The sequence below is a fragment of the Stenotrophomonas sp. LST15-1-1.1 genome (assembly GCF_040815575.1).
Classification (GTDB): Bacteria; Pseudomonadota; Gammaproteobacteria; order Xanthomonadales; family Xanthomonadaceae; genus Stenotrophomonas; species Stenotrophomonas lactitubi_B.
The window spans coordinates 125,893-180,761 of sequence record NZ_JBFPNJ010000032.1 but is presented as its reverse complement, the minus strand read 5'-3'; the positions used below and the strand labels follow the sequence as shown (position 1 = coordinate 180,761).

Sequence of the window (54,869 nt, the reverse complement as noted above, 5' to 3'; positions counted from 1 at the left end):
CCGCTGTAGTGCGAGGACATGCCCGGGAATTCACCCAGTTCGTTGGCGATCAGGTGGAGCTTGGTCTCCATCGCCGCCATCGAGTAGATCATGCTGCCCAGGTGCGGGATGAAGAACGCATTCATCACCGTATCGGAGGTGATCTCGAAGTTCAGCGGGGTGTTGACCGGGAACTTGATCTCGTTGACGACCGCGACCTTTTCTTCCGGATAGATGAACAGCCACTTCCAGTCCAGCGAGATCGCCTGGATGGTGACCGGCTTGACGTCCGATTCCAGAGGCTTGTACGGATCCAGCGCGTGCGAGGACCGCCAGGTCAGCACCGCCAGGACCAGCACGATCATGCAGGGGATCGACCACACCACCACCTCGATCGCCGTCGAGTGGGACCACTTCGGCTCGTAGCGGGCCTTGGTGTTGGAGGCGCGATACTTCCACGCGAAGGTCAGGGTCATGATGATGACCGGGATGACGACCAGCAGCATGAGCACGGTGGCCGTGATCAGCAGTGTCTTTTCATCCTGGCCGATCTGGCCCTTCGGACTGAGGATGGCCACGGCATCGCAGCCGGTGAGCATCACCAGCAATGCGAGCAGCAAGCCCGGGCGCAACCAGCGCCCAAGGGTTTTCAACGGAATCATCGGTCGATCCAATTGCGAGGGAATGCCGTTCCCCGTCCTGCCCGCACCGGCCAAAGCCGGGCCCACCCGTCCAGAAGACAGGCAGGTAAGGTGGGGTCGAGTCAGCCCTTCAATTTTAGGCCGTCACCCACCATTTAAGAAAGGCATTGACAATGATCAGGCGCAGGAAAGGCCCGGATCTGGCTGCGACACGTTGTCGCACCGCGCCATTGTGGCGGGCAGAACGCGCGGGGACGGCAGCGTAGCATCGGTCTCGGCGACGACGAAGCCCCTCGTTCGGCAAAGTCGACTGAACAGGTTCAGCAAGTCTTGAGCTCCCTCTCTTCGAGGAACCCGACATGGACAGACCCTTCAGCGTTGAACGCATCGACCATGTGGTGCTGCGGGTGCGCGAGCTGACCCGCAGCGAAGCCTTCTATGGCCAGGTACTGGGTTGCGTGGTGGTGCGGCGGCGCGAACACCTGGGCCTGGTGCACCTGCGTGCGGGTGCGTCGATGATCGATCTGATCAGCCTGGACGGCAACACGGTGGAACTGAAGGGGCCTGCGAACGGAGCGGCGGAATGACCCGGTCCGCCGCGGCGCCGGCAAAGATCGACTTCAAGACGCAGGACAAGGCGCTGTACCGGCCACCGGTCGGCTCGTTCGTGCGGATCGACGTGCCGCCGATGTCCTTCGTGATGGTTGATGGCCAGGGTGATCCGAACCAGGCGCCGGCCTATCGCGATGCGGTCGAGTGGCTGTACTCGGTCAGCTACGCACTGAAGTTCGCGATGAAGGCCGAAGGACGGGATTACGTGGTGCCGCCGCTGGAGGGACTGTGGTGGGCCGACGACCCGTCCAGCTTCGTGGCACAGCGCAAGCACGCGTGGCGCTGGACGATGATGATCCGCACGCCGCTGGACGTCGGCGTTCCGCGTTTCAACGAAGCGGTGGCCAAGGCATCGGACAAGCGCGGTACCGCGCCACAGAGCCTACGCCTGGCGCTTTACGACGAAGGCCTGTGCCTGCAGACGCTGCATGTAGGCTCCTATGATGACGAGGGCCCGACACTGGCCGAACTGCATGAACAGATCATGCCGGCACAGGGGCTGACCTTCGCCGGGCCGCATCATGAGATCTACCTGGGCGACCCACGCAAGGTAGAGCCTGCTCGCCTGAAAACGGTGCTGCGGCAACCGGTGCAGGCACGGTGACGGCCGCGCCGCGGGCTGTTCCGTCAGCCGCCCTGGAACCGCACTGGCACGCGCAGAGTGATCTGCTTGACCGTGGTCACCGGCCGTGTGGGGGTGACGTGCCATTTCAGCGCAGCCTCACGCGCGGCGCGATCCAGCGCAGGATGTCCGCTGCTGCGGTCCACGCTCACATCGAGCACGCGCCCCTCGGCTGACAGGGTGATCAGCAGCTCGACGCTGCCTTCCAGCACCGTCTCCCCGTCACCACGCGGATAACGCGGGGGATGCCGGCGCGCCATCGCCTCCAGCTGCGCGCCCAGCGCCTGCTCGGGGTCCAGCTGGGGCGGCGGCGGGCTCATGGCGATCGGCGACGGTGCGTCCACGGTCACCGCCGGCGGCGTGGCGGCGACAGGCGCTTTGAACACGACCGTCACCTGCCTGCGCTCGCCGCCTGTGGGCACCTTCGACGCGCTGAGCCAGGTGCGTGCGCCCCGGCGCGCGGCCTCATCCAGCACGGCGTTGCCACTGCTGCTTTCAATCAGCACCGAGGTAACCACGCCGCTCTGCCAGACATCCACCTGCAGGGTCACCATGCTGTCGGCCTGCACAGGCGCGCGCAACGAAATGCCGTGGCGCAGGTCCTTGAACCCGGCAGCGGGCAGGTCGACCAGCACCTGCCCATACTCGGCCGGTGGCGACGACGGCGGCAGCAGAGGCGACGTACGCAGCGCCAGACCCTTGCGATCGACCAGCATCCCCGCTGGCGGCATCGCGCGTTGCGCCTGCCTGGCGGTGTCCGCTTTCGAGGTTGCCGGCGGTGAAGGCTCCGAGACCACCGGGCCCGCGGGGTCTGCCGCGGTGCCGGTGGTGTCCTGCGCCTCGCCTTTGCCCGCCTTCGCCTGCCGATCATCATCGCCCAGCAGCAGCGTCGCGCGCGCCTTCAGGATCTCCATGCGGTCTTCGGAGGCGCTGGCCAGCAGCGTCGAGAGCATGAACACGTCGCTGCCAAGCAGCAGTGTATTCACGTCGAACCGGGCCGGATCCGCCGAGGCGGTCTTGTCGCTGCGGTCGATCAGTCCGGCAATCACCAGCGCGCCCAGCGCGAGCTCTTCGTCCGTGTCGACCATCGTCGACGCGTAGGCATTCCACAGGCGTTCCTCCAGCGGCGCATAGGCGAACAACACCTCCTGCGTGCCGTGGACGCGCCACAGGCGCTCTTCCAGTGCCGCGTCGCCTTCTCGGTCGAACGGCTTGCGTGGCGACCACCGTGAGCGGATCGCCAGCTCCTGCAGATCCGTCGCCAGCAGGCGCATTGCAACCGACGTACTCGACGGCGAGAGTTTCCACATCTGCTGCAGCAGCTCGATCTGCTTCAGTTCCACCTCACGCGCTTCCTCCGCAGTAAGCCGCTCCACCATCGCGCCCGCGTCGCTGGCCAGGCCCGCCGTCCTCTGCGTGCGGCGTCCGGAGCGGGCGGCAAGCGTCTCGATCGTCTCGTTGTACGCCGCGCGCAGGCGCTCGTACTCCGTGCGGTCTTCGCGCAGCTCCGGGCCATTGCGCGCCCACAGATCCAGCTCCTGCATCAGCGCCTGCGTGCGCGGCAGATCGCCGCGGGCAGCGGCACGCGCTGTTTCGTGCACCTTGTTGAGCATTTCCCGCTCGAAATGACCGCGCGAATACCAGCGCGGAACCGTCGCGCGATCCTCGCCGACCACGACCGAGCGCGCTCCTTGCATGCTCCCCGCGCCCGCAGCCCCATCACCGGAAATTCCGGTGACAACAAAGATGACGAACGACAGGAAGCCGAACATCACCGACGCGATCAGATAGTCCACGGCCCGGTCCTGCACCGCTACGCGCAGGAACGACAGCACCGACACCGCACCGCCGATCAGCAGCGCTGCACGCAGTGCCGCTCTGCCATCGCTCAACGCGCCGCTCGACAGCAGCCGTCCGAGCCAGCCGATCGAGCCGTAGACCAGCACGCCGAGGTCGCCCCAGAACGGCGCCATCCCGATCAGCGCCAGCAGCAGCACGGCCAGTACCCCCAGCAGCTTCATGGGCGCTTGCTCATGATCAGCACCGGCACGAACAGGATGAACAGCAGGATCGCGATCGCCAGCATGGCCATCTGCACGGCCAGCCCCACGCCATCCCAGATGCCCGGGTCCACCAGCGCGCTGTAGCGGCGGTAGGCCGGCATGCCCCAGCCCATCACCCAGCCCAGCAGCAGCGTGCCGATCACTGCCATCGTCACCCGCGACATCACCCCGGGAACACCGCTTGCCGCCGACGCCTGCGCGGCGACCGGCTGCGCCTGGACGACGCGCACGGCGGTACGTGCGCGCTGCTTGCGGGCCTTGGCTGGTTTCTGCCGCGAGCGGGTCTGCGCCGCGCGTGCGCTGCCGGCCAACAGTTCGACACGTGCGCAGGCGGCACACGGCATGCCAACAAAATGCTGATGGGCGGCATCCTTGCCACACGTCACCAGTTGCCCGGCGTTGCGCCGCGCGTAGTCCAGCAGCAGCGTGGCCCATTCCTGCGCCGAAGGCCGCCGCCGCGCCTGCGCCGAGAACGCACGATCAAACATGTCGCGCAGCGCCGGCGGGAACATCTCATGCCCGCTGACCGGCGAGGGCAACATCCGTGGATGCGGCTTGCCGCGCGCATAGGGGTACAGGTTGGCGGCGATACGCGCCGGCAGGTCACTGGGCACCGTCGCCCCCTGCGGCCGGCCCGCATACGGATGCAGGCCGGAATTGAGCAGCTGGAACACCATCACCGCCAACGCGAAGCGATCCTGCGCCTCCTCCTGGCCCGGCTTCACCCCGGGTTGCTGGAACTCGGGCGCCAGATAGTCGGTAGTGACCTGACCGGCCGGGAAGCGCTCGCCCTTGCCCTGGATGCTGAAACCATCGCAATCGAGCATCGCGATGAACAAGGTGCTGCGATAGAACCGCACGTTCAATGGTTTCAGGTCGACCACGTAGTGCTGTCGCCGGTGCAGCGCAGCCAGCATCACCGCCAGGTTGGCAGCCAGGGTCATCTTCGCGCCCAGGCCGGTGGGCAGGCCCTCTGCACGCGCCTGCCGCTCCTGCAGCACATGTTCCAGATCACTGGTGGCCGACAGATCCAGGATCGGCATGGTGAAGCCGATGAAACGCCCACCGCCGTCCCGCAGCAGGGTCAACGGCCAGGCAATCTGCACCTGGTCGGCGCCCTGCCCCTCCATCGGCGGCAGGTCCGGCTGCAGCTCCAGCATCGCCTGCAGCTTGCGCTCGTAGACGCGCGCATCCTTGTCCGAGTGGTAGAGCTTGGCCACTTCGCGCGGCCGCTCCTTGAGGGTGAACACACTGCCCGCACCGCCACTCTTGAGCAGCCGCTCCAGGGTGAGCGGCCTTCGCTGTGCGTCGTAGATCTTTTCGCCGCTGCGCCCGGGCATGCGCTCAGGCCGGCAGCGCGACCAGCAACGTCTTGTCGTCGCCGGTGATCTGATCGGTGCGCGGATCGGCCAGCGTCGCGTGCAACGCCTGGCTGCCGTGGGTCTCGTCCACGCCGGCCAGATAGCGGATCACCGGTGCGATGAACGGTTGGAACAGGCTGTCGCCCGCGCGCGACATCGCAAACGGCTGCACGCCGTCGGACATCAGCACCAGCGCGTCGATCGCCCCTTCGAAGCGGGTCAGCCGCAGCTGCTCGCGCCAGTTGCCACCGGTCACGAACCAGGTTTCGTTGGCGTACTCGCCGTTGGCAGGCAGCGATACCGCATCGGGCGATTCGTTGCTGAAGGCGCAGGCGGCGACGCCGTCGCCGACATGGAAGAACCAGCCTCCGTCACGTGTAGCGACCGCCCCTACCAGCGTACAGGCATGGTCAGAGAGCTTCAGGCCCTGGCTGAGCGCAAGCATCGCCAACTGACCGCGCGCATCGTCGACGGCGGTTTCGATGATCGCGCGCAGCGCATCCACCGGCAGTGCCAGTGGATCGGCGCCGAGCTGGGCAGATCCGGTAACCGACGCCGCCACGCTGCTGGATACATGCCGGGCGCCCACATCGCTGTGCGATGCAGAGCCTGCGCCATCGCAGACCACCGCGACCAATGTCTGCCCCACCTGCACCGACGCATAGGCGTCCTGGCAGGGCTGCCCGCGGTCCAGATGGGACCGTCCCGTGGCCGATGCGGCCATCACGCGCCAGGCCATGGTCAGACCGGCACTTGCGACCAGCTGTCGGTGGCCGGCAGCTGCACCTGGCCACCGGGCGTCGAATTGGAGACCACCCGCATGCTCGCGCTCAGCCACAGGAACAGTTCCTTGAACTGCAGGCCCTGCAAGCGCTTCACGCCGCGCTCGCCATTGCGGCTGAACTGGCCCAGCACGCTCATGTCGGCATTGCCGACGGCGATCGGGAACACCGCCACCTTGTTCTGCTGCTCGGCCTCGCGGCACTGCTCAGCCACCGCTTCCCACGCATCGGTGGGCTGGCCATCGGACATCAGGAACAGCCACGGCCGGGTGTAGGCGACGCCGGCCTGGCGGAAGCGCGCCTTCTCGTCTTCAATTTCCTGCAGCGCCAGTTCCACCGCCGCACCGGTCGGCGTGGTGCCGTTGGCCGACAGCGTGGGCGCGGTGAAATCCATCGCGTCGCACCAGTCACCGCTGATGGCGGCGTTGTCCATGCCACCGTATTCAACCAGCAGCACGCGCACGCGCTTGGCCGCGATCACATCGGCCTTCAGCTCCTGCTCCAACAGCTTGAGGCCCGCATTCAACTGCTCGATGGGGCCACCGCTCATGCTGCCGGAGCAGTCCAGTACCAGGATCAGCGGCGTGCGCTGCTCACTGTTGTCGACCAGCGAAACATCGGGAATTGCGGCAATGGACATGATGGGAAGCCTCCGTGCGGGTGAACCGGTGCAGGTGATCTGCGCGGCCGATTATAGGCAGAGCAGAAGGACCCGGGGCGAGATCCGACGGGGAGCCGTGCCGTCCAAACAAAAAGCCCCGACCAAGGCCGGGGCTTTTCGTACAACTGGTGCCGGAAATAGGAATCGAACCTACGACCTACGCATTACGAATGCGCCGCTCTACCAACTGAGCTATTCCGGCTGAGCAGGCGATTTTACGGTCGCCCTACCCCTGCGGTCAATCCGGTCGTGACGATTGCCGCCAAACGCTTACCCACCCGGCCTCTCAGCCCGCCATCACCCGGTTGCCACACGCCCGCCCCGCCGCGAAATCGGCCAGGTTGCCCAGCGTGATCGCCGAGATCTCCTGCAGCGCCTCCACGGTGAAGAAGCCCTGGTGGCCGGTCACCAGCACGTTGGGGAAGGTCATCAGGCGCTGGAAGGCCTCGTCGTCGATGATCTCGCCGGACAGGTCCTGGAAGAACAGCGCGCTTTCCTGCTCGTAGACGTCGATGGCCAGGTGGCCGAGCCGGCGCGATTTCAGCGCGCGGATCACCGCATGGGTATCGACCAGGCCGCCACGCGAGGTGTTGACCAGCATCGCGCCGGGCTTCATCCGCGCCAGCGAGGCGTCGTCGATCAGGTGCTGGGTCTCCGGGGTCAACGGGCAATGGAGCGAGACGATGTCCGAGCGCGACAGCAGTTCGTCCAGTTCCACCATCGTGCCGATCTCCGCGAAGGCAGGCGACGGAAACGGATCGTGCCCCAGCACGGTGCAGCCCATGCCGCGGAAGATGCGCGCGGTGGCCAGCCCGATCTTGCCGGTACCGACGATGCCCACGGTTTTGCCATGCAGGGTGCGGCCGAGCAGGCCATCAAGCATGAAGTTGCCCTCGCGCACGCGGTTGTAGGCGCGATGGGTCTGCCGGTTGAGGGTCATCACCAGCGCCAGTGCGTGCTCGGCCACGGCTTCCGGCGAGTAGGCCGGCACGCGGGCGACGAACAGGCCGAGCGCGCTCGCAGCGGCCAGATCCACATTGTTGAAGCCGGCGCAGCGCAGCAGCACCGCGCGTACGCCCAGCGCGTGCAGGGCCTGCAGCACGGGTGCATCAAGCCGGTCGTTGACGAACACGCAGACGGCGGCGCAGTCCTGTGCCAGTGCGGCGGTGTGCACATCCAGCGCGGCGTCGAAGTACACGAACTGGAACGGCTGCCCTGCCCCTTCGCGCAGGTTGGCTTCCTCCAGAAAGCGGCGGTCGTAGGGACGGGCACTGAAAACGGCGATCTGCATGGCAAGGTCTGCGCGGAAATCCGCCACGACCATAGCGCACCCGCACATCGATGGGGATGGCACCGGCGGCGTGACAGCCGCCGGTGCCGGTACCGCCTTAGAACGTATAGCCCAGGCCCAGCATCACGCCGTTCTGCAGCTGGCCGTCGCGACGCTCGCCCACGTAGTCGACCATCACCGACAGGCGATCACTGGCGCGGCTGGTCACGCCCAGGTTCCAGGCCAGCACCTGCTCGCCCACGGTCTGGCTGCTGGCACCGAACACCAGGTCCGGCGCAGCGGCGAAGCCGGTGCTGTAACGGGCCTGGGTGTCGCCCAGTTCCTTCTGCCAGACCACGCGCGCGCGCGGGGTGATGCGCTCGCCGTTGTTGCCTTCGAAGGTCTTGAACAACTGCAGACCCGCGCCGACGCGGATGCTTTCCAGGCTGTCACCACGCCCGACCAGCGCGCCAGCACCCTGCCCTTCATTGAAACGGGTGGCCGAGGTGCGCGCGTAGTCGACCACCGGCAGCAGCGGCTGGATCACCACACCCTTGGCGGTGGTGAATGAGAAGCCGTGTTCCAGGCGGGCCGAGATCGCATCGTTGTTGTACTTGGCACGCAGCGGGCCCTGCAGGCCGTCGATGCCATCGATGCTGCGGCGGGTGTCGTGGCGCAGATCGGTGTAGCGCACCGAGGCCGAGAGGTAGCCACGCGAGTAGGTGGCATCCAGGTAGCCGCCCACATCCAGCGCGCGCACGTCGCCGGTGAAGCCGGAGCCATCGCGGCCCTTGGTCGACATGTCGGCGGCGGCAACGCTGACGCCCAGGGTCAGCCGGTCATCGGCCAGCTGCGTATCGGCACCGAGCACGATGCCGCCGACGGTATGGCTCAGGCCAGCCACGCCGCCCTCGCCGTCGATGCGGCCATGGCTGCCGAAGCCGCGGCCCCAGAGGCCATGGTTGCGTGGTGCTTCGCCGCCGAAGTCGGTGTTGCCACCGCCCGCCCCCGCCGGCTCCACCAGATGCATCGCCAACTGGTTGAACAGGCTGCCATTGGCCATGCCGGGCTGTGCCGAAGCGGCCTGCGCGGCCTGTGCAGCCAAACCGCCAGCGTCACCGCTGCCGCTGCGTCGTGCGGCCTGGTGCTGCTGCACCACGCTGCCGATGCTGCCGACCAGCGCGTTGTCGGCCAGGCGCAGGCTGGCGTGGCCATCACCGCGCAGTGCACCGGCCTGCTGTGCGATCACATCGCGATCGGCAAACTGCAGTGCCCCCAGCAGCGGCTTCAGGCCGGCATCCTGGCGCTGGCCGGCCGTGGCCAGCGCACGGCCGAGACCGTCGTTGCCGTTGCTGCCGGTGAGCTGCGCAAGCTGGTCGAAACCGGGGTTCGCGGTCAGCGACAGGCCCTCGGCGGTCTGCTTGATGTTGAAGCTCAGCAGCGAGTTGTGGCGCGGCCGGAACACCTCGCCATTGGTGATGCTGGCGGTATAGCCGGTGTCGCCCAGGCGCACCGCATCGGTAAAACCGCCCTGGTAGATCGGGCCGCTCACCAGTTCGCGCTGGTAGTTGCCGGCGTAGAAGCCCTGCGCCACGTTCAGTTCCAGGTGCGCGCCCGGCGAGATGACCAGCGCGCCCTCGTTGGTGCCGCTGTCGTAGAAGTCGCCGACGCGCAGGCGGCCACTGTTGGCGCCGCCCGCCTCGGTGACGTCGAACAGTACCTTGCCGCCCGGCATGATGTTGACGTAGCCGTGGGTGACCAGGTCACCACCACGCGGCATCAGGGTGCCGTACACGCGCAGGCGGTTGAAGCCATCCTCGCGGAACGAGGGGCCGGTGCCATCGAGCAGTGCGTTCGAGTCGGTGGCAACCGAGGCGATGTCACCGTGGCCGACCACCATGCCGGCCGCCAGCACGCGCAGCTCCGGGGTGCGCAGGGCACCGCCTTCCAGGGCGATGGTGCCGTTCTCCACCAGCATGAAATCGGCGCCGGTGGTCTCGGCGGTGCGCCAGGTGCCGCCCTTGGCGACACGGATTACGCCGGCCGAATTGCCCAGCGTGGAGGCATCCAGCTCATCCAGGCGCAGCTGGCCCAGCAGGAGCTGCCGTGTACCCGGGTCGTTGAGGTAATCCTGCACCGACGCCGGGCCGATGCCGTTCGGGCCGGCGCTGGAGCGGTTGTAGATGTTCACCGCATAGTTGATGTACGTGGTGGCGAAGTCGGTATCGTTCCAGCGCGCGAAGTCGTCATCGACGAACGCCTGCAGCTGGCGCGCGGTGCGCAGGTAGCCCGGGTTGATGTCGCCGCTGACATTGCCGGTGACGGTCAGGGTGTCGCCCGGGTCGCGATAGCCAGCGGCGGTGATGATCTTGTTGCTGTAGATGTCCTGGCCGGGGAAGGTTTCCAGCTTGCGGCCACTGCCATCGGGATCGAAGCTGACCGACGGGCCGGTGGTCCGGGCCGGATCGCGGAACACCAGCAGGCCGTTGGGCTGCACCACCTCGTACATGGCCTTGTGCAGCAGGCCGGCATCCATGCCGCCACCGTAGTTGCCGGTGTAGATCTCGGTCATCCGCGGCGACGGCGTATAGATCACCTTGCCACTGTTGCTGGCGGCGTGGATCTGCACCGAGTCGACCAGCGGCAGATCGCCGGCCAGGTAACGCTCGACGCCACCGGACTGCATGATCGAGCAGGACGAGATGCAGTGGCCGGACACGATGGTGTTCAGGCCGTTGCTGCGGATCACCCCCTGCAGCCACTCACCCGCGATCAGCGCGCCACCATTGGAGGTGCGCAGCACGACTTCGCGGATCGGGCGGCCTTCGGCCTGCGCCTTGGCCAGCAGTGCCGGCAATGCGACCACGTCGGCGACGGTGACACCGCCGCTGAGTACTACGCGATCGCCCTGCACGTGATAATTCATTGCCATGACGTCATCCATCTGGCCCAGGGTCGCGATACCCACCAGGCCTGCCAGGGCGATGCTCAACTTCGAATGCTTCATTGCGTTCTCTCTCTCCGCCCGCACCACGCGGGTCGAAAGCAGAACGCAGCAGCAAGGCGGACGCCCCCAGTCGACGACGAGGAAAAAGATGAATGCATTCACAATGGAAATGCAGAAGAAACGTGGGCTTCCCCATCCGGTCACCGTCGCGTAAAACTCGATGACGCGTCCGTCATTGTCGTTCGAGGCCCTCCCCTGTCCGTGCCCTCCCCTTTGCTCCGTCCTGCGCCGGATCTGCCCGGGGTTCCGGATGTCTTCATCGCATTCGTACGCGAGGAACGCGCGCCGCTGTGCGCTTTCCTGCGCGCCCGCGGTGTCGGCCCCGAGGATGCCGAGGACATCGCCCAGGACTGCATGGAGCGCCTGATCCGCTACCGCGCGCACGACACCGAGGAACTGCGGCTGCTGCTGTACCGCATCGCCCGCAACCGCCTGGCAGACCGCGGGCGCTCACCGCAATCGCGCAACCACCTGTCGCTGACCGAACGCGACGGCAACGAAGAAGCCGCCAGCGCTTCTCCTGACCCCCTGCGTCAGGCAGAATCCGGGCAGATGCTCGCCCTGCTGCGCCAGGCATTGTTCAAGCTTCCCGAACGTGCCCGCGAGGTGTATCTGCTCAACCGCATCACCGGCATGAGCTATACACAGATCGCCCGGCATTGCGGCATCACCGCCAAGACCGTGGAAAAACACATTGCCCGTGCATTGCAGGGCCTGCGCAAGGAGCTGGGCCCCGATCCTCTCCACAATGATGGAGACACCGAATGATCCGCAACGACAACAGGGATGACACGTTGCTTTTTGAACACGCAAGCGCCTGGGTAGCCCGGCTGGACGCACCCGACTGCAGCCCCGAAGAGCGTCAATCCTTCGAGGACTGGCTGGCCGAGGATCCCGCGCACGTCAGCGCTTGGGTACAGGCCGAAAAGCTGCACCAGCGCAGTGCCGGCCTGGCCGGCGACCCGTGGCTGCGCACCGCCGCCGCGCGCGCGGCACGCAGGCCGCAGCGGCGCTGGCTGCCAAGTGTGGCCGCCGCTGCCGGCGTCTGCCTCGCCGTTGGCATGGGCTGGATGCTGTACACCGATGGCAACCCCACGCCGCTTACCTACGCCAACGCCAGCCTGCTGCCGCAGCAGCGCACGCTGGCCGATGGCAGCATCGCCACGCTCGATGCCGGCACCACGCTCACCGCACGCTTCGGCTGGCGCAAGCGCGAACTGGCGCTGGAACGTGGCCGCATCCAGTTGCAGGTCGAACCGTCATCGCGCTCGCTGCGGGTGCAGGCCGGCGGCAGTTCGATCCGCGATATCGGCACCACCTTCCAGGTGGAACGCCTGGCTGACGGCCGGGTCGAGGTCGCGCTGCTGGAAGGCGTGGTGGAAGTCACCAGTGGCAGCGCGCAGCACACGCTGTCGCCGGGCCAGCAGCTGCAGGTCCTGGCCTCCGGCAAGATCCAACCGGGCCCGCAGCTGTCCTCGACCGCCGCCGCCGAGGCCTGGCCACAGGGCAAGCTGGTGTTCGACGGCACGCCCCTGGCCACCGTGGTCGAACGCATGAACCGCTATGGCAGCACGCCACTGGTGGTCGCCGACCCGGACATCGCCGACCTCGCGGTCAGCGGTACCTTCCGTGCAGGCGACGCGCACGAACTGCTTTCCGCCCTGGAACTGGGGTGGTCCATTGCTGGCCAGCCGCGCTCGGATGGCGCGCTGGAACTGCGCCGCACCTACTGAGGCGGCGGCCGATGCCGGCGCCGGGTATGCTTCGTTGGGACATGCTGCGCTGGGGCCTGCTGCAGGCCCTGCTGTGCGTTGTGCTGGTGCCCGGTGTGGCGGCCACGACAGGCGCTGCCGAGGCAGTCAGGCAGGTCGACTATCGGATCGCTCCTGGCGCCCTGCCGCCGGCACTACAGCAATGGGCGCGCCAGAGCGGCATCGCCCTGGTGTTCGACGCACGTGAACTGGGCGACCTGCGCACCAGCGGCGCTGCCGGCTCGCTGGCGCCGGCCGCCGCACTGAAGCAGCTCGTCGCCGGCATGCCGGTGAACATCCTGCAGACACCCAGCGGCGGATTCGTGGTACGCCGGCATGCTGCGCCACCCGACGTGGTCGCGCAGCCGGTACGGCGGCCACCGCCGCCACCGCCATCGAAGCCGGTGCAGGTGGAACTGGCGCCGATCCATGTCACCGGCAGCCGGTTGCCGCGCACCTCCGTGCAGACCACGCTGCCGGTAACGGTGATCGACCGCGAAGACATCCTGCGCAGCGGCTACGGCACGTTGTTCGACCTGTTGCGCCACCTGCCCGGCATGAACGGCCACCCGCCCCTGAGCACCTCGCGCAGTGGCGATTCGCTGTACCTGCCGGTCGGCGCAGCGGCCACCACCAGCCTGGATGGCATGGGTCCGCGCGCGACCCTGTTCCTGGTCAATGGCCGGCGCCTGCCGCGCTATCCGATGGTCTCGCTGGAAGAAGGCGGGCTGACCGATCTGGGTGGCATTCCGCTCAGCTTCGTCGAGCGCATCGAGCTGGTGCGTGGCGGCGCGTCGGCCATCTACGGCGCCGATGCGATGTCCGGCGTGGTCAACATCATCCTGCGTGACCAGGCCGAGGGCCCGGAAGCTACGCTGCAGTCGGGTGTCAGCAGCCGTGGCGACGGCGATCAGTACCGGCTGCAGGCGGCAACAGGTGGCGTGCGCGAAGGCGGCGATAACTGGTTCGCCGGCATCGACCTGCACCGCCTGCAGCATGTGGCCGGTGACCAGCGCGACTGGCATGCGGAAACCTCGCTGTACCCGATCGGGTTGATCCTGGGCAACGGCGATTACTACCCGGCCACGCAGTGCCATCCGCCGCTGCAGCGCGAAGACGACGGCTGCTGGTTCGACAACGCACGCCCACGCTCGCTGCAGCCGGCATCGGAAACACTGTCCGGCTACCTGCGCTATCGCCACGAACGCGGTGACGGACGCTACGCCTATGTGGAAGCACGCGCCAGCCACAACCGCCAGCGCTTTGAACTGGGCCCGACTGCCGTCGCCCTCAATTTCAACCGTGGCGCGATCCTCAACGTGGTGCTGCAGGAAGGCGGCGAAGTACGCCCGCGCGTGCATGCCACCGAAGGCGACATCAGTTTCGGCATGGGCCGTGAGCGCACCGGCCGCAGCTGGGATGCCGGCCTCAGCGCGCAGCGCAGCCAGGTGGACCTGCGCACCGAAGGCACCGTGCGCAGTGAACGCCTGCTGGACGCCGCACGCACGCTGGACTTCCTGCCCGGCTTTTCCACCCTGCCGCCGGGGCTGGCAGAGGAACTGTTCCCGGCCATCCACAACCGCGGACGTACCGAACAGTGGCAGGGCTGGTGGGGCATGCAGCGCACCCTGATGACACTGCCCGGTGGTGCAGCACAACTGGCGACCGGCATCGATCTGCGCCGCGAGCGCTGGACGTCGTTGCCTGACCCGCTGCTGGGCAAGGGCGAGCTGGCGCTGGGCCTGCCGATGGAGCAGCGCCGGCTGACGCGGCAGAGCAACGCCGCCTACGCCGAACTGGGCCTGCCGTTGGCGCCGACGCTGCGCCTGGACGTGGCCGCGCGGCTGGACCGCGATGGCGGTGACACTGCATTTTCGCCGCGTGCCGGCCTGCGCTGGAGCCCGAGCCCGCACTGGTCGTTCCTGCTGGCCAGTGGCCGCGGCTACCGCGCGCCCAGCATCTTCGAGCGGCGGCGACCGCCGGGCTACTTCGGCCTGTATCCCCTGCCCGCATCGGCTTCCCTGCCGCCGTGCGCGCGCCCCCTGCGTGGTGGTGGCTGCGCGGTGGAAGTAGAGGTGGTGGAGAACGATGCGCTGAAAGCCGAGACTTCGCGCAGCCACTCGCTGGCCGCCAGCTGGACACCGAGCGATGCGTTCTCGCTGTCGCTGACCCACAACATCGTTGAACTGCGCAACGAGATCCTGGCCCTGCAACCCAGCGACGCCCTGTGGAATCCCGGTACCTGGGAGCTGGATGAGCAGGGCCGCCTGCGTGATCTTCGACTGTCATTCGACAACATCGGCCGCACCACCTCGCGCAACTGGGTACTGCGTGGCGAGTACCGGGTGGATGCCGGCCGCAACGGGCAGTGGTTGTTCTCGCTGGATGCGTTGAAGCAGCAGGAGCTGCGCCGCGATCGCAGCCATGGCGAATCGGTGGACCTGCGCGGGCATGCTACGCCAGCGAACGCGGGCATCCTCAACGTGCAGTGGCAGAACCCTTCCTGGGACATCGCCCTGCGTGGCAACCGCGTCGGCCGCACCCGCGCATGGCTGGCCGGTGAAGCATGCACGCAGGAGCAGCATGACCAGCGCCTCTGCATGAACCCCGCGCAGCTGCGCTGGAACCTGCACCTGGCGCGCCGGCTGAGCCCGCGCGTGATTGCCGCACTGGATGTGCACAACCTGCTTGATACGCGACCGGTGAACCATCTGGTCGGCAGCGGCGGGCAGATGGCCGGACTGGACGATCCGCTGGGGCGCTACTTCCTGCTGACCCTGCAATTCCGCTGAGCGTAGTACCCTACGCCGCCTGTTCCACGGCGTCGAAGGCGAGTCATGAAAGCCTACCTCTGGTTCCTGGGCGCGCTCATGCTGTTCTTCGCGCTGCCCTTCCCCTGCCTGCTCTATTACGGCACCAGCTGGCCGATGGACCTGGGCGACCGCAGCGCGCCTTGGCTTGCGCTGGGTTTACTGGCGACGTCGCTGGCGCTGTGGTTGGTGCTGCTGTACGCCTTCCTGCATTACCTGCTGCTGGCGCCACCGCGCGCACTGCAACGCGTGCGCAGCATCCTCGCCAACGGCGAGCCACGCAGCGCGCGCATCGAGCAGGCCGAACAGACCGGCGTGCAGGTGCGTGGCTTCGCGCAGTGGCGGCTGCAACTGGCCTTCGACAATCTGTCCGGCACGCCGATCACCGAAACGCTGGTCGTGGTCGACAGCAAGCCACAGCTGCAGCGTTTTGCCGTGGGCAGACAGCTGGATGTGCTGCTCAGCCGCACGCCGGGCACCCCGCCCAACCTGATGCTGGAAGGCGCGCAACCGGAACTGGACCGCGCCAGCCTGTGGCGCCGCGCCATCGGCGGCGTGATCGGTGTCATCGTGGTCGCTGCCGCGTACGTCATGGCCTACCGGCTGCAGAGCGATGGAATGGGTTGGACGTTCCTGGGTTTCGGTCATCCACTGCTGATCTGCCCGCTGGTGCTGTGCTGCTACCTGATCGGCCTGCGCCTGCTGGCACGCCTGCTGGCCGGCACGCTGCAGATCGACGCGCGCGGCGAAACACTCAAGTACCGCGGGATCGGCGCCGAAGCGCGAGTGCTCGACGTGCGCCAGACCGGTACCTACGTCAACGAACAACCGCAGGTGGAGTTCCAGCTGGAATACCTCGACCGCGAGGGCAACGTCCAGCACGCCAGCGTGCGTCGCTTCGTTGCGCTGCTCGAACTGGCCAACATTCCTCGCGGGCAGGTCGACATCCTGTACGACCCGGATGATCGCCGCAGCGTGCGCATGGAGGACGCGTGAAGCGGCCCGTGTCCACACCGCTGGTGTTTGCCGGCGTGGTGCTGGCCCTGGCCGGTGTCGCCACGGCGGGCGGCGCACTGCAGACCGTCGACGCGACCCTGCGTGGCGCCATATCGACCACGCCTGCGGATGCAACGCAGCAACACCCCTGGGAGAAACCGTTGCGAACCACGGCCATCGCCACGCCACGGGCAGCTTTCGAACCGATGCGCGTGCCCGGGCGGGCACGGCCCAACCTGCTGCTCGACAGCGAGCGCCTGCAGGCTGCACGGCAGGCGCTGGAAGCGATGCCCGGACTGGCTGGCGAACGCCTGGTCGTTTTCCACAGCATCCACTTCCATGACGACGGCCGCATCGACATCGACCTGGTCGATCCCCGGCAGCCAGGCCACGTGGATGGTTACCACTACCAACGCGGGCAGTGGCGCAAGGGCGATGCGGTGAACCCACAGCAGTTCGCGCCGACCATCAGCCTGCGCCGTAGCAGCACTGCACTGGCCAACATCGATTTCGATGCCGTGCCACGGGTGACGCAGGCCCTGCAGCAACAGCGCAATGCACTGATGCGTACGCCAGCCGATGTCGGCCACGTGTATGTAGTCATCCGCAAGGGCGGCAAGCTGGTGTGGTTGCCGGATGAAGTGGCCGGCGACCGCCAGACCGTGCGCCTGCGCTACGACGCCAGGGGCAACCTGCAGTAGAAAAAGGGGACCCCTCCGCCCCCTTTTCTGCTATCTCACCGAGCGGGCGGTGGCGTACTGCGCGGCGTAATAGGTGGACAGCACCAGCAGGCTGGCCAACGGCAGGCCACCGCCGAAGCGATCCCAGGCCAGCAATGAATCGCTGGCCACGAACAGCAGTGCACCACCGGCGGCCCAACGCGCACTGCCCGCTTCCAGCGCATCGGCGTGCGGCCGCCTCCAGTAACGGGCCAGTGCCAGCACCGCCATGGCGGCCAGCACCAAGACGTAGGCCAACACCGGAACGCGCATCGGCAGCGGCAGATGCGGCCACAGGCCGGCGACGTTGATCGAAGCGAATGCAGCAAGCAGCACGAACGCAGCGAGCAGTCCGCGACCTGCGCGCAGGCCGGCACGGAACGCGGCGATGTAGCACAGATGCGCCAGCAGGAAGGCAACCAACCCCGGCACGAACGCGTCGATCGGCAGCATCAGCGCGATATCGCCCACGCAGGACAACAGCATGCCGGCCAGCACCGCGCGCCGGTAGAACGCATCCGCCACCGGCCGCGCCTGCCAGGCGATGGCGGCGATCAGCAGCGTGGTTGCCGGCTTGGCCAACCAGTGCAGCCAACGCCCGTCGCCGTCCAGGTAGGCGCCGACGATGGCCAGCACGGCCACCACCAGGATCACCCCGTCGCGCGTCCGCAGGCTCATCGTGCCTTCCACAGCTCTGCAAGGCGGTCGGGGCGGCCGCTGATGCGTTCCAGCACCGGATACTGCAGGCCGCCGTGGTAGTCGATCTTCATCGTGTCGATGCGGTCGAACTGCTTGACCAGCAGTGTGATCGGCGCCTTGTCAGTGGCCGCCGCAGCCACCGCGTCCTTCAGGCGCTGGCTGCTGTATTCGCGACCGCCAACGGCGATCACCTTCATGCCCGGCGCCAGGCCGGCATTGAACGCCGGGCTGTCCCAGACCACATCGCCGACCACGCCGCTGTCGAGTACCGTCGCTCCCACCGAGTACGCCAGCAGCGCTGCCTTCGCGCGCTTTTCCTGTGCCTTGTAGGCCTCGTTCGGCGCATCGCGGTAGACCAGCTTCCAGCCCGCCAGTTCCAGGCCGCCGGTCAGCGATCCGTGCCCGTCCAGGCGCTGGCGCAGGAAGCTGGCCCAGTCGTACGGCGCGATGCCGTTCAAGGTCGCCACCACGTCATCGAAGGTGTACGGATTGACGTCCCAATCGCCGTTGCCAACGCCAAAGAAGGCACGCGCGAAATCATCCAGGCTGCGACGGTTGCCGGTCAGCACCCGCAGCTTGCCCTCCACCTCCAGCCACAGCATCTGCCCGCCGGAATAGTAGTCTTCGCTCATCTGGTAGTTGCGGTACGGCAGCGTGCGACGCTGGGCGATGGTCGGGTCGTTGGTGGTGTCCTGCAGCGGACGCCAGGCCAGGCCCGGGCGGCCGCGGTCATAGGTTGCCGCGACGTTCGCCAGCATGTCGCGCGCCTGCTCAGTGGTCCACAGACCGGAACGCGCGGCCAGCACCTGGCCCCAGAACTGGGTCTGGCCTTCGTATACCCACAGCAGGCTGTCGCCCATCGGTGTATTGAAGTTGGCCGTGGCCAGGTCGGCACCGCGACGGTACTTGCCGTTCCACGAGTGGGTGTATTCGTGCGGCAACAGGTCACGCATCCAGGCGTTGCTGTCCCACTCGGTGAAATACCCCGGGTCGGCGCTGTTTTCGCTGGAACGATGGTGCTCCAGCCCGATGCCGCCGAGGCGATCGGTCAGAGCAAGCAGGAATTCGTAGTGATCGTAGTGGCGCGCGCCGTACAGCTTGTCGGCCTGCTGCACCAGCGCACGATGCAGCTTGATCTGCGCGTCGGTCGGCTTCAGCGATTTGGCATCGTCGGCGAACACGTTCAGATGCACCGGCGCCTTCGCGCCCGGGTCGAGGTCGATGCGCTGGTGATGCTCGCCGGCAAACAACGGCGAGTCGACCAGGTGGTCATAGGAAATCGGCTTGAACACCACGGTGTCGCCATCGCGACGTGCGGTTTCCAGCGCGGTGGCATAGGCCCAGCCCTTGGGCAGCGTCACGCTCGCCTGCGCCTGCAGGTTGCGCGCGTCCACGCCGGCCGGATACAGCGAATTGGCGTTCCACTGCAGGTTGAGCATTTCCGGGGTCATCACCACCCGACCCTGGCTTCCACCCTGCGAAGACAGGAAATCGAAGTGGGCGACGATCTCGCTCACCCCGGCCGGCACCTCCACCTTGAACGCGTACACGTTGAACTGGTCACGCTGCCAGGCCAACGGCTTGCCGTTGGCGGTCACCCGCAGGCCGGCCAGCTTGTCGATGGGGCCGGTGGGTGAATGGTTGCCGGGAATCCACTGCGGGTACAGCAGGGTCAGCGGGCCGGGCTTGGCCGGCACGGTGGCGGTCACCTTGAAGATGCGCCGGGCCAGGTCGCGCGCGTCGACATCGATGCGCAGCAGGCCGGGGGCGGCGGCATCACCCGGTGGCGGGGTCTGCGCCAGCGCGGGCGTGGCCGCCAGCGCGAACAGCACGGACATCACCAGGGCACGGGTTTTCATCGGCAACTTCCAGCAGCGAAGGATTTCCCGATGCTAGGCCTGTGCGATGCCGAGCCCCATGGCCGAAGGTCATGGTCAAGAGAATTGTGGAAAGCCCCCCGCAGGGAATCCTTATCCAGGGCTTCTTGGCACTGTTGAGGCACGTACATCAGGGCACTCGTTTGCCAGGCCGAACATCGGCCTGGCAAGCGACCTGGACTTGCGTGTCTACTTCGACGAGTCGTCTTTATAAGCAGCCTCAATGGCCCCCTTCAATCTCGCCGGATCTTCGATCCTGACGCCGGTCAAGCACTTGGAGCCGGTTGCATCAAAAAATACCGTCGATGCCGAGCCCCCCTGAAAGTGCGCATAACCGAAAACCGGTGCAGGAGAATCGGCCAGCGGAGCCCATACGATCTTGCCAAGCAGCATTCTTGCCTTGGCAACATCCCGCTCGATACACCCACCTGATGCTCTCACGACGATCACCAGCTGGCCTGAGCCTTGATCAACTTGGGTAGCGAGTTCAATTCCACCGAAATTCCGGACGCTCCCAGAAGCCGACGCGGCCTCGGCAAACGAGCCGTTCTTGACGCCCAAAACATCAGCTGCGGCATCCGGGCCTGCACTTCGCGCCAACTCCAGTCTCTCGATGTAATCGAGTGCCGCTAGCTGCGAAGACTCTGCGGCGGCACTCCACGCTTGGGGAGGAAGTGTCTCCGCCACAGCTGCGAGGGGAATGATCGCAGACAAGATCAGTAATGATTTCACCGGCGCCCTCACGAAATCACCAAGGATAGTTGGCATCGTAGTAGTCCTCATGCTGCTTGGTATAGGTTTTCCCCGATGCCACATGGTTGTTGTCACAGAATACCTTTCCGATATCCACCAGTGACGCGCCACCTGACCACATACTCCATAGCGTAGCGGAGTTCTCGGAAATCAGCGGAATTTCAACGGTCCCTTCCGAAAATCCTCGGATCCGATCACTTACAGCGGCATTATTAACAACGGCCCTAGCTTCCCATACGCAATTTCTTTCAACATGCTGGGCCTTGGTGATCGGAGCATCAATACTGGGAAAGCCTGCGCACTTTCCAGCATCAAGGTGCAGCGACTGTGGGTTTGCGACCAAGTCGCAGAGCGAGCGCCCATAGACGGGCAACAGTCAAGGAGGCTGCGCATCAGAGTACAGTTCGTTCGCGTTGCCATGATCGCCACACTCAGCAAGTGGTGAGCGGCGCAGAATTCATATGCCACTTGCGACTGAGCTAGGCTCCCGCGAGAGTGATATTTCTTCACTTTTCAAAGTCGGCGCGCCCCAATTACCCGGTTCAGTCGCGGCGCTCCATGTGCATAGGCTGGACACCCAAAAGCTGAGCGAACCGAGGTTCGCCCCCACCGGAATCAGCTCGCACCGATCGAAGGGCGATTCTCACCCATCAGGTACTACTTCGCGGTCAGTCGACCAGGCGCAGGCGCAGTTCCTTCGGCAGCGCGAACACCATCGATTCCGGCTCGCCGTCCAGCTCACCGATACCGGAAGCCCCCAGCTCGGCCAGACGCGCCAGCACGCCATCAACCAGTACCTGCGGCGCCGACGCACCGGCCGTCACGCCGATATGCTCCTTTCCCACCACCCAGGCCGGATCGATCTCGTGCGCACCATCGATCAGGTAGCTCTCCACGCCTTCACGGCGGGCCAGCTCACTCAGTCGGTTGGAGTTCGAGCTGTTCGGCGAACCGACCACCAGCACCAGGTCACAGCGCTTGGCCAGGTCGCGCACGGCGTCCTGGCGGTTCTGCGTGGCGTAGCAGATGTCGTCGTTCTTCGGCCCCTGCATCGCCGGGAAGCGCTCGCGCAGCGCATCGATGATGCCGCGCGTGTCGTCCACCGACAGCGTGGTCTGGGTGGTGTACGCGAAGTTTTCCGGCTGGTTGATCTGCAGCGTGGCCACCTGCTCCACGTCCTCGACCAGGTAGATCTGGCCGGTGCCCGCTTCGCGGTTCCACTGGCCCATCGTGCCTTCCACTTCCGGATGGCCGGCATGGCCGATCAGCACCACGTCACGGCCGGCGCGGCAGTGGCGGGCGACTTCGAAATGAACCTTGGTCACCAGCGGACAGGTGGCGTCGAACACCTTCAGGCCACGACGCTCGGCTTCCTGGCGCACGGCCTGGGAAACGCCATGGGCGCTGAAGATGACGGTGTTGTTGTCCGGCACTTCGTCGAGTTCTTCGACGAAGATCGCGCCGCGCTGCTTCAGGTCATCGACCACGAAACGGTTGTGCACCACTTCATGGCGGACATAGATGGGCGCGCCGAGCGTTTCGATCGCGCGCTTGACGATCTCGATCGCACGATCGACACCGGCACAGAAACCACGCGGGTTGGCGAGCAGCACATCCATCAGTTCAGTCTCCCGGCAGCGGCCGGCTTACGGTTTCGGATTGGCATTATCCGCCTTTTTGGCGGACTTGCCGTCGAACAGGCCGAACAGGGCGATGCCGATGGCACCCACCACGATGGCCGAATCGGCGATGTTGAACGACGGCCAGACATGCTCGCCGACGTACCACTGGATGAAATCCACCACATGACCATGCACCTGGCGGTCGATCACGTTGCCGATCGCACCGCCGATGATCAGCGCGTAAGGCACGGCGGCCTTCCAGTTGCCACGGGCGGTAGCACGCAGCCACCAGGCCATCAGGCCGCTGATGGCGATCGCCAGAACGGTGAAGAAGTGCTTCTGCCAGCCACCGGCATCGCTCAGGAAGCTGAACGCTGCACCGGTGTTGTAGGTGCGGTACCAGTTCCAGAAGCCGTCGATGACCACCACCGGCTGAAACTCCGGCAGGCTCGACAGCACCCAGGCCTTCGACCACTGGTCCAGGCCGATGATGACTGCCGACAGCAGCAGCCAGATCAGTGCGTTGGGATGCGGGCGCGGGGCGGCCATCAGAACCAGCTCCGCACTTCGCCGGCACCGGCGATGTTGGTCACGCAGCGGCCGCACAGTTCCGGGTGGTCGGCATTGTTGCCAACGTCGGCACGGTGGTGCCAGCAGCGCACGCACTTGGACTTCTGCGTCGGCTGCGCGCTGACGAACACCTCGTCGGTGGTCGCCGGGCGCACCTGCACGTCACCACTGATGAACAGGAAACGCAGTTCATCGGCCAGCGGCTGCCAGCGCGCGGCCTGCTCTTCGCTGGCGGCGATGGTGATCTCCGCTTCCAGCGCGGCACCGATCGCACCATTGGCGCGCATCGGCTCCAGCACCTTGGCCACCTGCTCGCGCACGGCCAGCAGCTGATCGAAGTCGGCAGCGTTGAGCTGTGCATCGGTCGGCAGCGGTGCCAGGTCCTCGTACCAGGTAGTGAACAGCACGTGGCCGGCACGATCGCCCGGCAGGTAGCCCCACAGCTCGTCGGCGGTGAAGGTCAGGATCGGCGCCACCCAGCGGGTGAACGCTTCGGCGATGTGGTACATCGCGCTCTGCGCCGAACGACGACCATCCGAATCGGTCGGCATCGTATACAGGCGATCCTTGGTCACGTCCAGGTACAGCGAGCCCAGGTCCACGCTGCAGAAGTTCAGCAGCAGCTGCACGATCTCGGCCATGTCGTAGTTGTCATACGCCGCCTTGATCTTCTCCTGCAGCTCCCAGGCGCGATGCACGATCCAGCGGTCCAGCGCGACCATCTCGTTGAGCGGGCGCAGGTGCTGGGCCGGATCGAAACCGTCCAGGTTGCCCAGCAGGAAGCGGGCGGTGTTGCGCAGGCGGCGGTAGGCGTCGGCGGTGCGCTTGAGGATTTCCTGCGACAGCGACATCTCGTTGCTGTAGTCGGCCGAGGCGATCCACAGGCGCAGGATGTCCGCGCCCAGCTTGTTCATGATTTCCTGCGGTTCGATGCCGTTGCCCAGCGACTTGGACATCTTGCGGCCGTGCTCGTCCACGGTGAAACCGTGGGTGAGGCACTGCTTGTACGGCGCGCGCTTGTCGATGGCCACGCCGGTCAGCAGCGAGGACTGGAACCAGCCGCGATGCTGGTCCGAACCTTCCAGGTACAGATCGGCCGGCTTGCCGAAGCCACGGGCAGCCAGCACGGCTTCGTGGGTCACGCCCGAGTCGAACCAGACATCGAGGATGTCGGTGACCTTCTCGTAGTCGGCCGCTTCAGCGCCCAGCAGTTCGGCCGTATCCAGCGAATACCACACGTCGATGCCTTCGGCCTGGACGCGGTCGGCGACCTGCTGCATCAGCTCCACCGAACGCGGGTGGATCTCACCGGTCTGGCGGTGGGTGAACAGCGCGATCGGCACGCCCCAGGTGCGCTGGCGCGAGATCGTCCAGTCCGGGCGGCCGTCGATCATGCTCTGGATGCGCGCCTTGCCCCAGCTCGGGAACCAGCCGACGGTATCGATCGCGGCCAGCGCATCGTTGCGCAGGTTGGCCTTGTCCATCGAAATGAACCACTGCGGGGTGGCACGGAACACCAGCGGAGTCTTCTTGTGGCGCCAACAATGCGGATAACTGTGCACGATCTCCACGGCCTTGAGCAGCGCGCCGCTGGCGGCCAGCACTTCGATGATCGGCTGCTGCGCCTTCCAGATGTGGGTACCGGCCAGCACCAGGTCACCGGCGGGCGGGGTGGACGCCAGGTACACGCCCGCACCGTCGACCGGATTGATCTGGCCGGCGTTGTACTTCTCCAGCAGGCCGTACTTCTGGCTGACCACGTAGTCTTCCTGGCCGTGGCCGGGGGCAGTGTGCACCGCACCGGTACCGTCCTCGTCGGACACGTGTTCGCCGTTGAGCACGGGGATCTCGCGCTCCGGGTAGAACGGGTGCGCCAGCAGCTGGTTTTCCAGCGCCGAACCTTCGGCTTCACCGTGCAGCACCACCGCGTCCACGCCGTAGCGCTGCAGCGACCGTTCGGCCAGCGCAGCAGCCAGCACCAGCCAACGGCGCTTGCCGTTGTGCGCCGGGCCTTCGGCCAGCACGTAGCGGATGTCCGCGCCCAGCGACACCGCCAGCGAAGCCGGCAGCGTCCACGGAGTGGTGGTCCAGATCGGCACCGCCACTTCGACATCGGCCGGCAGGCTGACGCCGAACGCCTGCGCCACCGCCTGCGGATCACGCGCGGTGTAGGCCACGTCGATCGCCGGCGAGGTCTTCTCGTGGTACTCGATCTCGGCCTCGGCCAGTGCCGAGCCGCAGTCGAAGCACCAGTAGACCGGCTTGGCGCCACGCAGCAGATGGCCGTTGGCCACGATCTTGGACAGCGCACGGATCTCGTTGGCCTCGAAATCGAAGCTCAGGGTCTTGTACGGGTTGTCCCAGTCGCCGGTGACGCCCAGGCGCTTGAAGTCGGCACGCTGGATGTCGATCTGTTCTTCGGCGAACTCGCGGCACTTCTGCCGGAACTCGACCGCATCGAGCTTCACCCCGACCTTGCCCCACTTCTTTTCCACCGCGATTTCGATCGGCAGGCCATGGCAGTCCCAGCCCGGCACGTAGGGCGCATCGAAGCCGGCCAGGTAGCGCGACTTGACGATGATGTCCTTGAGGATCTTGTTGACCGCATGGCCCAGGTGGATGCGCGCATTGGCGTACGGCGGGCCGTCATGCAGCACGAACAGCGGGCGGCCGGCGGCGTTGTCGCGCAGCTGCTGGTAGAGCCCCTGCTCTTCCCAGCGCGCCAGAATGCCCGGCTCGCGCTTGGGCAGGTCGCCGCGCATCGGGAATTCGGTGGCCGGCAGGTTGAGGGTGGTCTTGTAGTCCTGGCTCACGCAGTGGCTCGCAATCTATGTTCGGAAAGGATGGCACGCGCCTGTTCGGCGTCGCGGTGCATCTGGTCGGTCAGCGCCGCCAGATCGTTGAATTTCTCTTCGTCACGCAGCTTGGCGACGAATTCCACTTCGATGTGGCGCCCGTACAGGTCGCCCTGGAAATCGAACAGGTGCGCTTCCAGCAGCGGCTCCACGCCGTCCACGGTGGGCCGGGTGCCGAAACTGGATACCGACGGCCACGGCTGGTCGAACACCCCGTGCACCCAGGTCGCGTAGATGCCCGACAAGGCCGGGGTCTTCGGGAACCGCAGGTTGGCGGTGGGGAAGCCCAGCGTACGGCCGAGCTGGCGCCCGCGCACCACCCGCCCGCTGATCGAGTAGGGGCGCCCCAGCAGGTCGCCGACGCGGGCGAAGTCGCCTTCCTGCAGCAGTTGGCGGATACGGGTGCTGGAGATGCGATCACCATGCAGGTCGACCGCTTCGATTTCGCCGGCGCTGAAACCGAGCTCGGCGCCCAGCGCCTGCAGCAGGGCCAGATCGCCACGGCGACGGTTGCCGAAACAGAACTCCGGCCCGATCCAGACCTCGCGGGCGTTCAGGCGCTGGGCCAGCAGCTGGCGCACGAAGGTTTCGGCCGGCATCGCCGCCATCGCCGCGTCGAAGCGCAGCAGGCCGATCGCATCGACGCCCAGTTCGTGCAGGATCTCGACCTTGCTGCGGGCCAGGGTCAACCGCGGCGGCGGCGTGCCCTGGGCAAAGAACTCACGCGGCAGGGGCTCGAAGGCCACCGCTACCGCAGCCACACCCAAGGCGCGCGCACGCGCGACCGCGTGCCGCACCAGCGCACGATGGCCCAGGTGGAGGCCGTCGAATGCACCGATGCAGACCACGCTTCCGTTGGGGAACAGCTCCCCGCCCTCGACGCTTCTGAACAGCCTGCTCATCAACTCTCGTTCCGGCCGGCCGCAGCCCGCCGTTTCAATGGTGTAACCCTGAAGTATAGCCGCCGGGAGCCACGATCAATGCCCGCGAAGGTCGCGCGGACGGAAGCCCATCGCCACCATCGCCAGCAGGTAGGTCAGCCCGCCACCGCCGACCAGCAGGCCGAGGGCGCCGATCCGTTCCCACGTGCCCATCGACGAGAAGCCCGGCAGCCAGTACAGCAGGGCCAGCAGCACACCGACCATCGCCGTGCACGCCACCAGCAGCCGCAGCAGGTAACCGCCCCAGCCCGGGCGCCGCTGGTAGACATCGGTCTTGCCCAGCCAGTACCAGAGCAGCCCCAGGTTCAGGTAACTGGACAGCGCGCTGGCAATGCCCAGCGCCAGGTGCAGGCCGGGCTGCTTGCCGAGGGCGGCCATCACCCCCTGCGCCTTCAGCTCATCGGGCACCATCACCTGGTACAGCACTGCCAGCAGGGCGAAGTTGAACACCATGTTGGCCACCAGCGCGGCGACACCGGCGCGCACCGGCGTTTTGGTGTCCTGGCGCGCGTAGAAGGCCGGCAGCACCACTTTCAGCAGCGCGAACGCCGGCAGGCCGAAGCTCAGGCCGTACACCGACAGCGCCGTCATGCGGGTGTCGAAAGCGGTGAACTGGCCGTGCTGGAAGATCGTGGAGATCAGCGGCTCGGCCAGCAGCAGCAGGCCGAGCATGGCCGGCACCGAAATCAGCAGGGTCATGCGCAGGCCCCAGTCCAGCGAGCGCGAGAAGCCTTCGCGGTCGGTGCTGACGTGGTGCCGGGCCAGCGCCGGCAGGATCACCGTGCCCAGGGCCACGCCGAACACACCCAGCGGCAGTTCCAGGAAGCGATCGGCCAGCGACAACCAGGACTGCGAGCCATCGGTCAGCTTGGCGGCGATGACGGTATCCAGCAGCAGGTTGATCTGCGCCACTGACGAACCGAACAGGGTCGGCACCATCAGCGTCATCACCTTGCGCACGCCCGGATGGTTCCAGCCCCAGCGCGGCAGGGTCAGCAGGTCGATGCCCTTCAACGAAGGCAGCTGGAACAGCAGCTGCAGCAGGCCGGCGGCCAGCACCGCCCAGCCCAAGGCGAGGATCTGCTTCTCCGGCGTGCCACCCAGCCGCGGTGCCAGCCACAGCGCGCCGGCGATCATGCACAGGTTGAGGATCACCGGGGTCAGCGCCGGCATCGCGAAGCGCTGGAAACTGTTCAGCGCGCCGCCGGCCAGTGCGGTCAGCGAGACGAACAGCAGGAACGGGAAGGTCAGGCGGAACAGGTCGATCAGCAGGCCCTGTTTGGCCGGATCGGTGTCGACGCCACTGGCGAAGACCGACGCCAGCTGCGGCGCGAAGATCAGGGCCAGTGCGGTGACCAGCATCAGCACGCCGCCCAGGGTGCCAGCGGTGCGGGCCATCAGTTCACGCAGCTCGGCGTGGCTGCGGGTTTCCTTCACCTCGGTGAACACCGGCACGAATGCGGTGGCGAAGGAGCCCTCGGCGAACAGCCGACGCAGGAAATTGGGTATCCTGAAGGCGACCCAGAAGGCATCGGTGATGGCGTTGGTGCCGAAGGTCGAGGTCACCACCTGGTCCCGGACCAGGCCGAGAACCCGCGAGACCATGGTCATGCTGCTGAACGACAGCAGGCCCCGCAACATCTTGGGTGAACTCACTCAACGTCCCTCTTGACAATCGACTTGACGTACATTTCTTACGCCATCATACTAGCTAGCTTGCTGTTCCCATAACACCGATTTTTCAGGAAACCACCACCGTGGCCAATATCAAGTCCGCCAAGAAGCGCGCCAAGCAGACCGTCGTGCGCAACGCGCGCAACGTGGCTCAGCGCTCGATGCTGCGCACCGCTGTCAAGAAAGTGATCAAGGCGCTGGACGCCAACGATGCCGCCGGCGCTCAAGCCGCCTTCGCCGTTGCCCAGCCGATCCTGGATCGTTTCAGCGCGCGTGGCCTGATCCACAAGAACAAGGCTGCTCGCCACAAGAGCCGCCTGAACGACCGCATCAAGGCCCTCCAGGCCGCCTGATCCGGTTGGTTGCTGGAGCCCCGGCTCCGGCAGCACGCAAAAGCCCGGCTTCGGCCGGGTTTTTTGTTGCCAGCGCCTTGGCAATGCCCGGGGTCAGATCCCTTTTCCGCAGGAAAAGGGATCTGACCCCGTTCGGCGCCCCATTCGGCGGCCAACAAAAAACCCGGCCGAAGCCGGGTTTTTCACGGGAACCACAACCGGCATTACTGCGCGTTGCGTGCCGCCTCGAGCTCATCTTCCTTCTGGCGATCGAAGAACGCCATGATCCGGCTCATGATCGGGAAGGTACCTTCGCGACCCAGTGCGGACACCAGGAACCACGGCTCCTTCCAGCCCAGCTCGGCCACGATCTTCTCGGCGGCAGCCTTGGCCTCGTCCTCGAACATCAGGTCGGCCTTGTTCAGCACCAGCCAGCGCGGCTTGGCCAGCAGCTCCGGATCGTGCTTTTCCAGTTCGCGCTCGATGGCACGCACCTGCTCGACCGGGGAAACGCCTTCCACACCACCTTCCATCGGCGAAATGTCGACGAGATGCAGCAGCAGGCGGGTGCGCTGCAGGTGCCGCAGGAACTGCGCGCCCAGGCCGGCACCGTCGGCCGCACCCTCGATCAGTCCCGGAATGTCGGCGATCACGAAGCTGCGGTAGTTTTCCACCTTCACCACACCCAGGTTCGGGTACAGCGTGGTGAACGGGTAATCGGCCACCTTCGGCGTCGCCGCCGAGACGGCGCGGATCAGGGTGCTCTTGCCGGCATTGGGGAAGCCCAGCAGGCCGACGTCGGCCAGCAGCTTCAACTCCAGCTTCAGCGTGCGCTCTTCACCCGGCTCACCCGGCAGCGCCTGGCGCGGCGAGCGGTTGGTGGAGCTCTTGAAATGCATGTTGCCGAGGCCGCCGCGGCCGCCCTTGGCCACCAGCAGGCGGTCGCCATGCTGGGTCAGGTCGCCGATGATTTCATCGGTGGCCACGTTGATGATCACGGTGCCGACCGGCACGGTGATGACCATGTCTTCGCCACCCTTGCCATAGGCCTGGCGGCCCATGCCGTTCTCGCCGCGCTGCGCCTTGAAGATGCGGTCATGGCGGAAGTCGACCAGGGTGTTGAGGTTTTCGTCGGCGCGGATCCACACGCTGCCGCCCGCACCGCCGTCGCCGCCGTCCGGGCCGCCGAGCGGAATGAACTTCTCGCGACGGAAGCCAATGCAGCCGTTGCCGCCGTTGCCGGCGAACACTTCGATTTCTGCTTCGTCTACCAGTTTCATTGTTTCGATGCCTGCGATGGGCGCGGCATGCACGCCGCCACCTTGATGTAGTGCCGGCCGCTGGCCGACAACCGGGCGATGCCCGTTTTACCATTGATTCCAACGAAAAGCCCCGCCGAAGCGGGGCTCTTCATGCAGCGAGCTCTTCATCCGGCACGGCCATGCCGAAGCATGGGCGCCGGACGCAGCCTTATCAGGCTTCGACCGAGACGACGCTGACGGTGCGACGCTTCTTCGGGCCCTTCACGGTGAACTCCACCTTGCCGTCCGTCAGGGCGAACAGGGTGTGGTCACGACCGAGGCCGACGCCGGAACCCGGGTGGAACTGGGTGCCGCGCTGACGCACGATGATGTTGCCGGCTTCGATGGCCTGGCCACCGAAGATCTTGACGCCGAGGTACTTCGGGTTGGAGTCGCGACCGTTGCGCGAAGAGCCTACGCCTTTTTTATGTGCCATGACCTATCTCCTTACTTGCTGCCACCGGCAATGCCGGTGATCTCGATTTCGGTGTAGTACTGACGGTGACCCTGGCGCTTCATGTGGTGCTTACGGCGACGGAACTTGATGATCCGGACCTTGTCGGCACGACCCTGGGACAGGACGGTGGCGGTGACCGCAGCGCCGCTCAGGGCGTCGCCGATCTTGATGCCATCGCTGTCGCCGAGCAGCAGGATGTTGTCGAACTTGATCTCGCTGCCGACTTCGACTTCGAGCTTTTCAATGCGGAGCTTTTCGCCCTGCGCCACGCGGTATTGCTTACCGCCGGTGACCAGTACTGCGTACATGACCAGACTTCCTCTGTAGTTATTGTGGTCTATGGACTGCCGCCGTCGAGGGCGGACAGGAGCGGAATTGTACGTGGAGCACCGGGGACGGGTCAAGTCAACCCCTGAACGGCTCTGGAGGCCGGGCCGGAACGGGGTCAGATCCCTTTTCACGTGGTGAAAAGGGATCTGACCCCTGCCTGTCGGCCTGTCTCACAAGGTGAGACACCGGGCTGGCATTGTCGCCCATTGCCCCCATCTGGTCACCTCGGTAGGCTGACCGATTGCCGCCCTTTCGCTGGCCCGGCGGCCCAGCCACGCCCCCACAACCGGATTCCCCATGGCGATGGATTTCATCCGCATCCGCGGCGCGCGGACGCACAACCTCAAGAACATCGACCTCGACCTGCCCCGCGACAAACTGATCGTGATCACCGGCCTGTCCGGTTCGGGCAAGTCGTCGCTGGCGTTCGACACCATCTATGCCGAGGGCCAGCGACGTTACGTCGAGTCCCTGTCGGCGTATGCGCGGCAGTTCCTGAGCGTGATGGAGAAGCCGGACCTGGACCATATCGAGGGCCTGTCCCCGGCGATCTCGATCGAGCAGAAGTCGACCTCGCACAACCCGCGCTCGACGGTCGGCACGATCACCGAGATCTACGACTACCTGCGCCTGCTGTACGCACGCGTCGGCACGCCGCGCTGCCCCGACCACGGCTATCCGCTGGAAGCGCAGACGGTCAGCCAGATGGTCGACCATATGCTGACCCTCGACCCGGAACAGCGCTACATGCTGCTGGCGCCGGTGATCCGCGACCGCAAGGGCGAGCACGCACAGGTGTTCGACCAGCTGCGCGCGCAGGGTTTTGTGCGGGTACGCGTCGATGGCGAGCTGTACGAAATCGATGCAGTGCCGCCGCTGGCACTGCGCCAGAAGCACACCATCGAAGCGGTGATCGATCGGTTCCGCCCGCGTGAAGACATCAAGCAACGCCTGGCCGAGAGCTTCGAAACCGCGTTGAAGCTCGGCGATGGCATGGCATCGGTGCAGTCGCTGGACGACGCCGGCGCGTCCCCCACCCTGTTCTCGTCGAAGTATTCCTGCCCGGTCTGCGACTACTCGCTGCCCGAACTGGAACCGCGCCTGTTCTCGTTCAACGCACCGATGGGCGCCTGCCCCGGCTGCGACGGGTTGGGCATGGCCGAGTTCTTCGATCCCTCGCGCGTGGTGGTGCATCCCGAACTGTCGCTGGCTGCCGGTGCCGTGCGCGGCTGGGATCGCCGCAATGCCTATTACTTCCAGCTGATCGCCTCGCTGGCCAAGCATTACAAGTTCGACACCGATGCGGCGTGGAACTCGCTGCCAGCCACCGTGCAGCAGGCCGTGCTGTATGGCAGCGGCGACGATGCGATCACGTTCACCTACTTCACCGAAGCGGGTGGCCGCACCCAGCGCAAGCACCGCTTCGAGGGCATCATTCCCAACCTCGAACGCCGCTACAAGGAAACCGAATCGGCGGCGGTGCAGGAAGAGCTGGGCAAGTACATCAGCGAGCATGCCTGCCCCGAGTGCAATGGCGCACGCCTGAACAAGGCCGCGCGCAACGTGTTCGTGGCCGACCGACCGCTGCCGGAACTGGTGGTGCTGCCGATCGATGAAGCCCTGAAGTTCTTCAGCGAACTGAGCCTGCCGGGCTGGCGTGGCGAGATCGCCGCGAAGATCGTCAAGGAGATCGGTGAACGCCTGGGCTTCCTGGTCGATGTGGGCCTGGATTACCTGACCCTGGAGCGCAAGGCCGACACCCTGTCTGGTGGCGAGGCACAGCGCATCCGCCTGGCCAGCCAGATCGGCGCCGGCCTGGTGGGCGTGATGTACGTGCTCGATGAGCCGTCCATCGGCCTGCACCAGCGCGACAACGAGCGCCTGCTGGGCACCCTCACCCGCCTGCGCGACCTGGGCAACACGGTCATCGTGGTCGAGCACGACGAAGATGCGATCCGCCTGGCCGACTACGTGCTGGATATCGGTCCGGGCGCGGGCGTGCATGGCGGCGAGATCGTCGGCCAGGGCAGTCTGCAGGACATCCTTGATGCACCGCGTTCGCTGACCGGCCAGTACCTGTCCGGCAAGCGCGCGATCGAGATCCCGGCGCGCCGGCACAAGCCGAACCCGAAGATGACGCTGCACCTGCGTGGCGCCACCGGCAACAACCTGAAGGGCGTGGACCTGGCCATTCCGTCGGGCCTGTTGACCTGCGTGACCGGTGTGTCCGGTTCGGGCAAATCGACCCTGATCAACGACACCCTGTTCTCGCTGGCCGCCAACGAGATAAACGGCGCCTCGCACCCGATCGCGCCGTACAAGGAGATCGATGGCCTGGACCTGTTCGACAAGGTGGTGGACATCGACCAGTCGCCGATCGGCCGTACCCCGCGTTCGAATCCGGCCACCTACACCGGTCTGTTCACGCCGCTGCGCGAACTGTTCGCACAGGTGCCCGAATCGCGTGCGCGCGGCTATTCGCCCGGGCGCTTCAGTTTCAACGTGCGTGGCGGCCGCTGCGAGGCCTGCCAGGGCGATGGCCTGATCAAGGTCGAGATGCACTTCCTGCCTGACGTGTACGTGCCCTGCGATGTCTGCCATGGCAAGCGCTACAACCGCGAGACGCTGGAGATCCTGTACAAGGGCTTCAACATCAACGACGTGCTGGAAATGACCGTCGAAGATGCGTTGCGCTTGTTCGAGCCGGTACCGTCCATCGCCCGCAAGCTGGAAACCCTGGTGGACGTGGGCCTGAGCTACATCAAGCTGGGGCAGAGCGCGACCACGCTGTCCGGTGGTGAAGCACAGCGCGTGAAACTGTCCAAGGAACTGTCGCGCCGCGATACCGGCCGCACCCTGTACATCCTCGACGAGCCGACCACCGGCCTGCACTTCCACGACATCGAAGCGCTGCTCGGCGTGCTGCACAAGCTGCGCGACGAGGGCAACACGGTGGTGGTGATCGAGCACAACCTGGACGTCATCAAGACCGCGGACTGGATCGTCGACCTGGGTCCGGAAGGCGGCCATCGCGGCGGCACCATCCTGGTCACCGGCACGCCGGAAGACGTGGCGGCATGCCCGGATTCGTACACCGGCCAGTTCCTCGCCCGGATGTTGCCGTCCACCAGCGCACGGCCTGACCAGCCCGCCGCCGTGGCCAACAAGCCCGATGCGCGCCCACCGCGCAAGGTGAAGCCCGAGAAGCCAGCCAAGAAGGCAGCGGCGGCCAAGAGCACCGGCAAGGCCAGCAAGACCGCCACGGCCGGCACCAAGAAGAAGAAGGACGCCTGATGAGCAGCGAACACAAGATCCTGGCCCGCATCCCGATCAGCGTGCGCTGGCGTGACATGGACAGCATGGGCCACGTCAACAACGCCAAGTACATCTCCTATCTGGAAGAGGCGCGCGTGCGCTGGATGCTGGGGGTGGAAGGCGTGTCGATGACCGACCGCATCGCACCGGTGGTGGCTGCCACCAACGTCAACTACCGGTTGCCGATCGTGTGGCCCAACGACATCCTGGTGGAACTGTTCGTCGAGCGTCTGGGCAACAGCAGCGTGACCATCGGTCATCGCATCGTCGACCAGCAGGACGAATCGAGGCTGTATTCGGACGGCAACGTGGTGGTGGTGTGGATGGATACGCAGACCGGCAAGAGCGCGCCGCTGCCGGACGCGATCCGCAACGCGTCCACCTGACATATCTGGTAGATGCCGGCCTTGGTCGGCACCGGCCCGCCGGGCATGGCCCGGCGCTACCGTTCCACATCAAAGGACTGACATGATCCACCAGACTGAACTGCGCGACCTGCTGCCCGGCATGGTCCCCTTCCCGGCCGACGTATTCCCGGATGACCAGGCCTGGCTTGGCCAGCACCTGCTGCCGCTGCTGACGATCGACCTCGGCGTGCTGCGCCCGGAACTGGCCGGCAGCATGGCCACGATGCTGTGCCCGATCGAGCCCTATGAAGGCTGCATCGGCGAAAGCACCGAAGAACACCACAACGCGTTCACCGGCACCAACTGGATCGCCTTTGAACTGACCGCCGACAACCGCATGCGTTTTCTCGGCAACGAGGGCTACTTCATCGGCGATCTGGTGCAGGACAAGGACGCGCTGGAGCACATCACGGAGATGCGCGAGAGTTACAGCAAGGCACACGCGTACTTCCAGCAGCATGGACGCCTGGCCAGCTATTCGCGCTATGGCGATGGCGAGCCTGGCGAGCAGGCCTACCTTGATGTGCTGGGCGGGCAGATCTCGACCGGCAACTGGATTGAAACCGCGGAGATTCCCGCCGCCTTCGCGCTGGCGTTCACCGAGGCGGCCGACGACCGCCATGCGCCGGACGATGCCGAGCGCGCGATCATCACCCGCGATGGCAGGAAATTTTTCGCCGTGGCCGAAGTGGCCGGCTACAACTGGTGCGCCACCGGTGCCGACGCAATCGTGATGCTGTACGAGCCGGAAAGCCGCACGGTGCTGTTCTCGTACGACTGGTCGTAAGCCCCATCGCGCTGCGCGCTCGCCGGGCATGCCCGGCGGAACGAGCGCCGCGTTACGGCGCGGCCCTGCGCGCTATCAACGCCGTGCTGACTTCGGTGCCATCTTCCAGCTGCAGCTGCAGCCACACAGGCTGCCCCTCCTCCAGGGTGCGGTAGCCGTCCATCAGCATCAGGTGCAGGCCACCGGGCTTGAGTACGGCGCGCGCGCCGGGCGCCAATGGCAGGCGCCTGACCTCACGCATGCGGCTGACCCCATCGACGAGCGTGGTCTCGTGCAGCGACACATCGCCGAAGGTCGCACTGCGTGCACCGGTGATCGCCACCGCCTTGGCGCAGCCGTTGCGGATCACCGCATAACCGGCAGTCATCGCCATCTTCGGGTTGGGCAACAAGCGTACCCAGCCCTGCTCGACGGTGACGCACTTCGTCTCGGCGGCGGAAGCCGATGCTGCGGCCGCACACAGCACCAACAGTACGCCAACGAATGGTTTGGTTATCATCGTCTCAGTCCCCTCTTCGCAACGAGACCCGCAGCATGACGACGCTCATCGAGGTGATCAACCATGGCCCCATCCGCGAACTGCGGCTGGCGCGGCCGCCGGTCAATGCCCTGGACACCGAGCTGTGCCGGCAACTGATCCACGCCATCGAACTGGCGATGGCCGAGGACGCACACGGCATCGTGCTGTCCGGCAGCGAGCGCATCTTCACCGGCGGCATGGACGTGCCGCACCTGCTCTCGCACGGCGATGACAAGCACAAACTGCTGGACACCTGGAACGCCTTCTTCGGCGCGGTGCGCACGCTGGCCGAGAGCCGCATCCCGGTGGTTGCGGCGATCACCGGCCATGCACCAGCTGGCGGCTGCGTGCTGGCCCTGTGCTGCGACTACCGGGTGATGGCACGCAGTGCCGATCCGGCGCGCCCGTACGCCATCGGCCTGAACGAAGTGCAGGTCGGCCTGATCGCGCCGGAGGGCATCCAGCGCCTGCTGCGCCGTGCCGTGGGCGCGCACCGCTCCAGCGTCCTGCTGGCCACCGGCGCGCTGGTACCCGCCGAACAGGCCCTGCAGATCGGCCTGGTCGATGAACTGGTTGATGGCGAACTGGTGGTGGCCCGTGCGGTAGCCTGGCTGCAGGACCTGCTGAAGCAGCCGCGGCAGCCGATGCTGCTGACCCGGGCCATCGCCCGCGCCGAACTGCACGATGCCCTGCACCCGGACCTGATCCAGCTCGACCGCTTCGTCGAGGCCTGGTTCGCCCCGGATGCGCAGAACGCGCTGCAGGCACTGGTCGCCCGGCTGGGTAAGTAACGCTGCCGGGCTGCTGCCCGGCACCCGCAGAAACCAAAGCAGCCACCGCGGATCCGTCTGCGGATTGCGGGGAGGCCGGAACAGGCGGGACACGCCGTGAACCCTTCCTTGGGGGCTCGTAGGCGCCATCCATGGCGCCTGCGGTCCCGCCTGTCCCGGCCTCCCCGCCTCGGACAGTTGGTCGCATGCCCTCCGTAAAGCCGAGCCATGCTCGGCTGAAGGGGTGGCGGTATGTGGAAAACGGGAAGGAGGGTGCCGTGCGCACCGGTATAATCGGGCCCTCTTTCATCGCTGTGGCCGCCCCCTTGAACGACACGCCCGAACCCGTCGTCTCCGAGCTGATCGATCTGCTCACCCTGGAGCGGCTGGAGGACAACCTGTTCCGCGGCCAGAGCCGCGACATCGGTACCAAGTACGTGTTCGGCGGGCAGGTGCTGGGCCAGGCCCTGGCGGCCGCCCAGGCCACGGTCGACAACGGTCGCCATGTGCACTCGCTGCATGCCTATTTCCTGCGCGCCGGCAACATCGACCATCCGATCGTCTACGACGTCGACCGCACCCGCGACGGCGGCAGCTTCTCGGTCCGCCGGGTCACCGCGATCCAGCATGGCAAGGTGATCTTCTTCTGCGCGGCCTCTTTCCAGCAGGCCGAATCCGGTGCCGAGCACCAGCACAAGATGCCCGAAGTGCCGCAACCGGAAGACATCGAACCGAACCGCCCGCTGCCGGCGGAAGTGCTTGAACGCCTGCCGATCAAGGTGCAGCGCTGGCTGTCGCGCGGTGGTCCGTTCGAGTTCCGCCATGTCTATCCGCGCGATGAACTGAACCCGCCCAAGCGCCCGCCCTACCACCAGGTCTGGCTGCGCCTGAGCGAGCCTGTAGGCGATGCTCCCGAGCTGCACCAGGCGCTGCTGGCCTACGCGTCGGACTTCCACCTGCTGGGCACGGCGACCTTCCCACACGGCATCAGTTACTACCATCCGCACGTGCAGATGGCCTCGCTGGACCACGCGATCTGGTTCCACCGCCCGTTCCGCGCCGACGATTGGCTGCTGTACTCGCTGGACAGCCCCAGCGCGCAGGACTCGCGCGGCCTGGCCCGCGGCCAGTTCTTCACCCGTGATGGCGTGCTGGTTGCCAGCACTGCCCAGGAAGGCTTGATCCGCGTGGTTCCGGACCAGGCAGCAGCGGCCGCCGTGCCAGCCAAGGATTGATCCGATGCGTCAGATTTTCAGCAGCCAACGCGTGGAAACGGTGGAAGGCGTGGCCGAACTGCTGCGCAGCCACGACATCCAGGTGAAGGTCACCAACGGGCGCTCGTACAAGACCCGTCGCCGTGGCCAGTTCAGCTATACCGACCTGGGCAATGCCGGGGCCTACCCGGCGGTATGGGTCGTGCGCGCGGACGACCAGCCGCGCGCGCGCGAAATCCTGCGCGACGCCCGCCTGCTCGACACCACCCGCCGCGATCACCCGACCGCCGAATTCGCCTTCCGCGATGACGTGCAGGAAAGCACCGGTGGTCGCAGCTGGGCCTGGCGCATCCGCATCGCCCTGCTGGTGGTGATCGCCGGCGTGGCGCTGGTGATCGGCCTGCGCCATCGCGGCGCCCCTGCCCCCGCCGCCCCGGTGCCCGCCCAGCAGGCCCAGCCGCAGCCGCAGCCGCAGCCGGCCCAGCCAGCACCGCCGGAAGAAGAGGAAGTGCGGGTCCGCATCCAGCCGGCGAAGTAGTGCCGGCCGCTGGCCGGCAGCCGCAGGTAGCGCCGGGCCATGCCCGGCGAGCGCAGCGGCCTGCATCAGCGGCCGAAATGCCCGACAGGACAGCCGCCGGGCGGGGCGCGGCGCTACCGGAAAAGGGCAGGTCACATTCTGCACGCAGCTCCGTCATGGGACACAATCCCTGCAGGAACCCGCCGCCATGACGACCTTCGCCGCCAGCATCGACGACACACTGCACCGCGAACTGCCGGCCGCCAGCAGCGGTTGCCAGCATGCCTATGGCCGCATCGTGCTGGCCTGCCAGAACACGGTCACCGCCATCGCCCTGGCCATCACCGGCGACCGCCAGGCCAGCGAGGACATCGCGCAGGAAGCGTTCGTGAAGGGTTGGCAACAGCTGCACCAGCTGCGCAGCGCGAGCAGTTTCCTGCCCTGGCTGCGGCAGATCACCCGCAACCTCGCCCGTGACTGGCTGCGCGCGCAACGTGGCCGACCGCTGAGCGGCGAGGCTGCCGAAGTAGCGTTGACCATGGCTGCGGATCCGACCCCGGGCGTGGCCGATCGCCTGCAGCGGCTGGAAGAGGAAATCGCCGCCGAGAACATCATCTCCGCCCTGCCCGCCGACAGCCGCGAAGTGCTCCTGCTGTATTACCGCGAGGGCCAGCATTCGCAGCAGGTCGCTGACCTGCTCGGGCTGAGCGACGCGGCAGTACGCAAGCGCCTGTCGCGTGCCCGTGCGCAGGTGCGCGAGGGCCTGCTGCAGCGCTTCGGCGAATTCGCCCGCAGCAGCGCGCCGAGTGCTGCGTTCGCAACGGCGGTGGTGTCGATGGTGATGATCGCCGCGCCCGGCACTGCCAGCGCGGCGATCCTGCTGGGAACCGGCGTCGGCGTGGGTGGCAGCAAGCTCGGCCTCGGTGGCGCCAGCGCTGCCGGCGGTACCGCGCTCGGTTCGCTGACCGCTACGCTGAGCCAGCTGCAGATGCTGCCCGCTTCAAGCTGGGCCGCAATCATCGGTGGCGTCGTCGGTGGCGCGCTCGGCAGCTATCTCGGCGGCCGTTTCCTGCTGTCGTACGCCGAGACCGGCGCCGAGCAGGTCCAGGTCCGCCGCTTCGTCAATCTCAGCACCGGCACCAGCCTGGGCTGGTGCCTGGCCATCCTGTTCACCGTGCTGCTGCAGGCACCTATGTGGACGCAGCTGTTGGTGCTGGCACTGGGCCTGGTCGTGGTCAACTACCAGTGCCTGGTGACACTGCGGCGCATCATGGCGCCACTGCTCGCGCGTGATGCAGCACGGCGTGGGCGTCACGGGATCAACTGGAAGTACGAATCCATGTACGGCCTGACCGGCATGATGGCGGTGAACCTGATGGTCATCGGTGCCCTGGCCTATACGATGACGCTCAGCGGCCGCCTGTAACGGACAACGCCGGCATCACGCCGGCGTTGTCGTCGATCACTGCAATGAAGATCAGCGCTGCGGCTTCGGCGCGGCACCGTCACGCGGGCCGCCATGGCGCGGGCCACCGTGCATGGGGCCCTTGGCCGCGTCGAACTCGGCCTTGCTCAGCTGGCCGTCCTTGTTGGTATCGGCGGCGGCGAACCAAGCGTCACGATGCTGCTTCATGCGCAGCTCGCGGTCGGCCTTGTCCAGGTAGCCATCCTTGTTAAGGTCGAGCTGGTCGAAACGCTCGGCCAGGCGCGGATCGGCCTTGGCTTCCTCACGGCTGATGCGGCCATCCTTGTTCGCGTCCAGCTTGGCCCAGCGCTCGCCGCCGCGGCCACCGTGGCGGCCATGCTTCCAGCGCGGCAGCTCATCACGCGAGAGCTTGCCGTCCTTGTTCTTGTCCAGCTCATCGAACTTCGCGGCCAGGCGCGGGTTGGCCGCCGCTTCGCTGCGGTCGATGACGCCATCGCCATTGGTATCCAGCTTGGCCGGGCGCGGTGCCGGAGCGGTCGGGGTGTCGGCGGCCAAGGCGATACCGGTCGCGGAGGTGCCGAGCAGCAGGGCCAGCAGCAGGGGGGTACGGATCATGGGGTCACTCCTGGGAATGGGGTTGGCATCGGGGTGAACACCTCACCCTCGGAGGACAACAACGCCTGACCATGACCTCGGTTGACGCAGCCGCCCGTTCCATTCATCCGGCGGACAGTCGCGGCCATTGCGACACGCTGGAGCTATGCTGTGCCCATGGCAAGACACGGCGACAGAGACGACGAACTGCGACTGTTCCAGACCGGCGAGCACCCCTGCGGGTATTGGCCGGACCGGGTCGCGCGCGATCTGGTGCTGGACCCGCAGGACCGTCGCCTCGGCGGGCTGTATCCGCTGGCCCTGAGCTGGGGCTTCCGCCGCAGCGGTGATCTGGTCTATCGCCCGCATTGCGCGAACTGCCACGCCTGCGTCGCCGTGCGCATCCCGGTGGCGCGCTTCGCCCCGGACCGCAGCCAGCGCCGCTGCGCCGCCCGCAATGCCGATCTGGAAGTGCGCATCACCGCGGCGATGCCGCGTGAGGATCTGTTCGAGCTGTACCACCGCTATCTGGTGCACCGTCACGCCAAAGGCGGCATGGACGACCACGGCCCGCACGAGTTCGAACAGTTCCTGATCGGCAGCTGGTCGCACACACGTTTCATGGAAATGCGCCTGCCCGGCCACGACGGCCAGCCCAGCCAGCTGCTGGGCGTGGCGGTCACCGATGTGACCGAGCACGGGCTGTCGGCGGTCTATACCTTCTTCGACCCCGCCCATGCCGCGCGCGGGCTGGGTACGTTCGCGATCCTGCAGCAGCTGGAGTGGGCCCGCCGCGAGGGCCTGCCACACTTGTACCTGGGCTACTGGATACGTGAGCACCAGAAGATGGATTACAAGCGACGCTACCGCCCGCTGGAGGCCTACGACGGCCGCCGCTGGCATGATTTCGATGACGATCTGGACGGACGCTGACAAACCACTGACACCGGGCCGGGTGCACAATACGGCCATGAACGCCAAACCCTTGATCCTCGGCCTGGCCCTGCTCTGTGGCGCCACCGCTCCCGCCTTCGCCACGTCCCCCGCGATGACCGAAAAACCGTCTGCAGCGCTGCGCCTGGCTACCTACAACACCTCGCTGTATTCGGACGAAGCCGGCGGCCTGATCGCCGAGCTGGAGGGCGACAGCGAACACGCACGCAAGATCGCTGCGGTGCTGCAGCAGGCGCGCCCTGACCTGGTGCTGCTGAACGAATTCGACTTCGACGACGCCCATCGCGCTGCCGACCTGTTCCAGAAGCGTTACCTGGAAGTGGCCCAGCCCGGTGGCGGCAAGCCGCTGCACTTCGCCTACCGCTACCTGGCACCGGTGAACACCGGCGTGCCCAGCGGCCTGGACCTGGACAACAACGGCGTGGTCGGTGGCGAAGGCCGTGGCCGTGGCAACGACGCCTGGGGCTACGGCCTGCACCCAGGCCAGTACGGCATGCTGGTGCTGTCGCGTTACCCGATCGACGAAGCCAAGGTGCGCAGCTTCCAGCTGCTGAAGTGGAGTGCGATGCCTGGCGCGATCCGCCCTGTCGATCCGCGCACCGGCAAGAGCTTCTACAACGACAGCGTCTGGTCGCAGCTGCGGCTGTCGTCGAAGTCGCATTGGGACGTGCCGGTGAAGACCCCGGCCGGCGTGGTGCACGCGCTGGTCTCGCACCCGACCCCGCCGGTGTTCGACGGCCCGGAAAAGCGCAACGCCGCGCGCAACCACGACGAACTGCGCCTGTGGCAGGAATACCTGTCCAAGGGTGACAAGCCGTGGCTGTGCGACGACAAGGGCCTGTGCGGTGGCCTGGCCCAGGATGCGCGTTTTGTCATCCTTGGCGACCTCAACAATGATCCGGTCGATGGCGATGGCCGCCACGAGGCGATCGTCGAACTGATCGAGAACGCCCGCGTCCTGCGCTACCCCACCCCGCGCAGCGTCGGCGCCGAGCAGACCAGCCTGGCCTATGCGGCGAAGGGCATCGAACGCAAGGGCGCACCATTCCATGCCACCGGCGATTTCGGGCCGAAGTCAGGCACCATGCGTCTGGACTACGTGCTGCCCTCGACCGGTTTCGAGTACATCGGCAGCGGCGTGTTCTGGCCTGCCAATGAAAGTGCCGAAGCGAAGATCGCCGACGGCAGCGACCACCACCTGGTATGGGTGGACGTGAAGCCGTAACCGGTGTTGATGGGGTACCGACCAACGGTCGGTACCCACGGGAATGTGGCCGCCGGGCATGGCCCGGCGCTACCAATTTACGGGCGCAGTTCGACGCCGATGGCTTCGGCGGCATCACGCGAGATGGCACGCGCCTCGTCGATGGTGTCTGCACGCGCCAGGGTCACGCCGACACGGCGATGGCCATGCACGCTGGGCTTGCCGAACAGGCGCACGGCGGTATCCGGCACCTGCAGTGCGGAGGCCACGTTGTTGAAGTACGGCACGCCCTCGCCATGTGCCAGCAGCGCGCATGAGGCCGATGGGCCACTCTGGCGGATCAGCGGGATCGGCAGGCCGAGGATGGCCCGCGCATGCAGCGCGAACTCGCTGAGTTCCTGCGATACCAGCGTCACCAGACCGGTGTCATGCGGACGCGGCGATACTTCGCTGAACCACACCTCGTCGCCCTTCACGAACAGCTCGACACCGAACAGGCCCCAGCCACCCAGGTCATCGGTGATCGCGCGCGAAATCTCCTCGGCACGCGCCAGTGCCTTGTCCGACATCGGCTGCGGCTGCCAGCTTTCGCGATAGTCGCCATCCTTCTGCAGGTGGCCGATCGGCGCGCAGAACGAGGTGCCACCGGCGTGGCGCACGGTCAGCAGGGTGATCTCGTAGTCGAAGTCGATGAATCCCTCGACGATGCAGCGCCCGGCACCGGCACGGCCGCCGGTCTGCGCGTACTCCCAGGCCGGGGCGATGTCCGCCTCGCTGCGCAGCGTGCTCTGGCCCTTGCCCGAGGACGACATCACCGGCTTGACCACGCACGGCAGGCCGATCGCGGCCACGGCGTCGCGGTACTCGGCCTCGGTATCGACAAACCGGTATGGCGAGGTCGGCAGGCCCAGGGTCTCGGCGGCCAGACGGCGGATGCCCTCACGGTCCATGGTCAGGCGCGCCGCGCGCGCAGTCGGAATCACCCGCAGGCCCTGCTCCTGTTCCAGCTGCACCAGGGTCTCGGTATGGATCGCCTCGATCTCCGGCACCACCAGGTGCGGCTGCTCCTGAGCGATCAACTGGCGCAGGGCCATCGCATCCAGCATGTCGATCACGTGCGAGCGGTGTGCCACCTGCATGGCCGGGGCATCGGCGTAACGGTCGGCGGCAATCACTTCCACGCCCAACCGCTGCAGCTCGATGGCCACCTCCTTGCCAAGTTCGCCCGAGCCCAGCAGCAGCACGCGGGTGGCGGAGGGGGACAGCGGGGTTCCAAGCTTGGCCATGGCGGGGTTCCAGCAGCAATGTGAAGGCGGGTGGGCATTCTATCCGGTCCAGCCGCGGCGCTTGAGGAAGCCCAGCCGACGAACGGTAGCCCGAATGTGATATCACTTTGATATCTTCATTTCGAATCCTCAAGGACGTACCGCCATGAAAGAGAAGTCGCTGTCCTCCCTCAACGGCCTGGGCGCGCTCGCCGGGTCCCTGGTCGTGGCCCTCGCCGGCGGCGCCCTGTTCGTGGCCGGGGTCGCGGCGAAGGCCAGCACCGGCTCGCCCAATGTGCTGCTGCTCCTGGCTGGCCTGCTGATCGGCGCGCTGGCCCTGGTTGCACTGGCCGGCCTGTACACCGTGCAGCCCAACCAGGCGGCGGTGGTCAGCCTGTTCGGCAAGTACGTGGGCACCGTCAAGGACAACGGCCTGCGCTGGAACAATCCCTTCTTCAGCAAGCGCCGCGTGAGCCAGCGCGTGCGTAATTTCGAGAGCGGCAAGCTGAAGGTCAACGAGCTGGACGGCAGCCCGATCGAAATCGCCGCGGTGATCGTCTGGCAGGTGGTCGACGCCTCCGAAGCGGTCTACAACGTGGACGACTACGAGAGCTTCGTGCACATCCAGTCCGAATCGGCGCTGCGCGCGATGGCCACCAGCTATCCCTACGACCAGCACGAGGACGGCCAGCTGGCACTGCGCAGCCACGCCAGCGAGATCTCCCAGCACCTGAAGAACGAACTGGCCGAGCGCCTCGCCGATGCCGGCGTACAGGTGATCGATGCGCGTATCAGTCACCTCGCCTACGCCGCTGAAATTGCCCAGGCGATGCTGCAGCGTCAACAGGCAAACGCGGTCATCGCCGCACGCACGCGCATCGTTGCCGGTGCGGTCGGCATGGTCGAGATGGCGCTGGCCGAACTGCAGAAGAACGGCGTGGTGCAACTGGATGAGGAGCGCAAGGCGCACATGGTCAGCAACCTGTTGACCGTGCTGTGCTCGGACCGCGGCACGCAGCCGGTCGTCAACACCGGCTCGCTGTACTGAGCCACCCTCGCAACGGGGCGCCCCACCGCCCCGCCAGGAGTCTGCATGAGCGAGAAAAAAGCCTATCCGCTGCGCATCAACGCCGAGGTCCTGGCGGCCGCACAGCGCTGGGCGGACGATGAACTGCGCAGCCTCAATGCGCAGATCGAATATGTGCTGCGCGACGCACTGCGCAAGGCAGGACGCCTGCCGAAACCCAAGCCATCGCCGGAGGACAAGGAATGAGCAAGCGCTGGAGCTACCTGACCGTCGAGGTCAAGACCACCATGATGGGCCTGCAGAAAGCTGACGACATCCAGGCCGAACTCAGCCGCCAGGGCCAGCTCGGCTGGGAACTGGTCAACATCATCGTTCCGGCGCCGATGCGTCCGGCCCTGCTGGTCTTCAAGAAGGAGCTGTGACCATGAGCGCACGCCGTTCGTTGCTGGCTGTTTCCCTCGCCCTGTTGTCCGCCAGTGCAGCCGCTGGTGAACCACAGCAGGTCGCAGCACGCCTGCTCGATCACCTGCAGGCGGGGCGGATCGCCGATGCCGAAGCCATGCTGACCCCGCAGATGGCCGCGGCCGTGCCTGCCGACAAGCTGCAGGGCCTGTGGCAATCGCTCGGTGAACTGAAGCAGCGCGGGCCGGCGCACAGCAGCGAGCAGCAGGGCCTGCACCTGGTGGAAGTACCCCTGCAGTTTGCCGCTGGCGCGGTGATCGCGCAGGTGGCGGTGAACGCGCAGGACAAAGTCGCGGGTCTGCTGCTGCGCCCGGCCACGGCCGCCAAGGCACCGCCGCCGCCGGCCGACGCGAACTACAGCGAAGCCGATTTCAGCGTGCCGCAGGCGCGCGGCGCACTGCCCGGCACGCTGTCCCTGCCCAAGGGCAAAGGACCGTTCCCGGCCGTAGTGCTGGTGCACGGCTCCGGCCCGCAGGATCGCGACGAAACCATCGGTGGCAACCGCCCGTTCCTGGACATTGCCCGCGGCCTGGCCGCACAGGGCATCGCAGTGCTGCGCTACGACAAGCGCACCCATGCCCGTCCCCAGGACTTCCAGAGCGGCAGCTTCAACGTTGATGACGAGACCACCGACGACGCCGTCGCCGCGCTGAGCGCGTTGGCGGCGGACCCACGCATCGACGGCAAGCGGATCTTCGTGCTCGGCCACAGCCAGGGCGGCATGCTGGCCCCGCGCATCGCCAGCCGCTGGCCACAGGCGCGCGGCGCGATCCTGTGGGCCGCGCCGGCGCGCACGTTGCTTGAGCTGCTGCCGGAGCAGAACCGCTACCTGCTGTCGCTGGACGGCTCGATCAGTGCGCCGGAACAAGCCTTCCTGGACAAGCTGGCCGCACAGATCGCCGCGGCCCGCAGCGACAAGCCCATGCCCGCCAGCGAACTGCCGCTGGGTGTGCCGCAGGCGTTCTGGAAAAGCATCGAAGCAGTGAACGCTCGTGGCGATGCGGTGGCATTGAAAAAACCACTGCTGATGCTGCACGGCGGCCGCGACTTCCAGGTACCGGAAACGGATTGGGCACTGTGGAAAACAGCCCTGGCCGGACGCAAGGATGTGCAATGGAAGGCCTACCCTGCCCTCAACCACATCGGCATCGCCGGCAGCGGCTCCAGTTCATTGAAGGAATACGCGCAGCCGGGCCACGTCGATGGGCAGCTGATCGATGACGTCGCGCGTTGGGTGGAGTCGCAACGATGAGCGGCAGTGATGCACGCCCGTTCGACGTCGCCGAAAGCTCCTCGCTGCGGGTGCTGTGGGTGCTGCTGCCCCTGCTGGCGGTATTGGGCATCGGCATCTGGTCGCAGCTGCACGACAGCCGCACCGACGCTCCCTGGATGGAGGTCACGCTGTCGCCCCCGTTCTTCCTGATGGGTGGCAGCGCGGCGTGGAGCCTCGCGGTGATCGTGCTGATGGGCGTCGGCCTGAGCTGGGCGTTCTTCCGCCGCCGGGTTGAACTGGCCGGCAACGTACTGGACGTGCGTTCGACGCTGTACCGCCGCCGCACCCCGGTGGCCGACCTGCTGCTGGACCAGGCCGAGGTGGTCGACCTCGGCCGTGATCGCCGCTACGGCATCCGCTTCAAGACCAACGGCTACAGCATGCCCGGCTTCTACTCCGGGCACTTCCGCCTGCAGGGCGGCGGCAAGGGCTTTGCCCTGGTCACCGACCGCGCGCGCACGCTGGTGATTCCGGTGCGCGGCGGCAGTACCCTGCTGCTCAGCCTGGAGCGCCCGCAGGCCCTGCTGGAGGCGCTGCGCAAGGTGGCCGCCACGGCGCCACGGCAGTAAGCTGGGTCGATGCACCGCACCACTCCACTGTTGATCAACACCGAGACCGTCGAACTGTGGCCAGCGCCGCTGCTGCGCGCGCGCAGCAATCTCGACGCCCGCCTGCTGGCGCGTGCGCAATGGGTATTGCGGCGCAAGCAAGATGGCCGCTACCTGGCGGCGATACTGGCGCACGGCGTGCACTCGCTGGTGCCGCGCCTGCCGCGCGAACCGGGCGTGGAGGAAGCGCTGGCGTTGCTGGATGGCGCGCGATCACGGCCGTTCGGCACTGCACTGGAAGTGCAGTGGCTGCCACTGGCCGGCCTGCAGCAGCGCCTGCAACAGCTGGGCCTGGATGCAAAGCGCTATGCGCAGGACAGCGGGCTGGCACTGGAGGCAGAGCCCTGCCTGCTGCACTTCGCCGGACGTGACCGCTTCGCGCGCCCGTTGTGGCTGCGTCGCGGCGCCGCGCAGGGTTGGCGACGGATGCGCCTGCATGCCGCGCGGGATGGCATTGCACTGGACGCGATCTCCGGCTTCCGCAGCCATGCGTATCAGCTGGGCATTTTCGAACGCAAGCTGGCCCGCGGGCAGAGCGTGCCGGACATCCTGAAGGTCAATGCCGCCCCCGGTTTCAGCGAACACCACAGTGGTCACGCACTGGACATCGGCACACCGGGTGATGCGCCGGCAGAAGAGACCTTTGAGGCGACGGCCGCGTTTGCTTGGCTGCAGGCCAATGCCGGAGCGCACGGGTTCCATCTGAGCTATCCGCGCGACAACCCGCATGGGATCGTCTACGAACCGTGGCACTGGTGCTGGAAACCGGCCAACGGCTGAGCCCCTCGTGGCGAAGGCCTGGAGCAGTCCGTGCATGGCCGCGGGCGGGATGAACTTGCGGGGGCCGCCGTAAATCCATCCCTGGAGGCTTGGGCGCCGCATCCATGCGGCTTACACCCCCGCAAGCTCACCCCGCCCGCGTCCCGGAATTTTTCCGCGTGCGTTCGCCACGGAATTGAACAAACAAAAAATCAAAGGCGGGTCGCTGCGCTCGAAGCCGGGCATGGCCCGGCGCTACCGATGCGTGGGCGCTGCGGTCAGCGTCTCAACGCGTTGATGCCCAGCAGTACCCATCCGGCCATCAGCGTGGTGCCGCCTACCGGCGCCAGCCGCGTCGGCCACTGCCACAGCGCACCGCCCAGCAGGCTGCCGGCGAACAGCAGCACGCCCAGCAGCAACACGTACAACGCCAGATGCGCGATCGCGCCCTGCGCGCGCGGGCCCAGGGCCGCCAGCACTGCACCGTGGGCGAACGCGTACAACGCCGCCATGTTCAGGTGCTGCTGCGTCAGCGGATCGGACACGCCATGCGCCGCATAGGCGGACAGACCGATCGAGGAGGCGGCCAGCAGCGCGCCCAGGCAGGCCAGCAACGACGGTTTACGCGCGCGTCGTTCGGAATTGAACATGACAGCTCCTTGCGCAATGCCCGACACCGGGCTCGGGGTGAAAAAAAACGCGCCGCAGGAAGCGGCGCGTTTTCGTGTCCAACACTACATGGGTCAGCCGAGGCTTACTTGACGGCCCAGTAGATGTCGTACGTGGCTTCCGGGGTGAACGACTTGTCCACGCCGTCCTTCCAGGTTTCGTACGGACGGTCGATGACTTCGTTGCCCGAAGTCACGGCCCAGGCGCGCAGGGCGCTGCGGGCGACGTCCAGACCTGCCATGTGGCCGGTGTAGGCCGCGTGCGCCGAGCGGTGCGGAGCAACGCGGACGTACTTGACCGGAGCGCCACCGTCGATCTTGACGGTCAGCTGTTCGGCCGGCACGCCTTCGGCACCCTTCTTCTTCACCGGCTGGGCGATGTCGAAGGCGTACTTCTCAGCACCGAAATCGGTGGTGATGATACGCAGCGGACCTGCGGCTTCCAGGCCATTGGCCTCGATCACGCGCTTGATCCACTCCTGGTTGTCCTTGATGGACTTGGTGATGGAGTCCTGGCCGCGGTCGACGTTGCCGGCGGTGACGACCAGCAGGTCTTCGGCCGGGACATCGACGATGCCCAGATCGGTCAGCGGCGCCTCGGAAGTGCGGTAGTCGACATTCGGCACGGTGGCCAGCATGTTCGCCATGCGCGACAGACCCATCTTGATGTCATCGCCGATCTGGCGGCTGACATACAGGCCTGCGTAGCGGCCGAACAGGTCGAAGCCGTACTTCACCGAGTAGTCCTGGGTGATCTTGACGTTGCGACCGCCCTTGCCGGTCGGCTCCAGGGTGAAGGTGGTGACCTTGTCGTGACCCTTGGAGGCATCGTCGACGGCGATCACAACACGCTTGTTCTCTTCGGCTTCGGTCACCTTCCAGGAACCGGTGCCCAGGTCCTTGGAGGTGAAGTCGAGAGTGGCACCGACGCCGGAGGCCGGGCCGGACAGCTTCAGTTCAACGGCGGGATCGCGCAGTACCAGCGGGTTCCAGTCCTTGAAGCGGCGCAGACTGCTGACCGTGTCGTACACGATCGTCATCTTGCGGTTGGTCTCGATGCTTTCGGTGATGTGACGCTCGCCCGGCAGACAGACGCCAATGATGACGAACAGGCCAGCCACGATCCCCAAGGCGATCAGGAACTCGATAATACGGGTCATTCAGAGAGTCTCCGGGGCCGATCCCACGGCCGGGTTGATTGAAGCGAAGCGCCAATCCTAGCAGGCTTCGCGGGCATTGGTTATCGGGATTGGCGCACCGGTTTCCGTGCCGGCGGCGCATTTGTATGCACAAAGAATTCGAAGGGTAACGCATCCGCGTACCCGGCAAGTAGGGGGCAAACAGGGGGCCGCCCTGAATCCGGGCCTGAACTGCACGCCAAGTCGTTGTCGCTAAAGGATTTTCCTCACACCAACTGGAGTTCAAACGCTTTCAGGACCGCACGCGTACGGTCGCGCACGCCCAGTTTGGAGAGGATGTTGGACACATGGTTCTTGATCGTGCCCTCGGCGACCCCCAGCGAATTGGCGATCTCCTTGTTGGAGAAACCGCTGGCCATCAGCCGCAGGATCTCGGTCTCACGGTCGGTCAGCGGGTCGGGACGGTCCAGGCTGACGAAATCGTTGCGCATGTGCTCCAGCCCGGACAGCAGGCGCTGGGTCACCGCCGGCTGCACCAGCGAGCCGCCATCGGCCACCGTGCGGATCGCCCCGACCAACTGCGCCAGGGTCACATCCTTGAGCAGGTAGCCCTTGGCACCGGCCTTGAGCCCGGCCAGCACCAGCTGGTCATCGTCGAAGGTGGTCAGGATGATGGTCGGCGGCAGCTGTTCCTGCCGTGACAGCACCTGCAGCGCCTCCAGACCGGACATCACCGGCATGCGCATGTCCATCAGGACCACGTCCGGACGGATCTGCGGGATCAGCTCGACCGCCTGGCGGCCATCGGCGGCCTCGGCCACCACTTCGATGCCGTCATCGAGCGCCAGCAGCGAGCGGATCCCCTGCCGCACCAGGGTTTGGTCGTCGACCAGGCAGACGCGAATCATCAACGCACTCCTTCAGGAACCTGGGTAAGGGCCGCCAGCACCGTTGCCGGTACCGTCGCCCGCAGCCGGAAGCCTTCGCCGGGGCGGGTCTCCACCTGCAGCTGGCCTCCACATTGTTGCAGGCGTTCGCGCATGCCGCGCAAACCATTGCCCACATTGACCGTTTCCGCCCCGACACCGTCGTCGCGGGCCTCCACCACCACCAGGTCCGGGACCTCACGGTACACCCGCAGCCACAGGTGGCGGGCGCCGGCATGGCGCACCGTGTTGGTGATGATCTCCTGGGTACAGCGCAGCAGCACGTGGGCCCGCTGCGGGTCTTCCACGTTCAGCGGCTCCTCGATCTCCAGCTGGATGTCCAGCGAAGGCACGTGCTCGGTCAGCGGGCGCAGGGCAGCGGCCAGGTCGATGGCACCGGTCTCGCGCAGCTGGCTGACCACCTCGCGCACGTTGCCCAGCAGCAGCTTGGCCAGGGCATGGGAGCGCTTCACGTGCTCCAGCGCCTGGCCCTCGGCCAGGTGGCCGGCCACTTCCAGGTTCAGGGTCAACGCGGTCAGCTGATGACCCAGCAGGTCATGCAGTTCGCGCGAAATGCGGGTGCGCTCGTTCACCCGCGCGCTTTCGGCCAGCAGCGCACGGGTGGCGCGCAGTTCGGCATTGAGCCGGCGCTGCTCCTCGCGCGCCTCGGCCTGGCGGCGGGCCACCAGCGCGATCACGAACACGAAGCTGGAGAAACCCATGTAGCCGACGGCCTGCAGCACCGCGATGACCGGCGGGAAACCCAGTGGCTGGATGTAGACCGGCAGCACGGCCAGGTTGCTGGCCACCAGCCACACCACGCCGATGCGCGGGCCCAGCAGCCACGGCAGCAGGCCGGCCACCACCATCAGCAGGATGCTGCCCAGCGCGGTGCCGGAGAAATAACTCACGCCGATCGCGCAGCCCGTCAGCAGGATCAGCGCGGCATGGTCGAAGAAGCCGGGCCGGCTTTCGCCCAGCGAGCGGGTCAGCACCCAGTACACGAAGCCGAAGGCAAGGTAGGCCGAGGCCCAGGGAATGATCCGGAAGCCGGCCTCGCCGTCCAGGCTCTCCAGCGTCAACGACACCGGGTCGATCAGGTAGATCGCAAGCCAAAGGCCGACGGTGCCCCAGGTGAACAACCCGGAGTAGCGCAGCATCGCATTGTGGTTGAGTCGGGCCAGCATGGCCCATCGTAGCCTGTGCGCGTCAGGGCCCAAGGGCATAAAGTCATGTTCGGCGCGGCCCCCTGTTCATGCCGCAGCCCACCCCGGGCATGCAATAATCGTGCGCAGGGTCTTGTAATGGACCAACCGCGTTACCCCACGGAGTCACAATGTCGATTGTCATCCGCGACGTGCGCGAGCACGAGCTCGATTCCGTCCTGGCTTTGAACAACAATGCTGGCCTGGCCATCCTTCCCCTGGATGCCGAGCGCCTGCGCCTGTTCTATGCAACCGCTGAGTATTTCCGCGTCGCCGAGCGCGACGGCAACCTGGCCGGCTTTTTGATCGGCTTCGGCAGCGACAGCCAGCACGACAGCAGCAATTTCGCCTGGTTCAAGCAGCAGCTGAACACCCCCTTCTTCTATATCGACCGCATCGTGGTCGCCAGCCGCCGTCGCGGTGGTGGCGTCGGCCGTGCGTTCTACGCCGATGCGCAGAGCTTCGCCGAGCTGCGCTACCCGCAGATGACCTGCGAGGTGTTCCTCGACCACGGCGCCGATGCCGCCCTGCTCTTCCACGGCAGCTTCGGCTTCCGCGAGCTGGGCCAGAACACCATGCCGCAGGTGGACGTGCGGGCCAGCATGCTGGCCAAGGAACTGTGCAGCTTCCCGTGGGTGAACGAAACCTACGGCGGCAAGCTGCCCGATGTGGCGTGGGCACGCGACCGGCAGCTGCCGGCGCAGGCACAGCGGTCGACGGGGACTTGAGCGTGGCGGTGAATTTCGATTACGAACAGGCCGGTGAACTGAAGATCGGCCAGGTGGGCATCGCCAACCTGCGCATCCGCACGCTCGATGTTGAACGCCTCGTGCAGGAAATGCAGGAGCGGGTGAGCCGCGCGCCGAAGCTGTTCGGCCGGGCGGCGGTGATCCTGGACTTCGGCGGCCTCAGCCAGGTGCCCGACGTGGCGACGGCACAGGCGCTGGTGGATGGCCTGCGCAGTGCCGGTGTACTGCCGGTGGCGCTGGCCTATGGCACCAGCGCGGTCGACCTGCTGTCGCAGCAGCTCGGCCTGCCGCTGCTGGCCAAGTTCCGCGCCCAGTACGAGCGCGCCGAAGCAGAGCCTGCCCCGCCGCCGGCACCCGCACCGGAACCGCGCCGTGCCGCGCGCGCCGAGGCGAAGGCCGCACCAGCACCGGCACCGGCCACGCCGATGGGCAAGGCCGCTGATACGGCCGCGCCACAGCCTGGCCGCATGCAGCTGGGCAATGTGCGTTCGGGTCAGCAGCTGTATGCGGAAAACTGCGACCTGACCGTGATGGCCACCGTCGGCGCCGGCGCCGAGGTCATCGCCGATGGCAGCATCCATATCTACGGAACCCTGCGCGGCCGTGCGCTGGCAGGGGCCCAGGGCAACACCGCGGCACGCATTTTCTGCCGTGATTTCCATGCGGAACTGGTCGCCATTGCAGGCCATTACAAGGTGCTGGACGATGTACCGGAAACCCTGCGCGGCAAGGCCGTGCAGGTGTGGCTGGAACAGGACCAGATCAAGATCGCTGCGCTGGACTGACGCAGCACCTCAAACAGAATCATCAGGAGAAGTCCTTTGGCTGAAATCATCGTAGTCACCTCCGGCAAAGGCGGCGTCGGCAAGACCACTTCCAGCGCCAGCCTTGCCTGCGGCCTGGCAAAGCGTGGCAAGAAGGTGGCGGTGATCGACTTCGACGTCGGCCTGCGCAACCTCGACCTGATCATGGGCTGCGAACGCCGCGTGGTGTACGACTTCGTCAATGTCGTGCACGGCGAAGCCACCCTCAAGCAGGCCCTGATCAAGGACAAGCGCTTCGACAACCTGTTCGTGCTGGCTGCCTCGCAGACCCGCGACAAGGATGCGCTGACCCAGGAAGGCGTGGGCAAGGTCCTGAAGGACCTGGCCGCCGACGGCTTCGACTACATCATCTGCGACTCCCCGGCCGGCATCGAGAAGGGCGCCTTCCTGGCGATGTACTTCGCCGACCGTGCGGTGGTGGTGGTGAACCCGGAAGTGTCCTCGGTACGCGACTCGGACCGCATCATCGGCCTGCTCGACTCGAAGACCCACAAGGCCGAATCCGGCCAGGACGTGCCGGCCTTCCTGCTGCTGACCCGCTACACCCCGGTGCGCGTGGAAAGCGGCGAGATGCTCAGCATCGCCGACGTCGAGGAGGTCCTTGGCCTGAAGGCGATCGGCGTGATCCCCGAATCGGGCGACGTGCTCAATGCCTCCAACAAGGGCGAGCCGGTCATCCTGGACGGCGAATCCGCTGCCGGCCAGGCCTATGACGACGCCGTCGCACGCATCCTCGGCGAAGAACGCCCGATGCGCTTCACCAACGTCGAGAAGAAGGGCTTCTTCAGCAAGCTGTTCGGAGGGTAAGCATGGGCCTGTTTGATTTCCTCAAAGCGAAGAAGACCACCGCCGAAACCGCCAAGAACCGCCTGCAGATCATCATCGCGCAGGAGCGCAGCCACCGTGGCGGTCCCGACTACCTGCCACTGCTGCAGCGCGAGCTGCTGGAAGTGATCAAGAAGTACGTCAACATCGACGTCGATGCAGTGAAGGTGGACCTGGTCAAGGATGGCCAGCACGACGTGCTGGACATCTCCGTGGCGCTGCCTGAAGGCCCGGACAAACCCTGAGCCCCTGCCCCGCCCGTGCCAGCATGGGCGGGGCTGCCTGACCCGCATGACTGAAACCACACCCGAACCGAACGTTACCCGCGTCGGCGACATCGCCTTCGCCGATGCACAGCGCCTGCTCGCTGCACATGAGCTGCGCCTGCACCACGTTGCGGGCGGCGAGCCGATCCCGGGCAGTTACTGGGGCGAGCCCGAGGCCGGCATCATCGCCAGCGACGTATACGTGCGCGATGACACGCCGGTGCACTCGATGCTGCACGAGGCCTGCCACCTGATCGTGCTGCCGCCGGAGCGGCGCGCGCAGGTGCATACCGACGCCACCGATTCGGTTCCGGAAGAAGACGCCACCTGCTACCTGCAGATCGTGCTGGCCGGGCACCTGCCCGGCGTCGGCAGCGAACGGCTGATGGCCGACATGGATGCGTGGGGGTATACGTATCGGTTGGGGTCGACGAAGGCGTGGTTCGAGCAGGATGCGGAAGACGCGAAGGCGTGGCTGAT

At 66.5% G+C, this 54,869-nt stretch carries 54 protein-coding genes and 1 tRNA gene (1 of these 55 running past the window's edge); 28 read left to right on the top strand and 27 right to left on the bottom strand.

The window, feature by feature from the left end; genetic code table 11:
- Positions 1 to 641, bottom strand: partial view of a ubiquinol oxidase subunit II gene (gene cyoA / locus MRBLST15_RS18655; RefSeq protein WP_265951278.1) — the 5' portion only. 400 nt of this gene lie to the left of the window's left edge; the window shows 641 of its 1,041 coding nt (coding positions 1-641); its start codon is at positions 639 to 641; the stop codon falls past the left edge of the window.
- A gap of 338 nt (positions 642 to 979) precedes the next feature.
- Here cyoA and MRBLST15_RS18650 point away from each other — a divergent pair, with 338 nt between their 5' ends.
- Both MRBLST15_RS18650 and MRBLST15_RS18645 read left to right on the top strand, forming a co-directional pair.
- Positions 980 to 1,207, top strand: a complete 228-nt coding sequence (locus MRBLST15_RS18650) for a VOC family protein (protein WP_312704445.1) — start codon at positions 980 to 982, stop codon at positions 1,205 to 1,207.
- Positions 1,204 to 1,836 (top strand): GyrI-like domain-containing protein, encoded by a 633-nt coding sequence (locus tag MRBLST15_RS18645; RefSeq protein ID WP_100463970.1) that lies wholly within the window; start codon positions 1,204 to 1,206, stop codon positions 1,834 to 1,836. The genes MRBLST15_RS18650 and MRBLST15_RS18645 overlap by 4 nt, the downstream gene beginning before the upstream one ends.
- Before the next feature lie 23 nt (positions 1,837 to 1,859).
- On the opposite strand, the gene MRBLST15_RS18640 is transcribed toward MRBLST15_RS18645, so the two are convergent.
- The 7 genes from MRBLST15_RS18640 to MRBLST15_RS18610 all read right to left on the bottom strand — a co-directional run bounded on the left by MRBLST15_RS18640 (position 1,860) and on the right by MRBLST15_RS18610 (position 10,998).
- Positions 1,860 to 3,875, bottom strand: coding sequence for an energy transducer TonB (locus MRBLST15_RS18640; protein ID WP_367787296.1), 2,016 nt, complete (start codon positions 3,873 to 3,875; stop codon positions 1,860 to 1,862).
- Positions 3,872 to 5,257: a hypothetical protein gene (locus MRBLST15_RS18635; RefSeq protein ID WP_367787294.1), complete on the bottom strand. Its 1,386-nt coding sequence runs from the start codon at positions 5,255 to 5,257 to the stop codon at positions 3,872 to 3,874. The genes MRBLST15_RS18640 and MRBLST15_RS18635 overlap by 4 nt, the downstream gene beginning before the upstream one ends.
- 4 nt (positions 5,258 to 5,261) lie before the next feature.
- On the bottom strand, positions 5,262 to 6,017 hold the full coding sequence (locus tag MRBLST15_RS18630) for a PP2C family serine/threonine-protein phosphatase (RefSeq protein WP_133120039.1): 756 nt from the start codon (positions 6,015 to 6,017) through the stop codon (positions 5,262 to 5,264).
- Positions 6,018 to 6,019: 2 nt separating this feature from the next.
- Entirely contained in the window at positions 6,020 to 6,700 is a 681-nt protein-coding gene (locus MRBLST15_RS18625) for a vWA domain-containing protein (RefSeq protein WP_312704449.1), read from the bottom strand.
- 147 nt (positions 6,701 to 6,847) lie between these two features.
- Positions 6,848 to 6,923: transfer RNA gene (locus MRBLST15_RS18620), tRNA-Thr, on the bottom strand.
- 84 nt (positions 6,924 to 7,007) lie between these two features.
- A complete protein-coding gene (locus MRBLST15_RS18615; protein ID WP_312704450.1) occupies positions 7,008 to 8,012 on the bottom strand; it encodes a 2-hydroxyacid dehydrogenase in 1,005 nt (334 codons plus the stop codon).
- Between the two features lie 97 nt (positions 8,013 to 8,109).
- Positions 8,110 to 10,998, bottom strand: coding sequence for an autotransporter domain-containing protein (locus MRBLST15_RS18610; RefSeq protein WP_367787291.1), 2,889 nt, complete (start codon positions 10,996 to 10,998; stop codon positions 8,110 to 8,112).
- Positions 10,999 to 11,211: 213 nt separating this feature from the next.
- Here MRBLST15_RS18610 and MRBLST15_RS18605 point away from each other — a divergent pair, with 213 nt between their 5' ends.
- The 5 genes from MRBLST15_RS18605 to MRBLST15_RS18585 are packed head-to-tail and all read left to right on the top strand — an operon-like array spanning position 11,212 to position 17,256.
- Positions 11,212 to 11,766: an RNA polymerase sigma factor gene (locus MRBLST15_RS18605; protein WP_367787289.1), complete on the top strand. Its 555-nt coding sequence runs from the start codon at positions 11,212 to 11,214 to the stop codon at positions 11,764 to 11,766.
- Positions 11,763 to 12,731, top strand: a complete 969-nt coding sequence (locus tag MRBLST15_RS18600; RefSeq protein WP_367787287.1) for a FecR family protein — start codon at positions 11,763 to 11,765, stop codon at positions 12,729 to 12,731. Before MRBLST15_RS18605 ends, MRBLST15_RS18600 begins: the two co-directional genes overlap by 4 nt.
- 26 nt (positions 12,732 to 12,757) lie before the next feature.
- The gene (locus MRBLST15_RS18595) at positions 12,758 to 15,541 is read left to right on the top strand and encodes a TonB-dependent receptor plug domain-containing protein (protein WP_367787285.1); all 2,784 of its coding nucleotides are present in this window, start codon (positions 12,758 to 12,760) and stop codon (positions 15,539 to 15,541) included.
- Between the two features lie 45 nt (positions 15,542 to 15,586).
- Positions 15,587 to 16,555, top strand: a complete 969-nt coding sequence (locus MRBLST15_RS18590) for a hypothetical protein (protein WP_367787283.1) — start codon at positions 15,587 to 15,589, stop codon at positions 16,553 to 16,555.
- Positions 16,552 to 17,256: a hypothetical protein gene (locus tag MRBLST15_RS18585; protein ID WP_367787281.1), complete on the top strand. Its 705-nt coding sequence runs from the start codon at positions 16,552 to 16,554 to the stop codon at positions 17,254 to 17,256. The genes MRBLST15_RS18590 and MRBLST15_RS18585 overlap by 4 nt, the downstream gene beginning before the upstream one ends.
- Positions 17,257 to 17,286: 30 nt before the next feature.
- Here MRBLST15_RS18585 and MRBLST15_RS18580 read toward each other — a convergent pair whose 3' ends face one another.
- The 8 genes from MRBLST15_RS18580 to murJ all read right to left on the bottom strand — a co-directional run bounded on the left by MRBLST15_RS18580 (position 17,287) and on the right by murJ (position 28,232).
- Positions 17,287 to 17,952 (bottom strand): lysoplasmalogenase, encoded by a 666-nt coding sequence (locus MRBLST15_RS18580; RefSeq protein WP_367787279.1) that lies wholly within the window; start codon positions 17,950 to 17,952, stop codon positions 17,287 to 17,289.
- Complete coding sequence (locus tag MRBLST15_RS18575) at positions 17,949 to 19,832, bottom strand: M61 family metallopeptidase (RefSeq protein WP_367787277.1); 1,884 nt, start codon at positions 19,830 to 19,832, stop codon at positions 17,949 to 17,951. Before MRBLST15_RS18575 ends, MRBLST15_RS18580 begins: the two co-directional genes overlap by 4 nt.
- 207 nt (positions 19,833 to 20,039) lie before the next feature.
- Positions 20,040 to 20,618 (bottom strand): hypothetical protein, encoded by a 579-nt coding sequence (locus MRBLST15_RS18570; protein WP_312704457.1) that lies wholly within the window; start codon positions 20,616 to 20,618, stop codon positions 20,040 to 20,042.
- Between the two features lie 653 nt (positions 20,619 to 21,271).
- Positions 21,272 to 22,222, bottom strand: coding sequence for a 4-hydroxy-3-methylbut-2-enyl diphosphate reductase (gene ispH, locus MRBLST15_RS18565; protein ID WP_265951265.1), 951 nt, complete (start codon positions 22,220 to 22,222; stop codon positions 21,272 to 21,274).
- A 27-nt stretch (positions 22,223 to 22,249) separates the two neighbouring features.
- The gene (lspA, locus tag MRBLST15_RS18560) at positions 22,250 to 22,774 is read right to left on the bottom strand and encodes a signal peptidase II (protein WP_265951264.1); all 525 of its coding nucleotides are present in this window, start codon (positions 22,772 to 22,774) and stop codon (positions 22,250 to 22,252) included.
- Positions 22,774 to 25,608 carry an isoleucine--tRNA ligase gene (ileS, locus tag MRBLST15_RS18555; protein ID WP_367787274.1) on the bottom strand — a complete coding sequence of 945 codons (2,835 nt, stop codon included), beginning with the start codon at positions 25,606 to 25,608 and terminating at the stop codon, positions 22,774 to 22,776. The genes lspA and ileS overlap by 1 nt, the downstream gene beginning before the upstream one ends.
- Positions 25,605 to 26,552, bottom strand: coding sequence for a bifunctional riboflavin kinase/FAD synthetase (locus MRBLST15_RS18550; RefSeq protein WP_025873849.1), 948 nt, complete (start codon positions 26,550 to 26,552; stop codon positions 25,605 to 25,607). The genes ileS and MRBLST15_RS18550 overlap by 4 nt, the downstream gene beginning before the upstream one ends.
- Positions 26,553 to 26,627: 75 nt before the next feature.
- Positions 26,628 to 28,232 carry a murein biosynthesis integral membrane protein MurJ gene (murJ, locus tag MRBLST15_RS18545; RefSeq protein WP_265951297.1) on the bottom strand — a complete coding sequence of 535 codons (1,605 nt, stop codon included), beginning with the start codon at positions 28,230 to 28,232 and terminating at the stop codon, positions 26,628 to 26,630.
- 116 nt (positions 28,233 to 28,348) lie between these two features.
- On the opposite strand from murJ, the gene rpsT reads away from it, so the two are divergent.
- On the top strand, positions 28,349 to 28,618 hold the full coding sequence (rpsT, locus tag MRBLST15_RS18540) for a 30S ribosomal protein S20 (RefSeq protein ID WP_025873851.1): 270 nt from the start codon (positions 28,349 to 28,351) through the stop codon (positions 28,616 to 28,618).
- 203 nt (positions 28,619 to 28,821) lie between these two features.
- Here the strand turns inward: rpsT and obgE are convergent, their stop codons facing one another.
- The 4 genes from obgE to rplU are packed head-to-tail and all read right to left on the bottom strand — an operon-like array spanning position 28,822 to position 30,663.
- Positions 28,822 to 29,877, bottom strand: a complete 1,056-nt coding sequence (gene obgE, locus MRBLST15_RS18535) for a GTPase ObgE (RefSeq protein WP_025873852.1) — start codon at positions 29,875 to 29,877, stop codon at positions 28,822 to 28,824.
- Positions 29,874 to 30,011: a hypothetical protein gene (locus MRBLST15_RS18530; protein ID WP_157804331.1), complete on the bottom strand. Its 138-nt coding sequence runs from the start codon at positions 30,009 to 30,011 to the stop codon at positions 29,874 to 29,876. The genes obgE and MRBLST15_RS18530 overlap by 4 nt, the downstream gene beginning before the upstream one ends.
- A 59-nt stretch (positions 30,012 to 30,070) precedes the next feature.
- Complete coding sequence (gene rpmA / locus MRBLST15_RS18525; protein ID WP_089239574.1) at positions 30,071 to 30,334, bottom strand: 50S ribosomal protein L27; 264 nt, start codon at positions 30,332 to 30,334, stop codon at positions 30,071 to 30,073.
- 11 nt (positions 30,335 to 30,345) lie between these two features.
- Positions 30,346 to 30,663 carry a 50S ribosomal protein L21 gene (gene rplU / locus MRBLST15_RS18520; protein WP_004148331.1) on the bottom strand — a complete coding sequence of 106 codons (318 nt, stop codon included), beginning with the start codon at positions 30,661 to 30,663 and terminating at the stop codon, positions 30,346 to 30,348.
- A gap of 319 nt (positions 30,664 to 30,982) precedes the next feature.
- Between rplU and uvrA the strand changes: the two genes are divergently transcribed.
- From uvrA to MRBLST15_RS18505, 3 genes are all read left to right on the top strand, one after another.
- Positions 30,983 to 33,979, top strand: coding sequence for an excinuclease ABC subunit UvrA (uvrA, locus tag MRBLST15_RS18515; RefSeq protein ID WP_312704461.1), 2,997 nt, complete (start codon positions 30,983 to 30,985; stop codon positions 33,977 to 33,979).
- A complete protein-coding gene (locus MRBLST15_RS18510; RefSeq protein WP_049447042.1) occupies positions 33,979 to 34,386 on the top strand; it encodes an acyl-CoA thioesterase in 408 nt (135 codons plus the stop codon). The genes uvrA and MRBLST15_RS18510 overlap by 1 nt, the downstream gene beginning before the upstream one ends.
- An 82-nt stretch (positions 34,387 to 34,468) precedes the next feature.
- Positions 34,469 to 35,194 (top strand): enolase, encoded by a 726-nt coding sequence (locus tag MRBLST15_RS18505; protein ID WP_265951256.1) that lies wholly within the window; start codon positions 34,469 to 34,471, stop codon positions 35,192 to 35,194.
- Positions 35,195 to 35,246: 52 nt separating this feature from the next.
- Here the strand turns inward: MRBLST15_RS18505 and MRBLST15_RS18500 are convergent, their stop codons facing one another.
- Positions 35,247 to 35,693 carry a copper chaperone PCu(A)C gene (locus MRBLST15_RS18500; protein WP_265951255.1) on the bottom strand — a complete coding sequence of 149 codons (447 nt, stop codon included), beginning with the start codon at positions 35,691 to 35,693 and terminating at the stop codon, positions 35,247 to 35,249.
- 35 nt (positions 35,694 to 35,728) lie between these two features.
- Here MRBLST15_RS18500 and MRBLST15_RS18495 point away from each other — a divergent pair, with 35 nt between their 5' ends.
- The 4 genes from MRBLST15_RS18495 to MRBLST15_RS18480 all read left to right on the top strand — a co-directional run bounded on the left by MRBLST15_RS18495 (position 35,729) and on the right by MRBLST15_RS18480 (position 39,641).
- Positions 35,729 to 36,505 carry an enoyl-CoA hydratase/isomerase family protein gene (locus MRBLST15_RS18495; RefSeq protein WP_099821022.1) on the top strand — a complete coding sequence of 259 codons (777 nt, stop codon included), beginning with the start codon at positions 35,729 to 35,731 and terminating at the stop codon, positions 36,503 to 36,505.
- Positions 36,506 to 36,798: 293 nt separating this feature from the next.
- Positions 36,799 to 37,719, top strand: coding sequence for an acyl-CoA thioesterase II (gene tesB / locus MRBLST15_RS18490; RefSeq protein ID WP_380658374.1), 921 nt, complete (start codon positions 36,799 to 36,801; stop codon positions 37,717 to 37,719).
- 4 nt (positions 37,720 to 37,723) lie between these two features.
- Positions 37,724 to 38,236 carry a pathogenicity-like protein gene (locus tag MRBLST15_RS18485; RefSeq protein ID WP_265952498.1) on the top strand — a complete coding sequence of 171 codons (513 nt, stop codon included), beginning with the start codon at positions 37,724 to 37,726 and terminating at the stop codon, positions 38,234 to 38,236.
- A 187-nt stretch (positions 38,237 to 38,423) separates the two neighbouring features.
- On the top strand, positions 38,424 to 39,641 hold the full coding sequence (locus MRBLST15_RS18480; protein WP_367787268.1) for an RNA polymerase sigma factor: 1,218 nt from the start codon (positions 38,424 to 38,426) through the stop codon (positions 39,639 to 39,641).
- A 51-nt stretch (positions 39,642 to 39,692) separates the two neighbouring features.
- On the opposite strand, the gene MRBLST15_RS18475 is transcribed toward MRBLST15_RS18480, so the two are convergent.
- Positions 39,693 to 40,256, bottom strand: a complete 564-nt coding sequence (locus tag MRBLST15_RS18475; protein WP_367787266.1) for an EF-hand domain-containing protein — start codon at positions 40,254 to 40,256, stop codon at positions 39,693 to 39,695.
- Positions 40,257 to 40,412: 156 nt separating this feature from the next.
- Between MRBLST15_RS18475 and MRBLST15_RS18470 the strand changes: the two genes are divergently transcribed.
- The gene (locus tag MRBLST15_RS18470; RefSeq protein ID WP_049467687.1) at positions 40,413 to 41,168 is read left to right on the top strand and encodes an arginyltransferase; all 756 of its coding nucleotides are present in this window, start codon (positions 40,413 to 40,415) and stop codon (positions 41,166 to 41,168) included.
- 37 nt (positions 41,169 to 41,205) lie between these two features.
- Positions 41,206 to 42,414 (top strand): endonuclease/exonuclease/phosphatase family protein, encoded by a 1,209-nt coding sequence (locus tag MRBLST15_RS18465; protein WP_108265307.1) that lies wholly within the window; start codon positions 41,206 to 41,208, stop codon positions 42,412 to 42,414.
- A gap of 77 nt (positions 42,415 to 42,491) precedes the next feature.
- Here MRBLST15_RS18465 and purT read toward each other — a convergent pair whose 3' ends face one another.
- The gene (gene purT / locus MRBLST15_RS18460) at positions 42,492 to 43,679 is read right to left on the bottom strand and encodes a formate-dependent phosphoribosylglycinamide formyltransferase (RefSeq protein ID WP_367787264.1); all 1,188 of its coding nucleotides are present in this window, start codon (positions 43,677 to 43,679) and stop codon (positions 42,492 to 42,494) included.
- Positions 43,680 to 43,824: 145 nt separating this feature from the next.
- Between purT and MRBLST15_RS18455 the strand changes: the two genes are divergently transcribed.
- From MRBLST15_RS18455 to MRBLST15_RS18430, 6 genes are read left to right on the top strand one after another with little or no spacing between them, the layout of a single operon-like run.
- On the top strand, positions 43,825 to 44,706 hold the full coding sequence (locus tag MRBLST15_RS18455; protein ID WP_099819375.1) for an SPFH domain-containing protein: 882 nt from the start codon (positions 43,825 to 43,827) through the stop codon (positions 44,704 to 44,706).
- A 45-nt stretch (positions 44,707 to 44,751) separates the two neighbouring features.
- A complete protein-coding gene (locus tag MRBLST15_RS18450) occupies positions 44,752 to 44,931 on the top strand; it encodes a hypothetical protein (RefSeq protein WP_005412615.1) in 180 nt (59 codons plus the stop codon).
- Positions 44,928 to 45,107: a DUF4177 domain-containing protein gene (locus tag MRBLST15_RS18445; RefSeq protein ID WP_165376544.1), complete on the top strand. Its 180-nt coding sequence runs from the start codon at positions 44,928 to 44,930 to the stop codon at positions 45,105 to 45,107. The genes MRBLST15_RS18450 and MRBLST15_RS18445 overlap by 4 nt, the downstream gene beginning before the upstream one ends.
- 2 nt (positions 45,108 to 45,109) lie before the next feature.
- Positions 45,110 to 46,399, top strand: coding sequence for an alpha/beta hydrolase (locus tag MRBLST15_RS18440; RefSeq protein WP_367787261.1), 1,290 nt, complete (start codon positions 45,110 to 45,112; stop codon positions 46,397 to 46,399).
- Complete coding sequence (locus tag MRBLST15_RS18435; RefSeq protein WP_367787259.1) at positions 46,396 to 46,989, top strand: PH domain-containing protein; 594 nt, start codon at positions 46,396 to 46,398, stop codon at positions 46,987 to 46,989. The genes MRBLST15_RS18440 and MRBLST15_RS18435 overlap by 4 nt, the downstream gene beginning before the upstream one ends.
- A 9-nt stretch (positions 46,990 to 46,998) precedes the next feature.
- Positions 46,999 to 47,808, top strand: a complete 810-nt coding sequence (locus MRBLST15_RS18430; RefSeq protein WP_367787257.1) for a M15 family metallopeptidase — start codon at positions 46,999 to 47,001, stop codon at positions 47,806 to 47,808.
- A 257-nt stretch (positions 47,809 to 48,065) separates the two neighbouring features.
- Here the strand turns inward: MRBLST15_RS18430 and MRBLST15_RS18425 are convergent, their stop codons facing one another.
- The 4 genes from MRBLST15_RS18425 to MRBLST15_RS18410 form a co-directional block, all read right to left on the bottom strand.
- Complete coding sequence (locus tag MRBLST15_RS18425) at positions 48,066 to 48,437, bottom strand: DUF423 domain-containing protein (protein WP_367787255.1); 372 nt, start codon at positions 48,435 to 48,437, stop codon at positions 48,066 to 48,068.
- Between the two features lie 104 nt (positions 48,438 to 48,541).
- Positions 48,542 to 49,615 carry an SRPBCC family protein gene (locus tag MRBLST15_RS18420; protein ID WP_099819371.1) on the bottom strand — a complete coding sequence of 358 codons (1,074 nt, stop codon included), beginning with the start codon at positions 49,613 to 49,615 and terminating at the stop codon, positions 48,542 to 48,544.
- Between the two features lie 245 nt (positions 49,616 to 49,860).
- Positions 49,861 to 50,502, bottom strand: coding sequence for a response regulator (locus tag MRBLST15_RS18415; RefSeq protein WP_025873873.1), 642 nt, complete (start codon positions 50,500 to 50,502; stop codon positions 49,861 to 49,863).
- Positions 50,502 to 51,707 (bottom strand): sensor histidine kinase, encoded by a 1,206-nt coding sequence (locus MRBLST15_RS18410; protein ID WP_312704468.1) that lies wholly within the window; start codon positions 51,705 to 51,707, stop codon positions 50,502 to 50,504. The genes MRBLST15_RS18415 and MRBLST15_RS18410 overlap by 1 nt, the downstream gene beginning before the upstream one ends.
- 149 nt (positions 51,708 to 51,856) lie before the next feature.
- Here MRBLST15_RS18410 and MRBLST15_RS18405 point away from each other — a divergent pair, with 149 nt between their 5' ends.
- From MRBLST15_RS18405 to MRBLST15_RS18385, 5 genes are all read left to right on the top strand, one after another.
- Positions 51,857 to 52,453 (top strand): GNAT family N-acetyltransferase, encoded by a 597-nt coding sequence (locus MRBLST15_RS18405; protein ID WP_100551840.1) that lies wholly within the window; start codon positions 51,857 to 51,859, stop codon positions 52,451 to 52,453.
- A gap of 2 nt (positions 52,454 to 52,455) precedes the next feature.
- Positions 52,456 to 53,259 (top strand): septum site-determining protein MinC, encoded by an 804-nt coding sequence (gene minC / locus MRBLST15_RS18400; protein WP_265952510.1) that lies wholly within the window; start codon positions 52,456 to 52,458, stop codon positions 53,257 to 53,259.
- 36 nt (positions 53,260 to 53,295) lie between these two features.
- Complete coding sequence (gene minD, locus MRBLST15_RS18395; protein WP_099819368.1) at positions 53,296 to 54,105, top strand: septum site-determining protein MinD; 810 nt, start codon at positions 53,296 to 53,298, stop codon at positions 54,103 to 54,105.
- A gap of 2 nt (positions 54,106 to 54,107) precedes the next feature.
- The gene (minE, locus tag MRBLST15_RS18390) at positions 54,108 to 54,368 is read left to right on the top strand and encodes a cell division topological specificity factor MinE (protein WP_005408532.1); all 261 of its coding nucleotides are present in this window, start codon (positions 54,108 to 54,110) and stop codon (positions 54,366 to 54,368) included.
- Between the two features lie 46 nt (positions 54,369 to 54,414).
- Positions 54,415 to 54,869, top strand: a 455-nt coding sequence (locus tag MRBLST15_RS18385; RefSeq protein WP_367787249.1) for a hypothetical protein, incomplete at its 3' end; no start/stop codon positions are given.

What these genes read in the sequence shown, in the direction of transcription:
- MRBLST15_RS18650 (WP_312704445.1), top strand. Translation starts at nt 980, where the DNA reads ATGGACAGACCCTTCAGCGTTGAACGCATCGACCATGTGGTGCTGCGG.
- MRBLST15_RS18645 (WP_100463970.1), top strand. Translation starts at nt 1,204, where the DNA reads ATGACCCGGTCCGCCGCGGCGCCGGCAAAGATCGACTTCAAGACGCAG.
- MRBLST15_RS18640 (WP_367787296.1), bottom strand. Translation starts at nt 3,875, where the DNA reads ATGAAGCTGCTGGGGGTACTGGCCGTGCTGCTGCTGGCGCTGATCGGG.
- MRBLST15_RS18635 (WP_367787294.1), bottom strand. Translation starts at nt 5,257, where the DNA reads ATGCCCGGGCGCAGCGGCGAAAAGATCTACGACGCACAGCGAAGGCCG.
- MRBLST15_RS18630 (WP_133120039.1), bottom strand. Translation starts at nt 6,017, where the DNA reads ATGGCCTGGCGCGTGATGGCCGCATCGGCCACGGGACGGTCCCATCTG.
- MRBLST15_RS18625 (WP_312704449.1), bottom strand. Translation starts at nt 6,700, where the DNA reads ATGTCCATTGCCGCAATTCCCGATGTTTCGCTGGTCGACAACAGTGAG.
- MRBLST15_RS18615 (WP_312704450.1), bottom strand. Translation starts at nt 8,012, where the DNA reads ATGCAGATCGCCGTTTTCAGTGCCCGTCCCTACGACCGCCGCTTTCTG.
- MRBLST15_RS18610 (WP_367787291.1), bottom strand. Translation starts at nt 10,998, where the DNA reads ATGAAGCATTCGAAGTTGAGCATCGCCCTGGCAGGCCTGGTGGGTATC.
- MRBLST15_RS18600 (WP_367787287.1), top strand. Translation starts at nt 11,763, where the DNA reads ATGATCCGCAACGACAACAGGGATGACACGTTGCTTTTTGAACACGCA.
- MRBLST15_RS18595 (WP_367787285.1), top strand. Translation starts at nt 12,758, where the DNA reads ATGCTTCGTTGGGACATGCTGCGCTGGGGCCTGCTGCAGGCCCTGCTG.
- MRBLST15_RS18590 (WP_367787283.1), top strand. Translation starts at nt 15,587, where the DNA reads ATGAAAGCCTACCTCTGGTTCCTGGGCGCGCTCATGCTGTTCTTCGCG.
- MRBLST15_RS18580 (WP_367787279.1), bottom strand. Translation starts at nt 17,952, where the DNA reads ATGAGCCTGCGGACGCGCGACGGGGTGATCCTGGTGGTGGCCGTGCTG.
- MRBLST15_RS18575 (WP_367787277.1), bottom strand. Translation starts at nt 19,832, where the DNA reads ATGAAAACCCGTGCCCTGGTGATGTCCGTGCTGTTCGCGCTGGCGGCC.
- MRBLST15_RS18570 (WP_312704457.1), bottom strand. Translation starts at nt 20,618, where the DNA reads ATGCCAACTATCCTTGGTGATTTCGTGAGGGCGCCGGTGAAATCATTA.
- ispH (WP_265951265.1), bottom strand. Translation starts at nt 22,222, where the DNA reads ATGGATGTGCTGCTCGCCAACCCGCGTGGTTTCTGTGCCGGTGTCGAT.
- lspA (WP_265951264.1), bottom strand. Translation starts at nt 22,774, where the DNA reads ATGGCCGCCCCGCGCCCGCATCCCAACGCACTGATCTGGCTGCTGCTG.
- MRBLST15_RS18550 (WP_025873849.1), bottom strand. Translation starts at nt 26,552, where the DNA reads ATGAGCAGGCTGTTCAGAAGCGTCGAGGGCGGGGAGCTGTTCCCCAAC.
- murJ (WP_265951297.1), bottom strand. Translation starts at nt 28,232, where the DNA reads ATGTTGCGGGGCCTGCTGTCGTTCAGCAGCATGACCATGGTCTCGCGG.
- obgE (WP_025873852.1), bottom strand. Translation starts at nt 29,877, where the DNA reads ATGAAACTGGTAGACGAAGCAGAAATCGAAGTGTTCGCCGGCAACGGC.
- MRBLST15_RS18530 (WP_157804331.1), bottom strand. Translation starts at nt 30,011, where the DNA reads ATGAAGAGCCCCGCTTCGGCGGGGCTTTTCGTTGGAATCAATGGTAAA.
- rpmA (WP_089239574.1), bottom strand. Translation starts at nt 30,334, where the DNA reads ATGGCACATAAAAAAGGCGTAGGCTCTTCGCGCAACGGTCGCGACTCC.
- rplU (WP_004148331.1), bottom strand. Translation starts at nt 30,663, where the DNA reads ATGTACGCAGTACTGGTCACCGGCGGTAAGCAATACCGCGTGGCGCAG.
- uvrA (WP_312704461.1), top strand. Translation starts at nt 30,983, where the DNA reads ATGGCGATGGATTTCATCCGCATCCGCGGCGCGCGGACGCACAACCTC.
- MRBLST15_RS18510 (WP_049447042.1), top strand. Translation starts at nt 33,979, where the DNA reads ATGAGCAGCGAACACAAGATCCTGGCCCGCATCCCGATCAGCGTGCGC.
- MRBLST15_RS18505 (WP_265951256.1), top strand. Translation starts at nt 34,469, where the DNA reads ATGATCCACCAGACTGAACTGCGCGACCTGCTGCCCGGCATGGTCCCC.
- MRBLST15_RS18500 (WP_265951255.1), bottom strand. Translation starts at nt 35,693, where the DNA reads ATGATAACCAAACCATTCGTTGGCGTACTGTTGGTGCTGTGTGCGGCC.
- MRBLST15_RS18495 (WP_099821022.1), top strand. Translation starts at nt 35,729, where the DNA reads ATGACGACGCTCATCGAGGTGATCAACCATGGCCCCATCCGCGAACTG.
- MRBLST15_RS18485 (WP_265952498.1), top strand. Translation starts at nt 37,724, where the DNA reads ATGCGTCAGATTTTCAGCAGCCAACGCGTGGAAACGGTGGAAGGCGTG.
- MRBLST15_RS18480 (WP_367787268.1), top strand. Translation starts at nt 38,424, where the DNA reads ATGACGACCTTCGCCGCCAGCATCGACGACACACTGCACCGCGAACTG.
- MRBLST15_RS18475 (WP_367787266.1), bottom strand. Translation starts at nt 40,256, where the DNA reads ATGATCCGTACCCCCCTGCTGCTGGCCCTGCTGCTCGGCACCTCCGCG.
- MRBLST15_RS18470 (WP_049467687.1), top strand. Translation starts at nt 40,413, where the DNA reads ATGGCAAGACACGGCGACAGAGACGACGAACTGCGACTGTTCCAGACC.
- MRBLST15_RS18465 (WP_108265307.1), top strand. Translation starts at nt 41,206, where the DNA reads ATGAACGCCAAACCCTTGATCCTCGGCCTGGCCCTGCTCTGTGGCGCC.
- purT (WP_367787264.1), bottom strand. Translation starts at nt 43,679, where the DNA reads ATGGCCAAGCTTGGAACCCCGCTGTCCCCCTCCGCCACCCGCGTGCTG.
- MRBLST15_RS18455 (WP_099819375.1), top strand. Translation starts at nt 43,825, where the DNA reads ATGAAAGAGAAGTCGCTGTCCTCCCTCAACGGCCTGGGCGCGCTCGCC.
- MRBLST15_RS18450 (WP_005412615.1), top strand. Translation starts at nt 44,752, where the DNA reads ATGAGCGAGAAAAAAGCCTATCCGCTGCGCATCAACGCCGAGGTCCTG.
- MRBLST15_RS18445 (WP_165376544.1), top strand. Translation starts at nt 44,928, where the DNA reads ATGAGCAAGCGCTGGAGCTACCTGACCGTCGAGGTCAAGACCACCATG.
- MRBLST15_RS18440 (WP_367787261.1), top strand. Translation starts at nt 45,110, where the DNA reads ATGAGCGCACGCCGTTCGTTGCTGGCTGTTTCCCTCGCCCTGTTGTCC.
- MRBLST15_RS18435 (WP_367787259.1), top strand. Translation starts at nt 46,396, where the DNA reads ATGAGCGGCAGTGATGCACGCCCGTTCGACGTCGCCGAAAGCTCCTCG.
- MRBLST15_RS18430 (WP_367787257.1), top strand. Translation starts at nt 46,999, where the DNA reads ATGCACCGCACCACTCCACTGTTGATCAACACCGAGACCGTCGAACTG.
- MRBLST15_RS18425 (WP_367787255.1), bottom strand. Translation starts at nt 48,437, where the DNA reads ATGTTCAATTCCGAACGACGCGCGCGTAAACCGTCGTTGCTGGCCTGC.
- MRBLST15_RS18420 (WP_099819371.1), bottom strand. Translation starts at nt 49,615, where the DNA reads ATGACCCGTATTATCGAGTTCCTGATCGCCTTGGGGATCGTGGCTGGC.
- MRBLST15_RS18415 (WP_025873873.1), bottom strand. Translation starts at nt 50,502, where the DNA reads ATGATTCGCGTCTGCCTGGTCGACGACCAAACCCTGGTGCGGCAGGGG.
- MRBLST15_RS18410 (WP_312704468.1), bottom strand. Translation starts at nt 51,707, where the DNA reads ATGCTGGCCCGACTCAACCACAATGCGATGCTGCGCTACTCCGGGTTG.
- MRBLST15_RS18405 (WP_100551840.1), top strand. Translation starts at nt 51,857, where the DNA reads ATGTCGATTGTCATCCGCGACGTGCGCGAGCACGAGCTCGATTCCGTC.
- minE (WP_005408532.1), top strand. Translation starts at nt 54,108, where the DNA reads ATGGGCCTGTTTGATTTCCTCAAAGCGAAGAAGACCACCGCCGAAACC.